The sequence below is a fragment of the Sphingomonas populi genome, from assembly GCF_004208535.1.
Classification (GTDB): Bacteria; Pseudomonadota; Alphaproteobacteria; order Sphingomonadales; family Sphingomonadaceae; genus Sphingomonas; species Sphingomonas populi.
This window is the reverse complement of record NZ_SGIS01000032.1, coordinates 1-57,671: the sequence shown is the minus strand read 5'-3', so window position 1 is coordinate 57,671 and position 57,671 is coordinate 1. Positions and strand designations below refer to the sequence as shown.

At 65.2% G+C, this 57,671-nt stretch carries 46 protein-coding genes and 1 tRNA gene (1 of these 47 running past the window's edge); 27 read left to right on the top strand and 20 right to left on the bottom strand.

Going from position 1 to position 57,671, the window contains the following annotated elements; genetic code table 11:
- The 4 genes from EWE75_RS18065 to adhP all read left to right on the top strand — a co-directional run.
- Positions 1–1,653 carry the 3' portion of a glycoside hydrolase family 2 TIM barrel-domain containing protein gene (locus tag EWE75_RS18065; protein ID WP_130159499.1) on the top strand. Its footprint begins 1,584 nt before the window's first position, so 1,653 of the gene's 3,237 nt are visible here — the last part of the coding sequence; its start codon lies off the left edge, out of view; its stop codon occupies positions 1,651–1,653.
- A gap of 239 nt (positions 1,654–1,892) precedes the next feature.
- Positions 1,893–2,669, top strand: a complete 777-nt coding sequence (locus tag EWE75_RS18060; protein WP_130159498.1) for a hypothetical protein — start codon at positions 1,893–1,895, stop codon at positions 2,667–2,669.
- 497 nt (positions 2,670–3,166) lie between these two features.
- Positions 3,167–4,558, top strand: coding sequence for an NAD-dependent succinate-semialdehyde dehydrogenase (locus EWE75_RS18055; RefSeq protein WP_130159497.1), 1,392 nt, complete (start codon positions 3,167–3,169; stop codon positions 4,556–4,558).
- Between the two features lie 15 nt (positions 4,559–4,573).
- Entirely contained in the window at positions 4,574–5,605 is a 1,032-nt protein-coding gene (gene adhP / locus EWE75_RS18050) for an alcohol dehydrogenase AdhP (RefSeq protein WP_130159496.1), read from the top strand.
- Between the two features lie 354 nt (positions 5,606–5,959).
- Here the strand turns inward: adhP and EWE75_RS18045 are convergent, their stop codons facing one another.
- On the bottom strand, positions 5,960–6,757 hold the full coding sequence (locus tag EWE75_RS18045) for a universal stress protein (RefSeq protein ID WP_130159495.1): 798 nt from the start codon (positions 6,755–6,757) through the stop codon (positions 5,960–5,962).
- Between the two features lie 143 nt (positions 6,758–6,900).
- On the opposite strand from EWE75_RS18045, the gene EWE75_RS18040 reads away from it, so the two are divergent.
- The 4 genes from EWE75_RS18040 (at position 6,901) to EWE75_RS18025 (ending at position 10,518) form a co-directional block, all read left to right on the top strand.
- Positions 6,901–7,221 carry a hypothetical protein gene (locus EWE75_RS18040; RefSeq protein WP_130159494.1) on the top strand — a complete coding sequence of 107 codons (321 nt, stop codon included), beginning with the start codon at positions 6,901–6,903 and terminating at the stop codon, positions 7,219–7,221.
- 57 nt (positions 7,222–7,278) lie between these two features.
- The gene (locus EWE75_RS18035; protein ID WP_130159493.1) at positions 7,279–7,839 is read left to right on the top strand and encodes a YkgJ family cysteine cluster protein; all 561 of its coding nucleotides are present in this window, start codon (positions 7,279–7,281) and stop codon (positions 7,837–7,839) included.
- Between the two features lie 50 nt (positions 7,840–7,889).
- Positions 7,890–9,272 carry a family 43 glycosylhydrolase gene (locus tag EWE75_RS18030; protein ID WP_231708438.1) on the top strand — a complete coding sequence of 461 codons (1,383 nt, stop codon included), beginning with the start codon at positions 7,890–7,892 and terminating at the stop codon, positions 9,270–9,272.
- Positions 9,273–9,447: 175 nt separating this feature from the next.
- The gene (locus EWE75_RS18025; RefSeq protein WP_206364805.1) at positions 9,448–10,518 is read left to right on the top strand and encodes a sensor histidine kinase; all 1,071 of its coding nucleotides are present in this window, start codon (positions 9,448–9,450) and stop codon (positions 10,516–10,518) included.
- Between the two features lie 95 nt (positions 10,519–10,613).
- Here EWE75_RS18025 and EWE75_RS18020 read toward each other — a convergent pair whose 3' ends face one another.
- A complete protein-coding gene (locus EWE75_RS18020; RefSeq protein ID WP_130159492.1) occupies positions 10,614–11,930 on the bottom strand; it encodes a GGDEF domain-containing protein in 1,317 nt (438 codons plus the stop codon).
- Between the two features lie 9 nt (positions 11,931–11,939).
- The gene (locus tag EWE75_RS18015; protein WP_130159491.1) at positions 11,940–12,728 is read right to left on the bottom strand and encodes an alpha/beta fold hydrolase; all 789 of its coding nucleotides are present in this window, start codon (positions 12,726–12,728) and stop codon (positions 11,940–11,942) included.
- A 258-nt stretch (positions 12,729–12,986) separates the two neighbouring features.
- Between EWE75_RS18015 and EWE75_RS18010 the strand changes: the two genes are divergently transcribed.
- On the top strand, positions 12,987–14,162 hold the full coding sequence (locus EWE75_RS18010) for an RsmB/NOP family class I SAM-dependent RNA methyltransferase (protein ID WP_130159490.1): 1,176 nt from the start codon (positions 12,987–12,989) through the stop codon (positions 14,160–14,162).
- A 33-nt stretch (positions 14,163–14,195) separates the two neighbouring features.
- Positions 14,196–14,699, top strand: coding sequence for a tetratricopeptide repeat protein (locus EWE75_RS18005; RefSeq protein ID WP_130159489.1), 504 nt, complete (start codon positions 14,196–14,198; stop codon positions 14,697–14,699).
- A 6-nt stretch (positions 14,700–14,705) separates the two neighbouring features.
- Here EWE75_RS18005 and EWE75_RS18000 read toward each other — a convergent pair whose 3' ends face one another.
- From EWE75_RS18000 to EWE75_RS17975, 6 genes are all read right to left on the bottom strand, one after another.
- A complete protein-coding gene (locus EWE75_RS18000; RefSeq protein WP_130159488.1) occupies positions 14,706–15,932 on the bottom strand; it encodes an MFS transporter in 1,227 nt (408 codons plus the stop codon).
- Between the two features lie 100 nt (positions 15,933–16,032).
- Positions 16,033–17,343, bottom strand: a complete 1,311-nt coding sequence (gene xylA / locus EWE75_RS17995) for a xylose isomerase (protein ID WP_130159487.1) — start codon at positions 17,341–17,343, stop codon at positions 16,033–16,035.
- Complete coding sequence (xylB, locus tag EWE75_RS17990; protein WP_130159486.1) at positions 17,343–18,821, bottom strand: xylulokinase; 1,479 nt, start codon at positions 18,819–18,821, stop codon at positions 17,343–17,345. The genes xylA and xylB overlap by 1 nt, the downstream gene beginning before the upstream one ends.
- Before the next feature lie 4 nt (positions 18,822–18,825).
- Positions 18,826–19,917 (bottom strand): glycoside hydrolase family 43 protein, encoded by a 1,092-nt coding sequence (locus tag EWE75_RS17985; protein ID WP_130159485.1) that lies wholly within the window; start codon positions 19,915–19,917, stop codon positions 18,826–18,828.
- Positions 19,918–20,058: 141 nt separating this feature from the next.
- The gene (locus EWE75_RS17980; protein ID WP_130159484.1) at positions 20,059–20,598 is read right to left on the bottom strand and encodes an alpha/beta hydrolase; all 540 of its coding nucleotides are present in this window, start codon (positions 20,596–20,598) and stop codon (positions 20,059–20,061) included.
- A 135-nt stretch (positions 20,599–20,733) separates the two neighbouring features.
- The gene (locus EWE75_RS17975) at positions 20,734–21,627 is read right to left on the bottom strand and encodes a LysR family transcriptional regulator (RefSeq protein ID WP_130159483.1); all 894 of its coding nucleotides are present in this window, start codon (positions 21,625–21,627) and stop codon (positions 20,734–20,736) included.
- Positions 21,628–21,803: 176 nt separating this feature from the next.
- Between EWE75_RS17975 and fdxA the strand changes: the two genes are divergently transcribed.
- The 3 genes from fdxA (at position 21,804) to EWE75_RS17960 (ending at position 24,708) form a co-directional block, all read left to right on the top strand.
- Positions 21,804–22,142 (top strand): ferredoxin FdxA, encoded by a 339-nt coding sequence (fdxA, locus tag EWE75_RS17970; RefSeq protein WP_130159482.1) that lies wholly within the window; start codon positions 21,804–21,806, stop codon positions 22,140–22,142.
- Between the two features lie 138 nt (positions 22,143–22,280).
- Entirely contained in the window at positions 22,281–23,096 is an 816-nt protein-coding gene (locus EWE75_RS17965) for a ferredoxin--NADP reductase (RefSeq protein WP_130159481.1), read from the top strand.
- Positions 23,097–23,241: 145 nt separating this feature from the next.
- Positions 23,242–24,708, top strand: coding sequence for a DUF4403 family protein (locus tag EWE75_RS17960; RefSeq protein ID WP_130159480.1), 1,467 nt, complete (start codon positions 23,242–23,244; stop codon positions 24,706–24,708).
- Between the two features lie 188 nt (positions 24,709–24,896).
- On the opposite strand, the gene EWE75_RS17955 is transcribed toward EWE75_RS17960, so the two are convergent.
- Positions 24,897–25,664 (bottom strand): N-formylglutamate amidohydrolase, encoded by a 768-nt coding sequence (locus tag EWE75_RS17955; RefSeq protein ID WP_130159479.1) that lies wholly within the window; start codon positions 25,662–25,664, stop codon positions 24,897–24,899.
- A 13-nt stretch (positions 25,665–25,677) separates the two neighbouring features.
- Here EWE75_RS17955 and EWE75_RS17950 point away from each other — a divergent pair, with 13 nt between their 5' ends.
- Genes EWE75_RS17950 through EWE75_RS17940 form a run of 3 tightly spaced genes read left to right on the top strand, consistent with a single transcriptional unit; the run spans position 25,678 to position 28,724 of the window.
- On the top strand, positions 25,678–26,595 hold the full coding sequence (locus EWE75_RS17950) for a transglutaminase family protein (protein ID WP_130159478.1): 918 nt from the start codon (positions 25,678–25,680) through the stop codon (positions 26,593–26,595).
- A 6-nt stretch (positions 26,596–26,601) separates the two neighbouring features.
- Positions 26,602–27,414: a transglutaminase-like domain-containing protein gene (locus EWE75_RS17945; protein WP_130159477.1), complete on the top strand. Its 813-nt coding sequence runs from the start codon at positions 26,602–26,604 to the stop codon at positions 27,412–27,414.
- An 11-nt stretch (positions 27,415–27,425) separates the two neighbouring features.
- On the top strand, positions 27,426–28,724 hold the full coding sequence (locus tag EWE75_RS17940; protein WP_130159476.1) for a glycoside hydrolase family 130 protein: 1,299 nt from the start codon (positions 27,426–27,428) through the stop codon (positions 28,722–28,724).
- 391 nt (positions 28,725–29,115) lie between these two features.
- Here the strand turns inward: EWE75_RS17940 and EWE75_RS17930 are convergent, their stop codons facing one another.
- From EWE75_RS17930 to aroA, 5 genes are all read right to left on the bottom strand, one after another.
- A complete protein-coding gene (locus EWE75_RS17930) occupies positions 29,116–29,394 on the bottom strand; it encodes an integration host factor subunit beta (protein WP_069205547.1) in 279 nt (92 codons plus the stop codon).
- Between the two features lie 193 nt (positions 29,395–29,587).
- Positions 29,588–31,312, bottom strand: a complete 1,725-nt coding sequence (gene rpsA, locus EWE75_RS17925; RefSeq protein WP_130159475.1) for a 30S ribosomal protein S1 — start codon at positions 31,310–31,312, stop codon at positions 29,588–29,590.
- A 274-nt stretch (positions 31,313–31,586) separates the two neighbouring features.
- Entirely contained in the window at positions 31,587–31,943 is a 357-nt protein-coding gene (locus EWE75_RS17920; RefSeq protein WP_130159474.1) for a VOC family protein, read from the bottom strand.
- A 510-nt stretch (positions 31,944–32,453) separates the two neighbouring features.
- Positions 32,454–33,098, bottom strand: coding sequence for a (d)CMP kinase (gene cmk, locus EWE75_RS17915; protein WP_130159473.1), 645 nt, complete (start codon positions 33,096–33,098; stop codon positions 32,454–32,456).
- A complete protein-coding gene (gene aroA / locus EWE75_RS17910) occupies positions 33,095–34,441 on the bottom strand; it encodes a 3-phosphoshikimate 1-carboxyvinyltransferase (protein WP_130159472.1) in 1,347 nt (448 codons plus the stop codon). The genes cmk and aroA overlap by 4 nt, the downstream gene beginning before the upstream one ends.
- Positions 34,442–34,546: 105 nt before the next feature.
- On the opposite strand from aroA, the gene EWE75_RS17905 reads away from it, so the two are divergent.
- The 4 genes from EWE75_RS17905 to EWE75_RS17890 all read left to right on the top strand — a co-directional run bounded on the left by EWE75_RS17905 (position 34,547) and on the right by EWE75_RS17890 (position 40,527).
- On the top strand, positions 34,547–34,864 hold the full coding sequence (locus EWE75_RS17905; RefSeq protein WP_069205552.1) for a TIGR02300 family protein: 318 nt from the start codon (positions 34,547–34,549) through the stop codon (positions 34,862–34,864).
- 100 nt (positions 34,865–34,964) lie between these two features.
- A tRNA-Ala gene (locus EWE75_RS17900) sits at positions 34,965–35,040 on the top strand.
- Positions 35,041–35,568: 528 nt separating this feature from the next.
- The gene (locus EWE75_RS17895; protein WP_231708437.1) at positions 35,569–37,668 is read left to right on the top strand and encodes a beta-galactosidase; all 2,100 of its coding nucleotides are present in this window, start codon (positions 35,569–35,571) and stop codon (positions 37,666–37,668) included.
- Positions 37,669–37,860: 192 nt separating this feature from the next.
- Positions 37,861–40,527 (top strand): glycoside hydrolase family 31 protein, encoded by a 2,667-nt coding sequence (locus EWE75_RS17890; protein ID WP_206364804.1) that lies wholly within the window; start codon positions 37,861–37,863, stop codon positions 40,525–40,527.
- Positions 40,528–40,589: 62 nt separating this feature from the next.
- Here EWE75_RS17890 and EWE75_RS17885 read toward each other — a convergent pair whose 3' ends face one another.
- Positions 40,590–41,870 carry an MFS transporter gene (locus tag EWE75_RS17885; protein ID WP_130159503.1) on the bottom strand — a complete coding sequence of 427 codons (1,281 nt, stop codon included), beginning with the start codon at positions 41,868–41,870 and terminating at the stop codon, positions 40,590–40,592.
- Positions 41,871–42,097: 227 nt separating this feature from the next.
- Between EWE75_RS17885 and EWE75_RS17880 the strand changes: the two genes are divergently transcribed.
- Positions 42,098–43,414, top strand: a complete 1,317-nt coding sequence (locus tag EWE75_RS17880) for an MFS transporter (RefSeq protein ID WP_206364803.1) — start codon at positions 42,098–42,100, stop codon at positions 43,412–43,414.
- Between the two features lie 125 nt (positions 43,415–43,539).
- On the opposite strand, the gene EWE75_RS17875 is transcribed toward EWE75_RS17880, so the two are convergent.
- The 4 genes from EWE75_RS17875 to EWE75_RS17860 are packed head-to-tail and all read right to left on the bottom strand — an operon-like array spanning position 43,540 to position 49,014.
- Positions 43,540–45,399 carry a bifunctional sugar phosphate isomerase/epimerase/4-hydroxyphenylpyruvate dioxygenase family protein gene (locus EWE75_RS17875; RefSeq protein WP_130159470.1) on the bottom strand — a complete coding sequence of 620 codons (1,860 nt, stop codon included), beginning with the start codon at positions 45,397–45,399 and terminating at the stop codon, positions 43,540–43,542.
- Entirely contained in the window at positions 45,396–46,460 is a 1,065-nt protein-coding gene (locus EWE75_RS17870; protein WP_165388433.1) for an SMP-30/gluconolactonase/LRE family protein, read from the bottom strand. The genes EWE75_RS17875 and EWE75_RS17870 overlap by 4 nt, the downstream gene beginning before the upstream one ends.
- A gap of 17 nt (positions 46,461–46,477) precedes the next feature.
- Positions 46,478–48,043 carry a carboxylesterase/lipase family protein gene (locus EWE75_RS17865; RefSeq protein WP_130159468.1) on the bottom strand — a complete coding sequence of 522 codons (1,566 nt, stop codon included), beginning with the start codon at positions 48,041–48,043 and terminating at the stop codon, positions 46,478–46,480.
- Positions 48,040–49,014, bottom strand: a complete 975-nt coding sequence (locus tag EWE75_RS17860) for an alpha/beta hydrolase (RefSeq protein ID WP_231708439.1) — start codon at positions 49,012–49,014, stop codon at positions 48,040–48,042. Before EWE75_RS17860 ends, EWE75_RS17865 begins: the two co-directional genes overlap by 4 nt.
- A gap of 225 nt (positions 49,015–49,239) precedes the next feature.
- On the opposite strand from EWE75_RS17860, the gene EWE75_RS17855 reads away from it, so the two are divergent.
- From EWE75_RS17855 to EWE75_RS17825, 6 genes are all read left to right on the top strand, one after another.
- The gene (locus EWE75_RS17855; RefSeq protein WP_130159467.1) at positions 49,240–49,887 is read left to right on the top strand and encodes a TetR/AcrR family transcriptional regulator; all 648 of its coding nucleotides are present in this window, start codon (positions 49,240–49,242) and stop codon (positions 49,885–49,887) included.
- Between the two features lie 104 nt (positions 49,888–49,991).
- Positions 49,992–52,949, top strand: a complete 2,958-nt coding sequence (locus EWE75_RS17850) for a TonB-dependent receptor domain-containing protein (RefSeq protein WP_130159466.1) — start codon at positions 49,992–49,994, stop codon at positions 52,947–52,949.
- A 56-nt stretch (positions 52,950–53,005) separates the two neighbouring features.
- On the top strand, positions 53,006–53,845 hold the full coding sequence (locus EWE75_RS17845; protein ID WP_130159465.1) for a shikimate dehydrogenase: 840 nt from the start codon (positions 53,006–53,008) through the stop codon (positions 53,843–53,845).
- Positions 53,846–54,343: 498 nt separating this feature from the next.
- Positions 54,344–55,222, top strand: a complete 879-nt coding sequence (locus EWE75_RS17835) for an NmrA/HSCARG family protein (protein WP_130159464.1) — start codon at positions 54,344–54,346, stop codon at positions 55,220–55,222.
- Positions 55,223–55,256: 34 nt separating this feature from the next.
- Entirely contained in the window at positions 55,257–56,216 is a 960-nt protein-coding gene (locus tag EWE75_RS17830) for an alpha/beta hydrolase (protein WP_130159463.1), read from the top strand.
- The gene (locus EWE75_RS17825) at positions 56,213–56,608 is read left to right on the top strand and encodes a hypothetical protein (protein WP_206364802.1); all 396 of its coding nucleotides are present in this window, start codon (positions 56,213–56,215) and stop codon (positions 56,606–56,608) included. The genes EWE75_RS17830 and EWE75_RS17825 overlap by 4 nt, the downstream gene beginning before the upstream one ends.
- The last annotated feature ends 1,063 nt before the right edge of the window (positions 56,609–57,671 follow it).

The window sequence follows — 57,671 nt, the reverse complement described above, 5'->3', positions numbered from 1 at the left end:
CGGCCCAATGATTACGCCGACATCTACGCGCCGATGTACGACAGCGCGGAGAAGCTCGCCGATTACGCGACCAACTGGAACTTCAAGCAGCCGCTGATCGAGTGCGAATATGCACACATGATGGGCAATTCGGGCGGCGACCTGAAGGACTATTGGGACGTGATCTACGCCCATCCCAACAAGCTGCAGGGCGGCTTCCTCTGGGACTGGGTCGATCAGTCGATGTATCGCTACACCAAGGACGGGCGGCGCTATTGGGGCGACGGCAGCGAATACGGCCCCAATCCGGGCGGCGAGATCGAGTTCGGTGACGGGCTGCTCCAGTCCGACCGAACCCCCAATCCGGCGCTGTATGAAGTGCGCAAAGTGTATGCGCCGATCCAGTTCGAGGCATTCGATCCCGCCACCGGGCGCGTGACACTCCGCAACCGGCACGATTTCCGCGATCTGTCGGGCTTCGCGTTCGACTGGGAGGTGCAGGAGGATGGCGTCGCGGTCGCGCATGGCACGCTGCCATCGTTGACGACCGCCGCGCACGCCACCGACACGCTGACGGTCCCGCTCGGCGGTATCGCGCGCAAGCCGGGATCGGAATATTTCGTGACCGTGCGGGCGGTCGCCAGGCCCGGCGCGGTGCCGTTGGTGCCGGCGGGCTATGTGGTGGGCTGGGAACAGTTCGCGCTCGGTGAGCGGGCGGCGGCCCCGGCGGCCCCGGCGGCCGGGCAGGCGGTGGCGGTGCGGCAGGCCGCTGACGCGATCACGCTCTCGGCGGCGGATGCGACGCTGACGATCGATCGCAAGACCGGGCTGGTGCGCAGCTACGCGCGGGGCGGCACGCCGCTCGCGAGCGGTGGCGCGCCGCATTTCTGGCGCGCGGTGACCGACAATGACATCGGCATCGGCACCGATCGGCAACTCGCGGTGTGGAAGGCGATGAGCGAAACGCGGACGGTGCGCGGCGTCACCCGCGTCGATTCACCCGAAGGCGGGGCTGCGGTGCGGATCGACTATGATCTCGGCGACGGCGCGGCGCGCTTCCAGTCGCTCTACACGATGGCGCGCGACGGTGGCGTGACGGTGACGGGCGCGCTCGACCCGGTCCGCGCCGATCTGCCGCCGCCGTTCCGCGTCGGCTTCGCGTTCGCGCTGCCGACCGACATCACCACCGCCGAATGGTATGGGCGTGGACCGCATGAAAGCTATGTCGATCGCAAGACCTCCGCGCCGATCGGGCTGTGGCGCGGGCCGATCGCGGCGCAGAACCACGACTATATCCGGCCGCAGGAGACCGGCAACAAGGTCGATGTCCGCTGGATGGAACTGAGCGGCGCGGGGCGCGGCCTGCGTGTCGCTGGCGACACGCCGCTGATGATGAACGTGCTGGCGTTCCCCTATGCCGATCTCGACCGGCACACGCCGGGGACATGGAAGTCGACTGACGTCGTGCCGCACGATCAGGTCACGCTGCTCGTCGATGGCGCGCAATGGGGCGTAGGCGGCGATACCCAGTGGAGCGATGTCGGCAAGCCGCTGCCGAAATATCGCGTCCCGCTGGCGCCGACGCGGGTGACGTTTCGGATGACCGGGTTCGCAGGCGAGGGGACGACACCCGACAAGGCGCGCCCCGCCACCGCGACGACCGGGGAGGAATAAGCCCCCCCCGTTCGGCCTTACGGCAGGGTGCGGATGTGACGGCTGGTGCCGAAACGCCGCTCCTGTCAAATGCTCAGCGCAGCGCCACCATCGTCTCGCCAGTGTGCGACGTTTCTATCCGAAGTGATACGCGGCACTGCCGCGCCGTTGAAGCGCCTGAGCTACCTCTCTCAAGCCTTCGTTCGCGTTGCAAGGGTGCAGAGTATCGGCCATGCTCATTGGATAACGGGAGAGTGCTGATGCAGGATATCTTGAACCGCAGCGAGCGTGTCGGAGTATATGCGATGCGGAGCATGGCAGCGAGCATGATAGCCGCTACCGCCCTCACGCTGGCTGGGTGCGGTGGCAACAGCGGGTCTGGCAAAGCCCCGCAACAGGATATTCCAGCCGCATTCGACACAGCCGCGCGCGCGCTCTCTGCCCAAGCGTATTCGTTGGCGAGCTGCGTCGCCATCGCGGACGACAAGGAGAAACTGGCGTGTTATGCCGCGCTAGGTTTCAAGGATAAAAGCGACGTCTCGAAAGTCGAGGCACTGGCTGGCGCGGCGGACGTAATGAGCGGGAAGCGCTGGCAGATCACGGCGCCAAGTCCGGGCGGGAGCGACAGCTTCCAGGGCACCGCTACGTTGACGCTGGCTTCGCTCCCCAACGAGGGGCCGATGGCGTTCCGTAATACGCGCATCTTGCTGCGCTGTCCGGTGGACTGGGGCGGTCCAAGCAACCAGAAATGGGGTGCGTCGATCGATCTGCCCACCGATGTGTCTTATGATTCAAACAGCAAGGATCGCGGCACCATGGCGATCGAGGTTGATGGTAAGCCCTTCAGTGCAGTCCAGTTCTCACGCACCAGCTTCAACGTGGCCGACGATCAAGCAACGGCGTTCCGCGATGCGGTCATCGCTGGCAAGGCATTGTCTTTCACGGTGAAGACGACCGATGGAAAGACCGGAGCGACGAAGACCCCGCTCCCGGACGCCACGGGCCTGAAAGAGTATTTCGCGAAGTTCTGCGCATAGGGCGCCGGGCCGTTAGCGGTTCGAGAGTTGTGTTCTCGCGCCTGACGGGTGCGAGAAGGCTGGTGTTGTGGAGCGCGTTGATGGTCATAAGTTTATGACCACCGAAGCACTTTGATATTCTAAGCGATATTGGCGATGATCGCGGTGCCATATGGGATCGTCAACCTGTAAGCTGCCAGGGCGTCAGCCGCTAGACATAGCAAGAAACACATCGTTGGGAGCGTTTCCCTGGATGGCGGCTCGGGATCGGTCGTTCGACCGTCTCCGGCAGATGACGCTGCGCGCGGATTGGGCGATCGAAACGCGCGCCTCTCGGACCACAGTGACGTGGGGAGCCGGTATCGATCGGTCACCTGAGCGCGCGTGGGCAGTGCCTTCCAGCGTGGGGGGGTAACTACGTAGCAATCCGTATTGGGTCCTTGCCGGGATGCGAACAAAGCTGCCCGTGGTCAGCCCCCGATTGGTGGGCGTCTCGGATCGGCAACAAGGACCGCGCAATGGCTTATGCGACTGTAAATCCCTATTCTGGCGACGTTCTTGAGACCTTTCCCGAGGCGAGCGACGTCGAGATTCACCGCGCCATCGCGCAGGGCGATGTTGCGTTCAAGGTGTGGCGCGGGACGACGTTCGCGCATCGCGCCGCCGTGATGCGCAGCGCCGCGACCCTGCTACGGGGCGACGCCGACCGCTTCGCGCGGCTGTTGACGCTGGAGATGGGCAAGCTGCTCGGCGAGGCGATGGGGGAGGTGGAACTCTCCGCCGCGATCTTCGACTATTATGCCGACAATGCCGAGCGCCTGCTCGCTCCCGAGCCGCTTCCGGTCGCCGACCCGAGCGAAGGCGAAGCGACGCTGGTGTGCGAGCCGCTTGGGCTGCTGCTGGCGATCGAGCCGTGGAACTTCCCATATTATCAGATCGCCCGCATCATCGCGCCGCAGCTTTCCGCCGGCAACACTATCCTCCTCAAACACGCCGCGAACGTCCCGCAATGCGCGGCGGCGTTCGAGGTGTTGATGCGCGACGCCGGGCTGATCGAGGGCGGGTTCCAGAACCTGTACGCCAATCACGACCAGATCGAGGCGATCATCAACGATCCGCGCGTTCACGGCGTCGCGCTGACGGGTTCGGAAACCGCCGGCGCGGTGGTGGCGGCGCAAGCGGGCCGGGCGCTCAAGAAATCGACGATGGAACTGGGCGGCGCGGATGCGTTCGTCGTGCTCGCCGATGCCAATCTCGAAAAGACCGTGCCGTGGGCGGTGTTCGGCCGCCACTGGAACGGCGGGCAGGTCTGCGTGTCGTCCAAGCGCATGATCATCGTCGATCCGGTCTACGACGCGTTCCTCGAACATTATACCACGGGCGTTGCGGGGCTGCGGATGGGCGATCCGCTCGATCCCGAAACCACGCTCGCGCCGCTGTCGTCGCAAAAGGCGGCGGACGATCTCAAGGCGATGGTCGCGAAAGCGGTCGAACATGGCGCCACCGCCACGGCGGTCGGTCCCGAGGCGCCCAACCGTGGCGCGTTCGTCCAGCCGGTGATCCTCACCAACATCGGCGAGGACAATCCGGCGCGCCATTGGGAGTTTTTCGGCCCGGTATCGATGCTGTTCCGCGCGAAGGACGAGGACGACGCGGTTCGCATCGCCAACGATTCGCCGTTCGGACTGGGCGGATCGGTGTTCACGTCGAACCCCAAACATGGCGCCGAGGTCGCCGCGCGGATTTCGACCGGGATGGTGTTCGTCAACCATCCGACGATGGTGAAGGCCGACCTGCCGTTCGGCGGCGTCCGTCGCTCCGGCTATGGCCGCGAATTGCTCGGTCTCGGCCTCAAGGAATTCGTCAACCACAAGCTGATCGATGTCGTCGACATCGATGCGCCGTTCTGAACGAGGGCAGGGATCATGGAAAAGACAATGAAAGCCGCCGTCGTCCGCGCATTCGGCAAACCTCTGGTCATCGAGGAAGTGGCGGTGCGGATGCCGGGTCCGGGCCAGATCCTCGTCAAGATCGCGGCGACCGGCGTGTGCCACACCGATCTGCACGCCGCCCAGGGCGACTGGCCGGTCAAACCCAACCCGCCGTTCATCCCCGGCCATGAGGGCGTCGGCCATGTCGTTGCGGTCGGCGCGGGTGTCACGCATGTGAAGGAAGGCGACCGTGTCGGCGTGCCGTGGCTCTACACCGCTTGCGGGCATTGCGTGCATTGCCTCGGTGGGTGGGAGACGTTGTGCGAAGACCAGCAGAACACCGGCTATTCGGTCAACGGCAGCTTCGCCGAATATGTCATCGCCGACCCCAATTACGTCGGCCATCTGCCTGACAACATTGGATTCGTCGAGATCGCGCCGATCTTGTGCGCGGGCGTAACGGTCTACAAGGGCCTCAAGGTCACCGACACCAAGCCGGGGGACTGGGTGGCGATCTCGGGCATCGGCGGGTTGGGCCACATGGCAGTGCAATATGCCAAGGCGATGGGCCTGAATGTCGTCGCGGTCGATATCGACGATGCCAAGCTGCGGCTGGCCGAGGAGCTTGGCGCGACGCTGACGGTGAATGCGCGCAACACCGATCCTGCCGCGTTCATCAAGAAGGAGATCGGCGGCGCGCAGGGCGTGCTGGTGACGGCGGTCTCGCCGATCGCCTTTGCGCAGGCGATGGGGATGGTGCGTCGCGGCGGGACGGTCGCGCTCAACGGCCTGCCACCGGGCGATTTCCCGCTGTCGATCTTCGATACCGTGCTCAACGGCATCACCGTGCGCGGATCGATCGTCGGCACCCGGCTCGACCTTCAGGAAGCGCTCGATTTCGCCGGCGACGGCAAGGTTCGTGCGACCGTTGCCACCGACACGCTCGAAAATATCAACGATATCTTCGGGCGGATGCATCGTGGCGAGATCGAGGGACGGATCGTGATCGACTTCGAGAAAGTGTGACGCTCGGTCGCCTCCAGCGCGGGTAGGCCGAACGAACCGTCGTCAATCTCCAGCACAGTGACCGACGCGGCATGACTCAGCAACGGCATCGCCGCGATCGCGTCGGCCATGATCGCCTCGCGATGATGACGCGGGGCGATTATAGCTTTCTGGCGTTCGACCAGATGCGGTTCCTTCACGCGCTTTCAGCTTCACGCCTTCGGCCTGCGGTCGGCGCGTCATGTCCATTTCGAGCAGATCGTCGCAGGCACGGGTGCGCGCCGCGATCCCGGAGCGGGGGGTGAACCCCGCGCTTTCGGCTTGGCCCCCGCACCGCGCGCGGGGGCCAAGCGATCGTGCTTCCGTGGCCGAGGATCAGTGGCCCAAGATCAAGGGAAGCGTGCTGCTGGACAGCATGCGTTTGGTCACGCCGCCGAACGTTTCGCGCAGCCTGCCATGCCCATAGGCGCCCATCAGGACATAATCGGCACGCCAGCGCGCGGCTTCGTCCTCGATAAGCGCGTCCGGCGTGTGCCGCGCTGTATCGACGATGCGGACGGTGGCGTGGACATCGTGGCGCGAGAGATATTCGGCCGCTTCATTCGGCGCGACGCCATGCCCGCTGCCCTGCGCCATGAAGATTTCGACATCCTTCGCCCGCTTGAGCAGCGGCAGGCTGGCGCGCATCGTCGCGGCTGCGGACCCGCCACCATCCCAGGCGATGAGCGCGCGGTCGAGCCGCATGCTCTTGAGCGTTTCGGGAACCGCGAGGATGGGCGCACGCGCGTGCATCAAGAGCTCGCTGACGATGTCGCGCATATCGGGACCGGCGACGTCGAGCTTGCGGTTGAGCACGATAAGATCGGCCAGCGCCGCCTTGTCTTGCAGGCAACGCTCGATCGATCCGGTGGTATCGCACCAGTCCCACGGCACGTCTTCATTCGCCAGTCGCGCTTCGAGCGCGGCCTTGTTCTTGGTTTCGCGCTCGCATTCGTCGGCGAAGAGGATCGCTTCCGCTTCGGCCCCGCCATAATAATCACCGACCAGAATCGGCAGGATGGAGACATCGACGCAGGACAAATGCCCCTCCAGCGCACGGGTGATGTCCAGCGCGGCTTGCAGGCGCGCCTCCTGTCCGCTGTCGTCATGCACCAGCAAGAGAATGTTCTTCATGGCCACCTCCAATGTTTCGACGGTGACGATAGGAAAGCGGGCGGTAGCGCCGATATGCGGGATGATACGGATACCCTCATCCTCGCCCCGCGTCTCAATGCCGAAGGCGTGGCTTGGCGCGGTTGGCATGCTAGGGGAGCCACATGTCAAACTCCCGAAGCACCACCGGCACCGTCGACGTCGACGGCCTCAAATACGACTGGCGATTCCAGCGCGAGCCCCAATGGTCGGATGATGAAGGCTGGAAAGGGATGGTGATCTCCCTGTTGCAGAGAGACGCCCAGCGCGAAGCGTTGCTGGAATTTCCTGCCCCCAAGCGCCTGTTGAAGGGATTGCCACGCGGGCGCCTTCAGCTTGATGACGCAACGCTTTCTCGCGGCGTGCGAGCGGCGTTGTCTGCGGGGTGGGAGCCGATGTCGCGCGGTCGGCCGATGGTCTTCACGGTGGATGCCGAAGGAAACTGAGGCGTGACCCCGCGTCAGGCCCTTGTTTTCCGGTCGGAGTAGAGGCACCCGGCGCGGATGCACACCGAGACGGATCTCGAAACCATGATATTGGGGCCGGTCCTCGCGGATCGTGCCTGCGGGGATTGCACCGTTTGCTGCACGGTGCTTGCGATCGATACGCAAGATTTCAAGAAGCCTGCGGAAACGCCGTGCGCCCACCGCTCCGCAGGCGGATGCGATATCTATGACATGCGTCCGCACATCTGCCGCACATGGTTCTGCGCCTGGCGACGGGTCGCGGCCATGCCGGATGCGGCCCGGCCTGATCGATCCGGCCTGCTTGTATCGCTCAATTTCGTTCAGAAGCCGCAGAACTGCTTCGAAGGTGTCGCGATCAACGTCCGTGCGCTCGCCGGCAGCGAAGCGATACAGAACGGCATGGCTGCCACCGTACTCGACAGCGTGTGCGATCAGTTGGTCCCCGTCTGGTTCAGCGATGGATCGAAGAAGATGTTGATGCATCCCGAGAATGACGTGGCGCGCCTCGTGCTCTCGGGGGATGTCGCACCTGCACATCTGCAGGACGAGGTGGGCGCATGGCGTGAGCGCTACGGCGTCTTCGCTGCGAACGTGTAGGTCTCGAACGCGGCATCCGCGCACGAGCGGCCAGTGCCGACGCGATGAATATGGGAAAGAACGACATGCGGAAATGGGTGACGGGACTGGTGCTGGCAATGCTCGCGGCGGGGCAGGGGGCTGCGGCCGCGCCGGCGGGGCCGCGCTGGGATGCGCCCGGCGATGCCAACCCGCTGCTGCCCGGCTATTTCGCCGATCCGTCGATCGTCCACGATGGCGGTCGCTGGTATGTGTTCGCGACGATCGACCCGTGGGGCGACGACCGGCTCGGCCTGTGGACATCCGCGAACGGACGCGACTGGACTTTCTCGACGCCCGACTGGCCGACCAAAGCCGCCGCCACCAGCCCCACCTCGGGCGATTCGAAGGTGTGGGCGCCGTCCGTGGTGAAGGCCGCGAACGAGCGCTGGTACATGTATGTTTCGGTCGGCAGCGAAATCTGGGTCGGCACCGCGCCGTCGCCGGCGGGGCCGTGGCGCGACGCGAACGGTGGCCGGCCGCTCGTGTCCAAGAGCTTCGCGCCCGCCTACCACATGATCGATGCCGAGGCGTTCGTCGATACGGACGGGCGCGCCTATCTCTACTGGGGTTCGGGGCTGAACTGGGTCAACGGCCATTGCTTCGCTGTCCGGCTCGCGCCCGACATGGTGCATTTCGACGGGCCGCCGCGCGACGTGACGCCAGCGCACTATTTCGAGGCGCCCTTCATGGTGAAGTCAGGTGGTCACTATTTGCTCACGTACAGCGACGGCAACACCACCAAGGACACGTACAAGGTCCGCTACGCGATCGGCGACACGCCGTTGGGGCCATTCCGGGAGGCCGCGAACAGTCCGGTGCTGGAAACCAGCGTGGCGCGCGATGTGGTGAGTCCCGGCCACCATGCCGTGTTCCGCTCGGGCAAGCAGGCCTATATCCTGTACCATCGCGCCGCGCTGCCGTGGCCGCGCGGCGGGGATGAGGTGCTTCGCCAGGTCGCCGTCGACCCGCTGAGTATCGGCGCGGACGGCACGATCGGCAAGGTGGACCCATCGCACGGTACGGCTGTCGCCGGGTTTGCTCCGGCGCGGGATCGTGGCCTGCCGTGGCGCGCTTCCGGCAGCAATGATTCCGACGCGCTGTACGGCCCGGCGCGCGCGGCGGATGATAATTACGCGACGCTCTGGAAACCGGCAGCCGGCCCTGCCCAACTGGTCGCCGATCTGGGGCGTGTCCGGCCCGTTACCGGTAGCCGGTTGCGCCCGGAATATGCCACGCGCGACTATCGCTTCGGTGTCGAGTCGTCGTCGGACGGCAGGACGTGGCGGCAGATCGTGCCGGTCGGCGCGCATCGCGGCTCGCCCATTACGGTGAGTCACCGCACCGACGCGCGATACCTGCGCCTCACCTTCCCCGACGGTCGAGCCGCACTGTGGGAATGGTCGATCGACTGATTGACGCGGGCGGTACGTCGCCGGTTGCGCCGCAGGGCCAATCCCGGCGCGTCCGTATCTTTGTATGCGCAAGCGGGCTAGGCTGCGCTCGAGTCGGTTTCTCTCGCGCTTTGCTCATCGCCTCTCCCGGAAGGGCTCTCACACCGCGAGTCTCGGTTCAGTTCGAAAGGCCGACATGGCCGATACCGCAGCGCCGCCGCCCAACGTCGCCGACAGTCTCATGCTGGCGATGGTCGCGTCATCGGATGCGCCGCTTCTGCTCCTCGATGGCGATCTGACGATCATCGCCGCCAGCCACTCTTTCGGGCGAGCGTTCGCGGTCGATGTCACCACCGCGTCCGGCAGCCCGGTCTTCGATTTGGGCGCTGGCGAATGGCGCTCGCCGAAGCTTCGCTCGTTGCTGACCGCGACGGCGTCGGGACAGGCGGCGATCGATGCCTATGAGATGGATCTGGCAAGGCCCGACCACGGAACTCGCCGGCTCGTAATCAAGGCCCAGAAGCTCCACTATGCCGATGCCGCCGCGCCGCGCATCCTGATGACGGTATCCGACGTGACGGACGCCCGCATCGCGGAGCGGCTGAAGAACGATCTGCTGCGCGACAAGGCGGTTTTGCTCCAGGAGGTTCAACACCGCGTTGCCAACAGTCTTCAGATCATCGCCAGCGTGCTGATGCAGAGCGCGCGCGGGGTGCTCTCGGAGGAAACCCGAACGCATCTGACCGATGCACATAACCGGGTGATGTCGATCGCGACGGTGCAGAAGCAGCTCGCCCAGGCGGGGCAGGGCGATGTCGCGCTTCGTCCCTATTTCACCCAATTGTGCCAGAGCCTCGGCGCGTCGATGATCCGCGATCACGATAAGCAGTCGATCGAAGTCAGCGGCGACGAGAGCCGGGTCGGAGCCGACGTTTCGATCAGCCTCGGCCTGATCGTGACCGAACTGGTCATCAACGCCCTCAAGCACGCCTTCCCGGGCGACCGCGCCGGGAAGATCATCGTCGATTACACATCCCGGGGGGCGGACTGGACCCTTTCGGTCGGCGACGATGGTGTCGGCATGCCCGAGGCGGGTGGCGAAGCGACACCGGGACTTGGCACGACGATTGTCGAGGCGCTCGCCCGTCAGTTGAAGGCGCGTGTGGCGGTGACGGGCAGCAAACCCGGTACGTCCGTCTCGATCGCCCATGTCCAGAGCGCCGCCGCCGGCGGCAACGGCGTCAAGCCGCCCGAGCACGCCGTTTAGCCGACATCGGCGGATCGCTGGGCGATGTCGCATTGCGATCATCTACGTCTGCACGCGACCTGTTAGGGTATTGAAAGGTCGCCGCAGGTCACGCGTTAGGTGCCGGGTGAAATTCGCACGCAGTTTCTGCCGTCACGTTTCGCATCGTATAATGCGCTGTCGGCGCGGGCCACCAGCATCTGCAGCACATTGCGATCATTGCCGTCCAGTGCATCGCGTGTCGCGGCGCCGATACTCACACTGACCGTTATGTCGACATCTCCGACCGCAATCGGCACGCGGGCGATCGCCTGACGCAGACGCTCCGCCACCATACCGGCCTCGTCATTGCCGGAGGTCGCCAGCAGGACGACAAATTCCTCGCCGCCGAAGCGCGCAATCAGATCGTGCTCACGCAGCGCTTCCTGGCAGCGTGCCGCCACGGCTTTGAGCACCTCGTCGCCGACCGGATGCCCGTAGGTGTCGTTGATCTGCTTGAAATGGTCTACATCGACCATCAGAATCGCGATGCCCCGCCCATCGCCTTGCGCAGCGGTTATGATCTGGGCCGAGCGTTGTTCGAAGTAACGGCGGTTTGAAAGGCCGGTCAGCGAATCCGAATCGGCAAGACCGCGCAGTCTTGCCGACAATTGCAATTCCGCCGTGACGTCTGTGAACAGCCAGATACGCCCATGTTGCCCGTCGCCGCTGACCGGGTGGGTGTCCACTTCATATGTCCGCTCCCCCACGATCCAGTGCATGCTCACGGCATAATTGACGTTTCCGACATGCGCCGCATAGGCGGTGTCGAGCGCGGCGTGGTTGTCGCACCGCGCGCGCAGCGCCCGCATCGGTGCAGCCAGATCTCTCGCCCGATGCGGGCCGGGCATGGCGGCCAGCAAGTCTGCGGCGCGTTGGTTGATCACGGCACTTTGCCCATCGCCGTCGAACAGGACGATGCCGGACGGAACGCTATCGAGAAGATCGTTGAACTGGTCGCGCATCGCCATTTGCCGGGCGGCCTCGCGGCGTGTCATCAGCGTATTGGCGACACTGCTGGCGAGCAGCGGCACATGCTGGATCAGCGGTGCTGTCGGCGGGATCGTAGTCCAGAATAACAGAAGACCGCTTTTGGGCGCATGATCGACAGGTGCCGGCACGAACAGCAGGCTGGCGGGCCTGTCGGGGAGTGCATGGACCACCGCTGTCGGCAATCGAAAGCTGTCGGCGGCCAGCGGCAGATGCGACCAGCCGGTGTCGAAGACGCCGCTTCTGTCCAGGTTGAAACCGGTGAAATGATGGGGCGGCGAGGAGGCGACCGGGGTCGCCCGCCCTGCGTCGTCCACTTCCAATGCCATCACCAGCGCGGCGTCGCACGCCACACGCGCAAAGCCGCACAGTTCGTACAGCGCCTCGCTGAAGGTCGGGATCATGATGCGGTGTCAGCCCAGACGGCGTTCGAGAATACGGATCACTTCGGCCGGCGCCGTTATGTGCGGCAAGTGACCGGCGGCATCGATGATGTCGAGGCTTGCGTTCGAGATCGCACCGGCAAGCCATTCGCCGACCTGGATCGGGACCGCGACATCCGAAGACGTCTGGATCAGGTGTACCGGCGTCGCGACGCGCAGCACCGCCTGTCGCATGTCGGATTCGAAGATGGTGCGTGACGTGTTCAGGGCGATGTCGGGCCGCATCTGGAAGAGCGTGCGTGAGAAGTCGGCGACAGCCTCACGATCATCGACGCCGACGACGATCGGGGCGAATCCGGCGACCCAGGCCTGGTAGTTCGCAGCCATGCTCTCGAACAATTGGTCCAGATTCTCCTGCTCGAAGCCGCCGACATAGTCTGCATCGTTGAGGTAACGGGGCGAGCCGCCGATCATCACGATTTGCTCGAAAAGATCAGGCCTTGCGCTGGCTGCGGCCGCGCCGATCATGCAGCTCATCGAATGGCCGACATACGTGCATCCCTGCAGGCCCAATTCGTCCATGAGTTCCACAAGATCGTCGGCATAGCCGAACATCGATCCGTGCCGTTCGAAGTCGTAGCTCTCGGCCCCCATCGGACCGCAACCGGCTAGGTCGAAGGACACGACGTCGAAGCGCGCTTCAAACCACGGCCGCAGCGACGTCCAGGCATCCTGATCGGTGCCGAAGCCATGCGAGAGGATGACAACCCGGTTCCCTGCTCCCGTGCGTCGACCGCGCAATTTCTCGAACCAGCTCACGACGCTCCAGCCCCCCCCCATGGCACCACCTGAGGTTTGTCTATGACGAATGGGTAATAGGGTCCACCGCGTTGGTGCCGTGGCTTCCGTCACAAAACGCGACGTCGCGGATGTCGTCGTCCTGCGTATCTGCTGCGGACTGATGCGGCCTCTTTGCGCCGCGATCTGTCCTTGCCACCATAAAGCTGGCAAGGACGTGCGGATGATCTCTCCCACACGCGCGCCCGCCGCCCAACGCCACTCCACCGGACCCCAAGCATGACCCCCTCCGCCCGCGTACAGGCGGCGATCGACCTCCTCGACGAAATCCTCGAAGCCGCCAAACGCGGCGGCGCGGCGGCGGACACGCTGATCGCACGCTATTTCGCAACGCGGCGCTATGCTGGCAGCAAGGACCGGCGCGCGGTGCGTGAGCTGGCCTATGCGGCGATCCGGCTGTGCGGTGAGCCGCCGGCCAGTGGCCGCGCGGCGATGCTGGCGGTGGCGGCGCGCGATCCGGCGCTGGCGGCGCTGTTCACGGGCGAGGGCCATGCCCCCGCGCGGATCATGCCGGACGAACCCGCCGCCGCCGAGGGCGTCGCGCCCGAATGGCTCCGCGCGGCGCTGGCCGCCTCGGGCCTCGCCGACGCAGAACTCGCCGCGCTGGTCGAGCGCGCGCCGCTCGATATCCGCATCAACCGCCTCGCCGATGTGGCCGTCGCGATCCCCGACGCCGAACCGATCCCCGGTCTGCCCGACGCGCTGCGGCTGCCCTCCGGCGTCAATGTCGAGGCGCTACCCGAATGGGCTGCGGGTGCAATCGAGGTACAGGATGCCGGCAGCCAGATCGTCACACTGGCCGCGCAAGCTGCGCCGGGCCAGCGCATCGTCGATCTCTGCGCGGGCGCGGGCGGCAAGACGCTCGCGCTTGTCGTGGCAATGATGAATGACGGTGCGATCTTAGCCAGCGATAGCGATCGTGGGCGACTTTCGCGACTTTCGCCCCGCGCCACGCGCGCCGGCGCATCGATCGTCACGACGCGCCTGCTCGATCCCGGCCGCGAGGCAGAAGCGCTCGCCGACTGGGCGGGCGAGGCCGATTGCGTACTGATCGACGCGCCGTGCTCGGGCACCGGCACATGGCGGCGCAACCCCGAGGCGCGCTGGCGGCTCACACCGGACCGGCTCGCGCGGCTGGTCGAGACGCAGGCGCGCCTGCTCGACGTCGGCGCGGCGCTGGTCAAGCCGGGCGGCGCGCTCGTCCACATCGTCTGCTCGCTGCTCGATGCCGAGGGCGCGGGGCAGGTGGCGCGCTTCCTTGGCGGCCATCCCGGTTGGCGTGCCGAGCCGCTGGCGCTCCCCGCCGGACGCGCGCACGGCGATGGCGTGCGACTGACGCCAGCGCATGACGGCACCGACGGCTTTTTTGTCGCGCGCCTGCAAGCCCCGTGTTAGCTTGGTGGTATTGTGCCGAAACTGGAGTGGATCATGCGCTATCTGTCCGTCGCCGCTGCCGCCGCGATGACGTTGTTGACGGTGTCGACGGCGGTCCACGGCCAGCGCCCCGACGACGCGATTGACGCGCGCTCGCTCGCGCTGGTCGAGACGGGCAAGGCAGCGCAAGCCGCCGGCAATCTCGACGGCGCGATCGACGCCTATGAGAGCGCGTTGGCGGTCGATCCGCGTACCCGCGCGGCGTTCATCGGGCTTGGCGAAGTCGCCCGCACGCGCGACCTGCCGGGCAAGGCAATCCGTTTTTACCGTGAGGCGCTAGAGTTACAGCCCGACGACGTCGCCGCGCTGAAGGAGCAGGGCGAAGCGCTCGTCCAGCAAGGCGCGGTCGAGCGCGCCAAGACCAACCTCACCAAGCTGCGCACCGTCTGCGCCAAGCGGAGCTGCCCCGAGATCGCGCAGTTGAGCGCGGTGATCGCCAAGGGGCCGCCGATCGTCACCGCCTCCGCGACCCCGGCGGCGAAGAGCGAGAAGAACTGAACCGCGCTACGCTTTCGCCTGCTCGACGAAATCGACGTCGCGCCGCTCGGGGCCGATCGCGGTCCAGATCACGATCACGACGACGGTAATCCCCGCCACCAGCGCCAACGCGAAGCCGTAATCGCCGCCGTGGCTCTCGGCGACACTCGCCTGGATCACCGCGTTGCGTGAGGCGATCAAATTGCCGAGCTGATACGCGAAGCCCGGAAACATGCCGCGCACCGCCGCCGGCGACAGTTCATTGAGGTGGACCGGCACGATCCCCCACGCGCCCTGCACGGCGACCTGCATCAGAAACGCCCCCGCGCCGAGCATCAGTGGCGTGGTAGAGAATGCCCACAAAGGAATGACCGGCAAGGCGCACAGCGCGCCGATGATGATCGCGCGCTTCCGACCGATCGTCTCGGACCAGATGCCGAAGCCGATCCCGCCGACAATCGCGCCCGCGTTCATCACCATCGCGAGCAGCCCGGCGGTTTGGGTGGAGAGGTGATGCTGCTCCTTGAGGAAGGTCGGATACACATCCTGCGTGCCGTGACTGAAGAAGTTGAACGCGGTCATCAGCACGACGAGGTACAGCGCGATCTTCCAGTTGCTGAGCAAGGCAGTGATCGGATTGACGCGCGGCTTTTCGGCGAGTGCTTCGAAGGCCGGGCTTTCCTCGACGTGCATGCGGATCAGGAAGACGAGGATCGCCGGCACCACGCCGATCAGGAACATGCCGCGCCAGCCGATGTGATCGAACATCAGGAAGAACACCAAGCTCGCGAGGAAATAGCCCGAAGGATAGCCGCTTTGCAGCAGGCCCGAGACGAAGCCGCGCATCTTCGCCGGGATGCTCTCCATCACCAGGCTCGCGCCGATGCCCCATTCGCCGCCCATCGCGAAGCCGAACAGCGCGCGGATCACGAACAGCGAGGTCAGCGACCAGGCGAAGGCGGATAAGACCGAGAAAGCGGAAAAGGCGAGGATGACGATCATCATCACCGGGCGCCTGCCGTATCGATCGGCCAACAGACCGAACACGAACGCGCCGAACGGCCGTGCGGCGAGCGTGAAGAAGGTCGCTTCGGCGGTGGTCTTGACGTCGGTGCCGAATTCCCTGGCGACCGCCGAGAACATGAACACCATCAGGAAAAAATCGAACGCGTCTAGCGTCCAGCCGAGATAGCTCGCCCAGATCGAGCTTTTTTGCGCTCCGGTGAGCGATTTCAGATCGGCAAATACGCTCATGACGCCCCCGGTTCCGTGTCAGGCATTACGTGCCACGGCCGGGTGCGATTGGAAAGCACTCGGCCGCCACCCGAACCATTCGAGTGGCGGCCGATCGCGATCAGATGAAGCGGTTGATCAGATTTTCGAGCCGCTCCTGCTGGCCCGAACGCGGCTTGGGGTCGAGACCCTTCTCGACCGCGAGATCGGCAATGCCGGCGAGGTCGAGCGCGCCGATCTGCGTGCCCAGGTCGCCCGTCCAGCCGGCATAACGCTCAGCCTTGATCGCATCGACGCGACCGTCCTCGATCAGCTTGGCGGCGCCGAGCAGGCCCCGCGCGACGGTGTCGATGCCGCCGATATGGCCGTAGAACAGATCGACTGCGTCCATCGATTGGCGACGCACCTTCGAATCGAAGTTGAAGCCGCCATCGGTGAAGCCACCCGCGCGGATGATCTCGACCATCGCGAGCGTCAGCTCTTCAGCCGAGTTGGGGAATTGGTCGGTATCCCAGCCATTCTGGTGATCGCCGCGGTTGGCGTCGATCGAGCCGAACAGGCCGAGCGCGTTGGCCGTGGCGATCTCATGCTCGAACGTATGGCCAGCGAGCGTCGCATGGTTCGCCTCGATGTTGACGCGCACTTCATTCTCAAGGCCGTAGCGCTTGAGGAAACCGTACACGGTAGCGGTGTCGAAGTCGTACTGGTGCTTGGTCGGCTCGTGCGGCTTCGGCTCGATCAGGATCGTGCCCTTGAAGCCGATCTTGTGCTTGTGCTCGACGACGAGGCTGAGGAAACGCCCGAAATTGTCGAGTTCGCGCTTGAGATCGGTGTTGAGCAGCGTCTCATAGCCCTCGCGACCGCCCCACAGCACGTAGTTGCTGCCGCCGAGCCGATGCGTCGCCTCGAGCGCATCGCGGACCTGCATCGCGCCGAACGCATAGACTTCGGGATCGGGGTTGGTCGCGCCGCCGGCGGCGAAGCGGGGGTGGCTGAACAGGTTGGCGGTGCCCCACAGCAGCTTGCGGCCTGACGAGGCCTGGAGCGTCTCGAGATGATCGACCGCTTCGGCGAAGAACTTGCGATGCTCGGTGACGTTATGCGCGTCTGCCATCACGTCGATGTCGTGGAAGCAGTAGAAGGGGATGTCGAGCTTCGAGAAGAAGTCGAACGCCACTTCGCGCTTGGTCGCGGCGGCGGCGCTGTCGTTCGGTCCCTTGTGCCACGGGCGGTTAAAGGTGCCGCCGCCGAACACGTCGCTGCCCTGCCAGACGAAGGTGTGCCAGAAACAAGCTGCGAAACGGAGGTGGTCCTCCATCCGCTTGCCGAGCACGACCTTGTCCTTGTCGTAATAGCGATAGGCCAGCTCGTTGCTGCTGTCCGGGCCTTCGTATGTGATCGTCGGAATGTTTGCAAAGAAGTCGATGGCCATCAGGCACTCCTTGGGGTGGTATTCTGGGAGGTGATATTCTGGGGGGTGATATGCGGATAGGCGTCGCGGAAGGCGGCGAGCTTGGGGGCGAGGCGATCGACCAGCGCGGCATCGGGTTCGATGACGTGCGCGACCGGCGGCGCGACGCACACCTCGGCGGGCGAACCGCCATCGACCGCGAGTTGCGCGAGCCGCGCCGCGCCGAGCGCAGGGCCGACCTCGCCGCCCTGAAGATAGACCAGCGGCGTGTTCAGCGCGGCGGCAAGCGTCGCGCCCCAGTAGCGCGAGCGCGCACCGCCGCCTATCACGGACAATTGCGCGACCTCGGTGCCAGCGCCCCGCAACGCGTCGAGCCCATCCGCAAGCGCGAACGCGACCCCTTCGAGCACCGCCTGCGCGAGCCGCTCGGGGCCGGTATCATTGTCGAGACGGAGGAACGCGCCGCGCACCTCGGCATCGTTGTGCGGCGTGCGCTCGCCTGAGAGATAGGGGAGGAACAGCTCCGGCCCGCTCGCCGGCCCGGCCTTTTCGGCGCGTGCGAACAGATCGGCGGCGCCGGCGGCTCCGGTCAGCCGAGCGACCCAGTCGATGCAGGATGCGGCGGACAGGTGTACCGACATCTGATGCCACATGTCGGGCAGGCAGTGGCAGAAGGCGTGGACCGCGCGACCCGGATTGGGCCGGAAGGCATCGTTCGCGACGAAGATGACGCCGGACGTGCCGAGCGAAAGCAGCGCGTCACCGTCCTTGACGACCCCGACACCGGCTGCGCCGGCGGCGTTGTCACCGCCGCCGCCTGCGACCGGCACCTGTGGCATGCCCCAGAGTTCCGCCACGTCGGCACTCAGACGTCCAGTCGCCTGTGGTCCCTCGACCAGCGCTGGCATCTGGCTGACATCGAGTCCGCACGCGGCGAGCAATTCGTCGCTCCATTTGCGACCGGCCACGTCGAGCCAGAGCGTGCCCGCCGAGTCCGACATGTCGGAGGCTTTGTTGCCGGTCATCAGCAACCGGACATAGTCTTTCGGCAGCAGCACCAGCTTGGTCGCGGCGAACACCTCCGGTTCGTGCTTGCGCACCCACGCCAGCTTGGGCGCGGTGAAGCCGGGCATGACGATATTGCCGCCGACCGTGCGGAACAAGGGCGTCGCCGCTTCCAGCTCGGCGCATTCGGCATGGCTGCGACCGTCGTTCCACAGGATCGCGGGGCGCAGCGGCGTGTCGTCCGCGCCCAGCAGGGTCGCGCCGTGCATCTGCCCGGCGAGGCCGATGCCGCGCACTGCGCGCCGCACGTCGGCATCGATCGCCTGTACCGCCGCCGTCGTCGCCGCCCACCAGCTATCGGGGTCCTGTTCGGACCAGAGCGGATGAGGGCGTTGCACGGTGAGCGCCGCCGTGCCCTGACCGACCACGGTGCCGTGCGTGTCTATGACGACGGCCTTGACGCCCGACGTGCCGATATCAATGCCGAGGAACATGCGGTTACTTCACGAAGGGGTTGATGGTCTTGATCGAGCCGTCAGGGTTGAAGAACAACTCCGTCACCTTGACGTTGCGGAGGTGGTTCTTGTTGCTGAGCTGCGTATCCGCATAGAACAGCCACCATTTACCGGCATTTTCGATGATCGAATGGTGCGTCGTCCAGCCCTGCACCGGCAGCAGGAAATGACCACGGAATTTGAAGGGGCCATAGGGGCTGGTTCCGGTGGCGTAGTTGAGGAAGTGCGTGTCACCGGTCGAATACGTGTAATAATATGTGCCGCCGCGCTTGAACATCCAGGATGCCTCGAAGAAGCGCTTGTCGTGCTCGCCGGTCTTCACCGGCTGACCGTCTTCACCGAGGATGACCGCGTCGCGCGGCTTTTCGGCGAAGCTCTTCATGTCGGCGTTCATCCGCACGACCTTGCCCGACAAAGCTGGCTTCTCGGTATCGCCGAGATCGGTGTCGCTGCCGTTGGGATCGAATTTGCCGGTCGCCCAGCGCTGGAGCTGGCCGCCCCAGATGCCACCGAAATACATATAGGTCTTGCCGTCGGTATCGGTGAACACGGCGGGGTCCATCGAGAAGCTGCCGGCGATCGGCCTGGGCTCGGCCTTGAACGGACCCATCGGGCTTTTCGAGGTGGCGACGCCGATGCGGAACGTGCCGAGGCCGTTCTTGTCCTTCACCTTGTCGCGCGCCGGGAAGTACAGATAATAGGTGCCGTTCTTATACGCGGCATCGGGCGCCCACACCTGCTTCGACGCCCACGGGATGTCCTTCACGTCGAGCGCGACCGGGCCGACCGTGACCGGTCCGCCGATCCGGTCCATCCGCAGCACGCGGTAATCGTGCATGGCATATTGGTTGCCGAGATCGTCGTCGGGGATGTCGGTCGGCACGTCATGCGAGGGATAGACGTAAATCTTGCCATTGAAGACATGCGCCGATGGATCGGCGGTATAGATCGACGTGACGAGCGGCTGCGACAGGAAACGCGATGCGTCGGCGCCCTTGCTGTCCTCATGGGCCTGTGCGGTGGCTGCGCTGGTGCCGAGCAGAGCCGCGATTGTGATCGATGTCCGAAGTAGCATGCCGTTCACCACCCTCTTAGCCTTCTGAAGAGGCCCGATTGATACGATAGCGCTACCATATCGGGGAAGAACGGGTGTGGCAATTGCGCACCGCAGAGCTTTTTCGCCGTTAAAACGTCGCAAACACAGTTTTAATAGACGCTAACGCCAGAGCGCGTTGACGGGCGCGTGCGGTTCAATTGCGATCGACGTCGCGAGCTCAGGCGTGGCGAAATCCTCGATATCGACGAAGCGGCTGCCCCAGCTATCGACCAGGGTGAGGAGATGGCCGACGAGCGGCGCGGTTCGATGCTCGACCACCAGCGACCGAAACGGCAGCGGCAACGTTGGGCTGGGTTGCAGCGCCTGCGCCAGCGGCGCCTGCGCTGGGGTGAACGACAGCGGCGAGAACAGGCAGGCGCCGGCGATGTTGCCGAGGTAGGATTTGGGCGAAAGCTGCGCCCAGCGCACCACCGCCAGACAGGCGAGCCCGCGCGCTACCATCACATGCGGTTCGCCCGCCGCCCGCGCTGCCTCGTCGAGCTGCATCGCCCAGAAGCCGCGATGATGCTTGTGGCTCATATCGAGCGTCAGCGTGCGGACGTCTTTGCGACCCGCCGCTGGCCACTCAGGCGCGCGGTCGCCCGCCACCGCCACCGTAAGGAACGGATGGCTACCGAAAAACTCGCTCTCCAACGTCATGACCGGACTCCTCAAGGGATTTGCGCCGTTCGGGTCGGGTGGGCCGCGACTCCAGTTCAAGACACGGATGATATTCCTATCACGCGCATAGGCAATCGCCCTTGCGCCGAATCGATGACGCGATGCGCCGGTCCGTCAATCGCCGCCGGACATCGCTTCGTCGCAGATATCGAGAAAGGCGCGGACGCCGGGCGTGACGTATTTCTCACGATGCGAGACGATGTAGAAGCGCCGGTGCAGATCGAGGTCGGCGGCTTCAAGCCGCACCACGCGGCCTTGGGCGACGGCATCGCGCGCGGCGAGTTCGGAGACGCAGCCGATCAGGTCGCTCACCGCGACCATCTCGATGACCGCCTCGATCTGCTGCACGTCCATCGCGATCTGCCAGGCGCTCCAGTGCGGGTGCATCGCGCGGTCGAGCGTCTGGCGGGTGCCCGATCCTGTCTCGCGCACCACCCAGCGTTCGGCGAGCAGATCGTCGATCGGGCAGGGCGAGCGCCCGGCGAGGCGATGGCCGGGCGCGCAGATCACCACGAGTTCGTCGCCGAGCCAGTCGCGCACGAGCAGATCGGGATGCGCGTATTCGCCTTCGACCAGCGCGAGATCGAGCGAGAAATCGGCGATCCGCGCGACGATGCTTGCGGTGTTGTCGATCTCCAGCGTCGGCGCCGGGCCGGGATGACGCTGCGTGTACGCGTGGATCAGTCGCGGCGCGACGTGGCTGCCGATCGTCTGGGTCGCGCCGAGGCGGAACGGGCCGGGGCCTTTGCGGCCGGCGAGAAGCGCGTCGATCTCGCCGGCGCGATCGAGCAGGTCGCGCGCCGGGGCGAGCAGCGCGCGGCCGGTTTCGTTGATGCGCAGGCGCTTGCCGGCGCGGTCGAACAGCGGCTTGCCGTAGCGGCGTTCGAGTTCGAGCAGCGCCGCGCTCGCCGCCGATTGCGACATCGCGAGCGCCTCGGCGGCGGCGGAAACATTGCCATCGTGAGCCACGGCGACGAAGATCTGAAGGTGGCGGAGGCTGAAGCGCATAGCGGCTTTATCGATGATCTTCAGCGATATTACCAGTTTGTTAGATGATCTGAATGTCAGTATCTGAGCTTCATCCTTTGGAGCATCGATATGGCAAGCCTGCGCGCTAAACTCGTTCTCAATGGCAATGACTGGAGCGGTCTGCGGTTCTTGGGAAAAGTGAGAGGACTCGCACGATGACCTTCGTGGTCACCGATGCCTGCATCCGCTGCAAGTATATGGATTGTATCGAAGTTTGCCCGACCGACTCTTTTCGGGAAGGTGCCAACATGCTGGTGATCGACCCAGACAATTGCATAGATTGCGCGATCTGCGTGCCTGAATGCCCGGCGAACGCCATTCTGCCCGATACGGACGTTGGCGCCTCACAATGGATTGGCATCAATGCGACGCACGCGGCCTCATGGCCCGAGATCACGCGCAAGCGTGATTCGCCAGTGGATGCTGACGCGTGGCGCGGCGTGCCTGATAAATTCGCTCGTCACTTCTCCGGCAAAGCGGGGGAAGGCGATTAGGCATGGTTTGGAATCGCGCGGCGTCGCGGTGAAGTTATCCTTCCTGCATGGGGAGGATCATATTGTTGACCTTGTTCGATGGGTCTGTAGAGGCGGCGAGCACGTCTCTACGGTTTGACTGAACGGAATCCTGTTACAATGAATGCGCCTGTCACCACCCCGCGGCTGATCCCGGACAATGCGGCCTTCCACTCGGTCGAGGTCAAGTGGGTCCGCCATTGGAACGAGCATCTGTTCAGCTTCGCGATCGAGCGGCCGGCGTCGTTCCGGTTCCGCTCGGGCGAGTTCGTGATGATCGGGCTCGACGACGGCGCCAAGCCGCTGATGCGCGCTTATTCGATCGCCAGCCCGGCCTATTCCGAGGAACTGGAGTTCCTGTCGATCAAGGTCGAGGACGGTCCGCTCACCTCGCGGTTGCAGAAGATCCAGCCGGGCGATCAGGTCTACCTCGGCCGCAAGCCGGTCGGCACATTGGTGTGCGACGCGCTGCTGCCGGGGAGCCGTTTGTTCCTGCTGTCGACCGGCACCGGCCTCGCGCCGTTCCTCAGCCTGATCCGCGACCCCGATGTATATGAGCGTTTCTCGCAGATCGTGGTGGTGCATAGCGTGCGCCGCGTCAGCGACCTCGCTTATCATGACGAGATGACTGCGCAGCTCGCCGACGATCCGCTCGTCGCGGATGAGGCGGCGGCGCAATTCCACTATATCCCCACGGTGACCCGCGAGCCGTTCCGCACGAGCAAGCGCATCGACGGACTGATCGAGGACGGGACCTTGTTCGAAGCGCCGCTGACCGGCCCCAAGAAGCTCGACCCCGCGACGGACCGGGTGATGCTGTGCGGCAGCAACGCGATGATCCATGATTTCGCGAAGATGCTGGAGGCGGAAGGCTTCAAGGAAGGCTCGAACGCGCATCCGGGCGATTTCGTGATCGAGCGGGCGTTCGTGGGCTGATAGGCATCGCCCCGGCGGAGGCCGGGGCCGTTGAGTTTGGGGCACCCGGCTCGCCAAGTTACGCAACGGCCCCGGCCTTCGCCGGGGCGACGTAAGTTTGGCACCATTACGCCGCTGGAACGTTGCCCATCCGAAAGGATCGGTTTTGGGATCACGTTCGATTGTCGTACTGGCGAGTGTGTCGCTGCTGGTGAGCGCGTGCGGGCATAAGGTGCAGGTGCCGCCGCCGCCGAAGGTGGATACCGCGCCCGATTTCCCGCTCGAAACATCATCGATCGTCGTGCCGATCTCGGGTTCGCTCGACGCCGTGCAACGCGCGCTGGAGGCGAAGACGCCGCGGCGGTTGTGGGGCATCGACAAGCGGCTCGACACATGCGTCGGCGCGCAGCGCGTCGATCTCAAGTTCGCCAAAGTGAAAGTGCTGCCGAATCTCGGCTGTCGCGTGGTCGGCGAAGTGACGCGCGGGCCACTGGTGCTTGGCGGCAGCGGTGACCGGTTGACGATCACGTTTCCGGTGCATGCCACGATCGCCGCAGAGAAGGTCGGCGGGGTGGTTTCCAAGACCGCGACCGGCGATGCGGTGGTGCATGCGGTGGCGCGGCTCTCGATCGCGGGCGACTGGAAGCCCGCCGCCAAGGTGCGGATCACCTATGACTGGACGAACGCGCCGGGGATCGACTTCCTGGGGCAGCGGATCGCATTCGCCAGCAAGGCCGACGCGCGGCTGAAGCCGGTGATCGCGAGCCTTGAGCAAAGCCTGCCGCGTGAGCTCAACAAACTCGATCTGCATGCCAAGCTCGCCTCGGCGTGGGCGCAGGGCTTTACCTCGATCATGCTCAACCGCGAAAAGCCGCCGGCCTGGATGCGGGTGACGCCAAAGCGGCTCGGCGTCGGCGGCTATCATGTCTCGGGCCGCACTTTGACCCTGCTGCTGTCCGCCGACGCGCTGACCGAGACCTTCGTCGGCAACCGGCCGAGCGATCCGGTCGCGACGCCGCTGCCGCCGCCCGCGCCGAAGACCGGCAAGCGAGGGATCAACTTCTTCATCCCCGTACTGGCCGATTACGCGCAACTGGAGCCGGTGGTGAAGCGCACGCTGGTGAAGCGCGCCAACAAGGGCATTTCGCTGGCGGGGATCGGCCCGGTCGATGTCGAATTCGGCGATGTGACGGTCTATGCGACCACGGGCGGGCGTCTCGCCGTGGGCGTGGTGGCGAAGGCCAAGGCGCGCAACGCGTCGCTGCTGTCGACCAAGGGGCAGGTGTGGCTGACGGCGGTGCCGTACAACGTGCCGGGATCGCAATTGGTGCGTGCCCGCGATGTCGGGATCGCGACCGATACCGATAGCCAGGTGACCAACCTGCTGATCGCTTTGTTCAAGGATGGTTCGATCCGCGCGAGCATCGCCCAGGGGCTGAGCCACGATTTCGCGCCGGATTACCAGAAGGTGCTGCGCGCGGCGCGCAAGGCGATCGGGCAGCGGCGCGAAGGGGATTTTCTGCTGTCGGCGGATGTGACCAAGGTGGAGAACGGTACGCTGGCGGTGACGGGGAAGGGGCTGTTCATGCCAGTTCGGGCGACGGGGCAGGCGAGGATTACCTACGCACCCTGATCCTCCCCGGCACGGGGAGGTGGCGCGCATAGCGCGACGGAGGGGGGCTTCCTCGGGCGGTATCGTTTGTGGAAGCCCCCCTCCACCTCTCGCTTCGCTCGCGGTCCCCAGTTTTGGGTTGGCCATGCCCCGCATGGCCAAGGATCGTCCGGGGGACGATCCGACCCAAAACTCCGTGCCGGGGAGGATCAGAGGGCTGCGGTCAGAACCTGTTGCAATATCTCGGCCCAGTCGCGGACTTGCGCTTCGCTTACCAGCAAGTCCTGGCGGATTTCGGTTTCCACGTAGCGCCGGCCCGCCGCGAAGGCGTGGTTCGGGATGGTGAAATCGATTGTGTCCATCGCATAGGGTTCGTTGTCGCCGACCACCAGATCGCCACGCGCTTCGAGCGCCGACAGCACGCGGCGCGCATACGCCTCGTTGCCGCCGCCGTGGAGAATGCCGATCTGCCACGGTCGCGCGAAGCCGCGCATTGCCGGCGTAAAGCTGTGCAGCGCGACCAGCACAGTGTCTTCACCGGCGGCATCCCGTCGCGCGAGTTCAGCGGCGATCGCTGCCTGATAGGGGGCGTGGATCGCCGCGATCCGCGCCGCGCGGGCGGCATCGTCGAGCGTGGTGTTGGCGGGGATCGGGGTGCCGTCGCTGACCGCAGGCATCGCGTCGATGGCGCCGGGCGCGCGGTTACAGTCGACCACCAGCCGCGAATAGGTTTGCGCGATGAAGGTCGCGTCGAGCCTTTCCGCCAGCACCTCGCCGAGCGCGGCGATGCCGATGTCCCAGCCGATGTGGCGCTCCAGATCGGCTTGCGCGACGCCGAACGGTTCGAGCGCGCGCGGCACGCGATTGCCGGCATGATCGCCGATCAGCAGGAACGATGCGCGCCCCTCCGGGTTGATGATACGCACGGGCGACGGCTCGTCCGCACCCAGCAGTGATTGGCTCGGCTGGCTATTCATGTGAAGAAGCGCGATGCCTTTGCTGACTCTGTCCCATGTCACCACCTATAGCTACAGTCGGCCCGTGTCATTCGGCGAGCACCGCATCATGGTGCGCCCGCGCGAGAGTTACGACCAGCATCTGGTCGATGCGCAACTCCATATCACGCCCGAACCGGCCGATGTGCGCTGGTTGCAGGACGTGTTCGGCAATTCGGTCGCGATCGCCACGTTCGACCGGCGCGCGAAGGATCTGGTGATCGACAGCCACATCCGCCTGCGGCACGAACCAGCCGATCTCCAGACCGTCGATATCGAGCAATATGCGCGGCTCTACCCCTTTACCTACAATTCGGAGGAGATGCCGGACCTGCTCCGATCGATCGAGCGCCAGCATCTCGATCCGCTCCGGCAGATCGACCAATGGGCGCGGGGATTCCTCAGCACCACCGGCCAGACCGACACGCTGGCGATGCTCTCCGACATGACCGCGTCGATCCGGCGCGACTTCACCTATGTCGCGCGCCACGAAAAGGGTACGCAGACGCCGATCGAGACGCTGACCAAGCGCAGCGGCACCTGTCGCGATTATGCGATGCTGATGATCGAGGCGGTGCGCGCGCTCGGCTTCGCGGCGCGCTTCGTGTCGGGCTATGTCTACAACCCCTCGCAGCGCGACGAGCGGCGCGGTGGTGGCAACACCCATGCGTGGGTGCGGGTGTATCTGCCCGGATCGGGCTGGGTCGAGTTCGATCCGACCAACGGCATCGTCGGCAATCGCGGGCTGATCCGCGTCGCGGTGGCGCGCGACATCTATCAGGCGGTGCCGATCTCCGGGACATGGGCCGGTTTTCCGGGAAGTTTCCGCGATATGACGGTGAGCGTGGACATTTCCGTCGAGGATCGCGTTACGACACCCGTAAAAACCTTTGCGCCTGGCGCGGGAGCCTAAACGACGATGCTGATCCGCGCCGGTTATGAAATCCGTTATGAAACCGAGGTTGCCACGCCGATGCTGGCGTTGCTCGGCATCCACCCGTCGCGAAACAAGGATCTGGTGACACCGCACCGCATCGTCGCGACGCCCGACGTGCCGATCTACGATTACCCCGATTCGTTCGGCAACATGTGTACGCGCATCACCGTGCCGGCGGGCGGGCTGACCTTGTCGTGCGATTTCACCGTGCAGGATGACGGTCTTCCCGATCCCGTCGCGCTGGACGCCGAACAGCACGCGGTGGAGGATCTGCCTGACGACGTGCTGATTTTCCTGCTCGGCAGCCGCTATTGCGAAACCGATCGGCTCTCTCAGGTGGCGTGGTCGCTGTTCGGCAATGTCCCGTCCGGTTGGGAGCGCGTGCAGGCGATCGTCGAGTTCACACACAACCAGATCGAGTTCGGTTACAATTACGCCCGCCCGACCAAAACGGCGTGGGACGCGTATCAGGAGCGGCGGGGCGTGTGCCGTGATTTCGCGCATCTCGCGATTACGCTGTGCCGCTGCATGAATATCCCGGCGCGCTATTGCACCGGCTATCTCGGCGACATCGGCATCCCGCCGGTCGACGCACCGATGGACTTCTCGGCGTGGTTCGACGTCTATCTCGGCGGGCGCTGGCATACGTTCGACGCGCGGCACAATCGGCCGCGGATCGGGCGCATCCTGATGGCGCGCGGGCGCGACGCGACCGACACGGCGCTGACCACCACCTTCGGCCCGGCCCGGCTGGTCGGCTTCGACGTGCATACCGAAGAGGTCGCGGTCGCCTGACGGAGAATATCATGGCTGAGACCCACCCTTGCCTGCGCAAGCTCGACATCGAGTTGCGCCCCGATGCCAGCCGCACCGTTATCCGGCCGTTCCTGCCGTCCGACCCCGCCGGTTTCGACCACCAGCCCGAGGACCGCACGACGCGGATCATCCGGCGCGTGCTCGCGTTCGACGATGCGGCGGTGGCGCGGCAGATCGATCGGCTGTGGGATTCGATCGGTCACGCCGAGCACGGCGCGAAGACTACGCTGCTCGCGCGCGGTTCCGATCTCGCCGGACGAGTCGCCGGGCTCGACGTGGGTGCGCTCGACGAGGATCGCCGGCTGCTGATCGGCGCGTATTTCAGCGCGGAATATTCGTTCGAATCGGCGGCGTTGTTCAATCCGAGCATCGTCGCCTGGCCGATCGGCGTGAAGCCGGTGGGCGATACGGACTTCGTGCTGTCGCTGCGCGGGATCGGCGAAGGGCATCTCTCCTCGGTGACGTTCCGCACCGGCGTGTGGCGTGCCGATGGCGAGGTCGAGATTGCAGCGCCCGCGCCGAGCGGCGTGCCGCCGATCACCACGCCGGTACAGGGCTGGCAGGATGCCGACACGATTCAGCTCGATTGCTCGGGCAGTTGCGAGCCGTCCGAGACGGTGCTGTTCCCCGTGGTGGAGAGCCAGAGCCGCGGCATCGAGGATCTGCGGCTCACGCCGTTCGCGATCCCCGACCGGCCGCTGACCTTCATCGGCACCTACACTGCGGTCGGCGCGGCGGGCGCGCGGCAGGAGTTGCTTCAGACCGACGATTTCCGCACCTTCAAGATGCATCCGGTGCGCGGCGATCTGGCCGATGCCAAGGGCATGGCGCTGTTCCCGCGCCAGATCGGCGGGCGCTATCTGGCGCTGGGGCGGCAGGACAATGAGAATTTGTGGCTGGCCGAGTCGGACGATCTGCTCACCTGGCGGGCGCAGGGCAAGGTGCTGGAGCCGCTGTATCCGTGGGAGAGCGTGCAGATTGGCAATTGCGGCTCGCCGATCGAGATTGATGAAGGCTGGCTGGTGCTGACTCACGGTGTCGGTGTGGTGCGCAATTACTGCATGGGCGCGGTGCTGCTCGATCGCGACGATCCGGGCAAGGTGCTCGGACGCCTCGCCGAGCCGCTGCTCGAGCCCAGCGACCATGAGCGCAACGGCTATGTCCCCAATGTGGTGTATAGCTGCGGCGCGCTGGTGCGTGGGCGCGAGATGCTGCTGCCCTATGCGGTGGCGGACGATTTCACGCGCTTCGCGATCGTTTCGATCGACGGGCTGCTCGCGGCGATGTGAGACTCGGAGGGATGGTGCGGGCGGGGGGACTTGAACCCCCAAGGGCCTCGCGGCCCGACGGATTTTCGTACCCGCTACGGCTTTCGCCGCCGCCTGCCCGATAGGGACAAGCGTTTGTGGTCTGGACTATCCCTTCACCATGCCCCGCTCATCCGAGCGAGGTACAGGTGCTGCCCGTCTAGTCTCTACACCTTCCCGCCGGGATGGGCGGGCTTGGCTCGGGATCGCCATTTTACAGGGTTCCCCGAATTTGAGCAGTTCTACTTCGCGGGTTTCCCCGTGAGCACTCAAGTTTTTTAAGTCCGGTGCGTCTACCGATTTCGCCACGCCCGCATCATCGGGGCGTGCATAAACGCCAAGTCGGGATCAGCCAAGCGCGATTGTGCGCGACTCACACGTTGAGGCGGAGGCGCATTTCCTTGCCGGGCTTGAAATAGGGGACTCGCTTCGCGGTCACATCGACCAGCTCGCCGGTGCGGGGATTGCGGCCGGTGCGGGCATCGCGCGCGCGGGTGGAGAAAGCGCCGAAGCCGCGCAGCTCGACTCGTCCGCCGGCAGCCAAACGCTTTGAAATTTCATCGAAAAAGGTTGCGACGATTGCTTCGATGTCGCGGGGCGCCAGATCCGGATTCTGTTCGGCCAGCATCTGGACCAGTTCCGATCGGATCATTACGCCGTAAGCTCCCGCCAAAATACGTTTACGATCTTACCACGACCTCACAGGATAGAGATCGGGCGATGTAAAATAGACGTAGATCAATGGGGAGCGGGTGTAAACGCAAATATGGCCGAAAGGGCCATTGTGGTGCAAGCACAAAAAGGACGGTGGGCCGCCGGCGCTGCCGACGACCCACCTCGTTAGATCAACGCTTCTCGTTGCGCGCCTTGAGCGCCTCGCCGAGAATGTCGCCGAGCGACGCGCCCGAGTCGGACGAACCGTACTGCGCCACGGCCTGCTTCTCTTCGGAGATCTGCATCGCCTTGACCGAGAAGGTCGGCTTCTTCGAACGATCGAAGCCGGTCACCATCGCGTCGAACTTCTGACCGACCTGGAAACGCTCCGGGCGCTGTTCGTCGCGGTCACGACCGAGATCGGTGCGCTTGATGAAGCCCGTCGCGCCATCGTCGCCGACCTGAACTTCGAGGCCCGCGTCGCGGACTTCGAGAACGGTGACGGTGACGACCGCGTTCTTGTTGAGGCCCGAGCCGCTGCCGCCGCCTGCGGCGACTGCGCCACCGGCTGCCGGAGCGCCACGCTCAAGCTGCTTCATGCCGAGCGAGATACGCTCCTTCTCGGCATCGATGTCGAGCACGACGGCCTGAACGACCTCGCCCTTGCGGTGGAGGTTGAGCGCGTCCTCGCCCGACACGCCCCAGGCGATGTCCGACATGTGGACCATGCCATCGACGTCGTTGTCGAGGCCGATGAACAGACCGAATTCGGTCGCGTTCTTGACTTCACCCTCAACGGTCGAGCCGATCGGATGCGCTTCGAGGAAGGCCTCCCACGGATTGGCCTGGGCCTGCTTGAGACCGAGCGAGATGCGGCGCTTGTCGGGATCGACCTCGAGCACGACGACATCGACTTCCTGCGAGGTCGAAACGATCTTGCCCGGATGGACGTTCTTCTTGGTCCACGACATTTCCGAAACGTGGACGAGGCCCTCGATGCCCGCTTCCAGCTCGACGAACGCACCATATTCGGTGATGTTCGTGACGCGGCCGGTGAGCTTCGCGCCGACCGGATACTTGGCCGATGCACCATCCCACGGATCGCTCTCGAGCTGCTTCATGCCGAGCGAGATGCGCTGCGTGTCCTTGTTGATGCGGATGATCTGAACCTTGACGGTATCGCCAATGTTAAGAACCTCGCTCGGATGACCAACGCGCTTGTACGAAAGATCGGTGACATGCAGCAGGCCATCGATGCCGCCGAGATCGACGAACGCACCGTAATCGGTGATGTTCTTGACGACGCCGTCGATGATCTGACCCTCAGCGAGGCTCAGGATCAGGCCCGAACGCTGCTCGGCGCGGGTCTCTTCGAGGATCGCGCGACGCGACACGACGATGTTGCCGCGCTTGCGGTCCATCTTGAGGATCTGGAAGGGCTGGGGGATGTCCATCAGCGGCGTGACGTCACGCACCGGGCGGATATCGACCTGCGAGCCGGGCAGGAACGCCACGGCGCCGTTGAGGTCGACCGTGAAGCCGCCCTTGACGCGGCCGAAGATGACACCCTCGACGCGCGCGGTCTTGGCGAATTCGGTTTCGAGCGTGTCCCATGCGGCTTCGCGGCGGGCGCGGTCGCGCGACAGCATCGCTTCGCCGTGGACGTTCTCGACGCGATCGACATAGACTTCGACTTCGTCGCCAACCTTGAGATCGGCCTTCTGGCCGGGGGCTGCGAATTCGCGCAGCGGCACGCGGCCTTCGGACTTGAGGCCCACGTCGATCACGGCGAGATCATTCTCGATGCCGGTGACGGTGCCCTTGACGACGCGGCCTTCGAAGCTGTCTGCTCCGCCGAGCGTCAGTTCAAGAAGGGCTGCGAAATCGTCGCGCGTGGGGGATGCCATAGTGGCCATAAAGGAGTCGGTTCCTAGTCTTACGTTTCCGGCCGGCCGGTTGTCTCCGGCGGTCTTCTAGCCGATACGCCACGGAAGCCTCATGCCACCGCAGCATCCGCACGTATGAGCGAAGCGGAGAATTGCCCGATCAAAGCCGAACGGGCGCAAGAGGACAAACCTCCGCGCCTTCCTCCGCGAGCACCTGCCCGCTGGACCGCGACTCTATAGCGCGCGGCGGCCTTAAAGGCAAGGCGAGGCGGGGCCGCGCAAGGCGTCGCGCTGCGGCCCGAGCCTATTCGGCCGGCGGCTGCCAAAGCTCGATCGGATTGCCTTCGGGATCGTGGATACGGGCGAAGCTGCCAGTCTCGGGCGTGTCCCAGGTGGGATCGCGTTCGATGGCGATATCCGCCGCGCGCAACGTGGCGAGCAGCGCGTCGAGATCATCGACGCGGAAGTTGAGCATCCACGGCTTCTCGCGCGGCCACATATCGGTGTTCGCGGCGAAGGGGAGGAACATAGTCGGCCCGGCAACCTGCTCCCAAGGCATATAGCCCTCGCCGCCGACGCCGAGATGGGTGCGATACCAGTGGCGCAACGCATCGGGATCGTCGGCCCGGAAGAAGATGCCACCCACGCCGGTCACGCCCATCACGCCCTCCTCGACAGCAGCATGCAGCCTATCGCGTTCACGCGGAAAGCAAAGGGGAAACGGCGCGCAGATGCGGCTCGTTGAATCCGAGCAAACGGATAAGCGCAGCGAGGGAAACTCTTTGAGCGCGGAAAGGGCGCAAGGAGGAGTCCATTCAGGCGTTCGCCGTGATCACCTGCCCGCTTGACGACAACCCGACAGTGTAGAATCCCTACAGTGGCAAGGTAACGTGTTTGTCGCTATGCCTGCTGTGCGGCACAGTCGCCGACCGCCGGGGGGCGGCGTCGACGGGGCTGCCGGCGCAAGCCGATATAATGGGTCGCGATAGGGGGTGGGGATGTTGCTGCGGTGCAAGCGAGGTGGCGTGATTGCGCTGGAGATTCGTGTCAGCACGGTGTTGCTCGCAAGGGCGCGGCGTGCGACCAATCGTCCAGTCGAGGCGGCGCTGGTCTCGGTTTAAGGTGTGGACGCAAGCGTACGCCGCTTGCGTCCCGACCGGGCGCGCCGCGCTTATCCCCGCGCGCGCTCTGCCTTCAGCTTCACTTGCCGCTCGACCAGTTCGATCGCGCGCTTGAGCGCGGCTTCGATCGACAGGAAGCTCGTGTCGAGCAGTGCCGCATCGTTGGCGGCGACCAGCGGCGCGCTGCTGCGCATCGAATCGCGTAGGTCACGGGCGCGGATGTCGGCGAGCACCTTGTCCATGCTGACGTTCGAGCCGCGCTCGCGCAGTTCGGAATGGCGGCGGCGCGCGCGGATCGTCGGGGTCGCCTTGACGAACAATTTGGCGTCGGCCTCCGGCGCTATCACCGTGCCGATGTCGCGCCCGTCGAGCACAGCGCCGCCGGGCTGGTTGGCGAAGCGGCGCTGGCGGTGGAACAGGGCCGCGCGCACCAGCGGATGCGCCGAGACGATCGAGGCGCGCTTGCCGGTCTCGTCGTCGCGCAAAGCGGGATCGTCGAGCAACGCCTCATCGAAATCACACGCGGCGACCGCATCGGCCTCGATCGCGGGATCGAGATCGTGCCGCGCGACATTGGCCGCGACTGCACGGTAGAGCAGCCCGGTATCGAGATAGGGCAGGCGGTAGTGGCTGGCGAGCGCGCGGGCGATCGTGCCCTTGCCCGAGGCGGCGGGTCCGTCGACGGCGATAATCATGCCGGCTGCATCTCGTTGGCGCCGCGCAGCTTGTCCAGCGATTCGAAGAAGATCGGATAGCTGGTCGCGATCGGCGCGGCATCGTCGAGCGTGAGCGGGGTGCGAGTGTTGAGGCCGGCGACGGCCATGCTCATCGCGATTCGGTGATCGAGCTGGGTGGCGATGGTGCCGCCGCCGGCGATGGCGCCGCCGCCATTGCCCTGTACGGCGAGGCCGTCTTCATATTCGTGCGTCTCGACGCCGCACGCGCCGAGCGCGGCGGCCATCGCGGCGATCCGGTCCGATTCCTTGACGCGCAACTCGTGGGCTCCGCGCGCGACGGTGCGGCCCTCGGCGAAGGCGGCGGCGACGAACAGGATCGGATATTCGTCGATCATGCTCGGCGCGAGTTCGGCGGGTACTTCGATCGCTTTAAGCTGGGCGTGGCGGACGCGCAGATCGGCGACCGGCTCGCCGCCGACCTCGCGTGGGTTCAGTTCGGTGATGTCGGCGCCCATCATCCGCAAAGCGGTGAAGATGCCGGCGCGGGTCGGGTTGAGGCCGACATTCTCGACCACCACGTCCGAGCCGGGAACGATCGTCGCCGCGACGACGAGGAAGGCGGCGGAGGAGGGGTCGCCGGGCACGACGATCTGCTGGGGTTTCAATTCGGCCTCGCCGGTGATGGCGATGATTCGTCCGGCGGGGCTGTTTTCGACCTCGACGGTCGCGCCGAAGCCGCGCAGCATCCGCTCGCTATGGTCGCGCGTCGCGATCGGCTCGATGACGCGGGTGATGCCGGGGGTGTTGAGGCCGGCGAGCAGCACCGCCGACTTCACCTGCGCCGAGGCGACGGGGAGCGTATAGTCGATCGGCACCGCCGGGTTGGTGCCGCGCAGGATCAGCGGCAGGCGACCGCCCGGATAGGACGTGAAGCTCGCGCCCATCCGCGACAGTGGCTCGATCACGCGGCCCATCGGGCGCTTGGTCAAGGACGCGTCGCCGGTGAAGGCGGCGGTGATCGCATGGCTCGCGATCAGCCCCATCAGCAGCCGGGTCGAGGTGCCGGAATTGCCCATTTCCAACGCGCCCTGCGGCTGGAGCAGCCCGCCGACGCCGACGCCGTGGATTCGCCAGATGCCGTCCGCGCCGCGTTCGATCTGGGCGCCCATCGCGCGCAAAGCGGCGGCGGTGGCGAGCACATCCTCGCCCTCGAGCAGTCCCTCGACGCGGCTTTCGCCGACCGCGAGCGCGGAAAACATCAGCGCACGGTGGCTGATCGATTTGTCGCCGGGCACGGCGACGCGACCCCGCAACGGGCCGGAGGGATGGATTTGGCGGGGGGTGGGATTGGCATGGGGCATCGGGGCCGGGCTTTTGACAGCGCCCTTGCGCTATGGCAAGGCGCGCGCCACTTTGACGGGGTCCACCCCCAGGGTTATCCGAAGTTTGAAAGGTCCAAACGGCACATGATTAAGCCGGAATGGGGCACGAAGCGATCGTGCCCGAAGTGCGCAACGCGTTTCTACGATCTCGGTAAGGACGATCCCGTCACCTGCATCGAATGCGGGTCGACGTGGGAGCCGGAGCCGATCCTCAAGTCGAAGCAGCCGCTGCCGTTCGATTCGCCCAAGCCCGAAGCCTTGAAGAAGGACGACGATCTCGCCGGTGACGACGAGGCGCTGGACATCGGCGAGGACGAAGAGCCCTCGCCCGACGACGAAGTCGATCTCGGCGGCGACGACGATCTCGGCGTGGAAGCGCCGACCGAAGACGAAGAACACTGATCTTGTAAAAAATGGCGGCAAGCGGCGATTTCGCCGCTTGCCAAGCCAGCGACGCCCCGCTAGTGGCGTCGCCTCCCGAGACCGAAAGGTCTGGACGAATGGGGCCGTAGCTCAGCTGGGAGAGCGTTCGCATGGCATGCGAAAGGTCAGGGGTTCGATCCCCCTCGGCTCCACCATTCCATATTGATTTTAAACGATAATTTTATCGTTTTCAGACGTGTCCTAAATTTGGGGCCTAATGTCCTCAACGACTTTTTAGAGTTCGTGGCGCTTGTCGAAGGGCCGTTCACGTTGCTCGCTCAGTTCGTGATGGGTGGGGCGAAGCGAGTGAGCGCAGCGTCAATATGCTGCCGCGCAAGCCATTTCCTATTGTCGGGGCGGATGGGAAGGCCGACGGCAGAAGGGATCAGCGAGTTGCTCATCCTCGAACCGTCCCGTTGTCCCCCCGAACAGCGTTAGGCGCTCCTGCGCTTTGTCTGCGCCGTCCACGGCCGACATCAGTCTTTGTAAAAAAGCCGTTCAGAATACGCAGGAATATCGCGACGTCGGCCGATGCTATACTGTCGGGGTGCGCGTCAGGTTGTGATCGGTGGTGTGGAGCGGCACTATTGTCGAACGGCGAGGCTATGCGGGCCGGACGGCGAGAAGCTTCCCACACGATGCGCCCGATAGCTTGGAAACGATACGGCAGGGAGGAGTTGGCGATGGAAGGCAGGATCATGCAGAGGTTGGTGAAAGCGCTCGCATTGGCCGTGGTGGCGCTGCCGGCAGCGACGCAGGCGCAGGTGCCGGATACCATTCTCTACGGCGTCGCGTATTATGACGAGTACACGCCGGTCGACCGCGTCGAGGAAGACGCGCGCATGATGAAGGCCGCCGGCATCAGTGTCGTCCGCATCGCAGAATCGACCTGGGGCACGCTGGAGCCGCAGCCCGGGGTCTTTGATTTCAGCCATGTCGATCGCACGCTTGCCGCGATGCATAAGCAGGGCATCAAGGTAATCGTCGGAACGCCCACCTATGCTGTGCCGACCTGGCTGGCGCGCCAGCATCCCAATATCCTCGTCGTCGGCCGCGACGGCGTCCGCGCGCAATATGGCACGCGGCAGAACATGGACATCACCGATCCCGACTATCGGGCGGCGGCGCAGCGGGTGATCGTCGCGCTGGTGGACCATGTTAAGGATCATCCGGCGGTGATCGGCTACCAGCTCGACAACGAGACCAAGCCCTATGGCACCAGCGGCCCTGCGGTGCAGGCGGCGTTCGTCCAGTCGTTAAAGGCGAAATGGCCGAGCCTCGATGCACTGAATCAGGCGTGGGGCCTGAATTACTGGTCGAACCGGATCAACCGGTGGGAGGACTTCCCGTCGACCAACGGCTCGATCAACGCCAGCATGTCCAACGCCTTTGCCGCCTACCAGCGCAGCCTCGTCACTGACTTCCTGGCGTGGCAGGCCAAGCTCGTGCGCGCCCACGCCCGGCCCGGCCAGTTCATGACGCAGAATTTCGACCTGGGCTGGCGTGAGGGCTCCTATGGCATCCAGCCGGAGGTCGACCATTGGAAGGCGGCACGGGCGCTCGATATCGCCGGCATCGACATCTATCATCCCACCCAGGACAAGCTGACCGGCGCGGAGATTGCCTTTGGCGGCGACGAAGCCCGCTCGATCCGCAACGGACAGAATTATCTGGTGCTGGAAACCGAGGCGCAGGGTTTCCCGCAATGGACGCCCTATCCGGGCCAGCTTCGTCTGCAGGCGTTCAGCCATCTCGCCTCAGGCGCGCAGATGGTCGAATATTGGCACTGGGCGACCACCGCAAACGCGGTCGAGACCTACTGGCGCGGGCTGCTGTCGCAGGACTACAAGCCCAATGCGGAATATGCGGACGCAAAGGTGATCGGCGCGGAGATCGCTCGCCTCGGCCCGAAGCTGGCGGGAATGACGAAGCACAATAAGGTCGCCGTCTATGTCAGCAACGCCGCCCAGACTGCGTTCAATTCCTTCAAGCCGGCGGGCATAGAATATAACCAGGTGCTGCGCCCCTTCTACGATGCACTCTATCGGATGAACGTCGAGGCGGACATCGTGTCGCCCGACAGCACGCAGAAGCTCGACGATTACAAACTCATCGTTGTGCCGGCGCTCTATGCGGCGAGCGACGCGGAGATCGCGCGGCTGAACGACTATGCCAAGCGCGGCGGCCACCTGCTCTACACGTTCAAAAGCGGCTTTTCGGACGAGAACACCAAGGTCCGCTATGCCGCGCAGCCGGGTGCGATCGCCGAAGCGGCGGGGGTCACCTATCAGGAGTTCACGATTCCCGTCGGGGTGACGCTGGCGGGCAATCCGTTCGGGGTTTCGGATGCCGACAACGCGCCGCGCTGGTGGATGGAGATGTTGAAGCCCACCACCGCCGAGGTGGTGGCGCGCTATCAGCATCCGTCGTGGCCGGCTGCCGCCGCGATGACCCGCAACCACTGGGGCAAAGGCGAGGTCAGCTACGTCGGCTTCATGCCGAGCGACGCGCTGGCCGAAAAGATCGTCGCCGCCGAAGTCACGCGTGCAGGTGTCGCGCCATCGGTTGCGGGCGTGCAATTCCCGATAATCGTGCGCGGCGGCACGTTGAAGAACGGCCACACGGTCCGGTACGTGCTCAACTATTCGCCCTCGCCACAGCACATGGCGGCCCCCGCCGCCGGCACCGAACTGTTGCATGGGCGCAAGGTGAAGCGTGGCGAACCAATCGACCTTGCCGCGTGGGACGTTGCCATTATCGAGGAAGACGGACGATCCGACTGATCCAGCGCCACCCTCGCTTACACTTTGGAAGGATCGGGCCGGCCCGCTGACGATCGGCGCATGACAGGCACCTTCCCGAACAGGATGTGTGAGGGATCATATCTTTCATAGGAAGAACGGTGGTTGCATAAATGAAAACAAGCGGTCACGTTAGGGCCGCGCTGCGCGGGGACGCGGCGATCGGGAGGTTGCGTGAACGAGAAGAAAACGCCGCGTAGCTGGGCCATCACCCGCCGGGCGCTGCTCGGAAGCGGTGCGGGCGCGGCGATCGTGTCGAGCGGCCTGGTGCAAGCCGCGACGAGGATTGCCTCCCCGGATTTTGTGATCCGCTCCGGCGAACTGTCGATTGCCGTCACGGCACTGAGCGATCGTGCGTTCCGTGTCCGCGTCGCGCCGTTGGGAGCGCCCCCCGCCACGCCAAGCGAAATGCTGGCGCCCATCGCGAAACCGCCAACCCCCAAGCGCACGCGGGAGGGCGGCAGAACGCGGCTGACGCTGCCGCACGCGCAATGCGTGTGGGATGAAGCGACAGGATGCCTGTCCTTCCATGACGGCGCCGGCAATGTGCTTCTCAGTGAAACGCCCGGATCGCGCCACGTCGCGCAATCGACGATCGGGAACGAGCCGACCCTCGCCGTGTCGCAAGGCTTCGCCAGCCCGACCGACGAACGCCTCTACGGCACCGGCTGCTTTCAGGACGGCCATCTCGATATTCGGGGCCTGCCACGCCGCCTGACGCAGGTGAACACGCAGATCAGCCAGCCGTTCGTGCTGTCGAGCAAGGGCTATGGTCTGCTGTGGCATAATCCCGGCATGGCGGAACTGAACCGGCCGGATCGGCCGATCGTCTTGACCCGGCAGGCGGCCGCAGGCGCGGCGCGGATGGCGGATGTCACCACCTCCACCGGCAATGCCCGCGTCCAGCGCCGCGATGCCGAGTTCACCGGCACGTTCACGGTCCCGCAGGGTGGGCGCTATGCGTTCCTGCTCGATCTCGGCCGCAAGATGTCTTCGCGCCATTATGTGGAGATCGACGGCAAACCCCTGACGGACCTCACCAATGTCTGGCTGCCGCCGACCGCCAGCTTCATCGGTGAACTGGCTGAGGGGGAGCATACAGTGCTGGTGCGGGCGAGCGACGAGGATGTGCCGGTGCTCCACGTCGCCCCCGTCGACGATCGCACGACCTGGTCGTCGCCGGTATCCGAGGGGATCGATTATGTCGTGATCGCCGGGCCGACGGCGGCGGAGGTCATGGCGGGCTATCACGCGTTGCTCGGGCCGCAGCCGATGATGCCGCTATGGGCGCTGGGCTATATTCATTGCCGGGAGCGGTTTCACTCGTCGGACGAGATACTGGCGACGGCACGCGAATTCCGCGCGCGCAAGCTGCCCTGCGACATGATGGTTCAGGATTGGCAATATTGGGGGAAGTATGGCTGGAACGCCATGCGTTTCGACGAGGACCATTATCCCGACCCCGCAGGGCTGGTTCGCGATCTGCATGCGATGGACATGCGGCTGATGCTGTCGGTCTGGTCCAAGGTCGGCAAGGAAACAGAGCTGGGCAAGGACGTCGCAGCCAAAGGATTCTACATTCCGGGCACCGAATGGATCGATTTCTTCAATCCCGTCGCCGCACATTTCTATGGCCGCCAGCAGAACCAGAAGCTCGCCTCGCTCGGCATCGACGCCTGGTGGCAGGACGCGACCGAACCCGAGAATGACGATCTCGCCGGACGGCCGATTTATGCGGCACCGGGCCGGACCCAGCCGGGCGAGACGCGCCGCAACCTCTATCCGCTGCAGGTCAGCCGAACGGTGTATGAGGAACAGCGGCGCGCCTATCCAGACAAAAGGGTGATGATCCTCACCCGGTCGGCGGCACCGGGACAGCAGCGTTATGGCGCGGCGACATGGTCGGGTGACATCGGCCACGATTGGGAGACGCTGAAGCGGCAGATCCCCGCCGGGCTCAACATGGCGGCGGCGGGACAAGCCTGGTGGACCGTCGACGCAGGCGGCTTTTTCCGACCGGGCAAGGGGCAGTACACAGACCCTGCCTATCAGGAACGGTTCCTGCGCTGGTTCCAGTTTGCGACATTCCTGCCGATGACGCGCGTCCACGGCTACATGACCGATACCGAGTTCTGGCGATATGGCGATACGGTGGAGCGCGTCGCCCGCTTCTACCTCGAACTGCGCTATCGCTTGCTGCCCTACACTTATGCTCTGGCAGCCGAGGCTTCGGAGGCCGGAATGCCGCTGATCCGGCCGCTGGTGTTCGACTTTCCAAACGATCCAAACGCGCTGGATCAGGTTCATGCGTACATGTTCGGCAGCGCCATCCATGTCGCGCCGGTGCTGGCCGCAGGCGTGAAGACATGGGACGTATATTTGCCGGTTTCAGAGGGCGGCTGGTACGATTTCTGGACCGGCGAGCATCGCGAGGGCGGGCGGACGCACCCCGTTCCGGTGGCGCTGGACCGCATTCCGCTTCATGTACGCGCGGGCAGCATCGTGCCGCTGGGGCCGGTCGGCCAATCGACGGCGCGGCTGCTGGGTGGGGAACTCGATCTTCTGGTATATCCCGGTCGGGACGGTAGCGCCGCGTTGTACGAGGATGACGGACTCACCTATCGCTACGAGCAAGGCGCGGCGGCGCGCACGACGCTGGCGTGGAAGCAGGCGGCGGGCGTGCTCACGCTGGGCGCGCGGCGGGGCAATTATCCCGGCATGAAGACGAGCCGGGCGATCCGCGCGCATTTGATGCGCCCGGGCGACTCCGCGTTGTCGGTAAGCTCGGGCGTGGCGGTGGAGTATGCCGGGCGGGCTAAGCAGATGATCCTGGGGACTTAGCTCCCCCGGTGATGCGGTCATCCCGGTCCGTCGCTACAGGCAGCCATAGACGCTTAGCCCCTTCAGGCTTCGAATCCGGGCCGGAGTGACGCGTCGGCGGGCAATGCCGCGAGAGCGAGCAGTGCGATCAGCGATCCCGTGGCCATCACGATCGCCACCGCCTGCAGGCCGATGCCGCTCGCAAACATGAACCCCGCCAGCGCGGGCGCAAGCGCGGAGCCGCCGCGCCCGATACCGATGGCGAACCCGGTCGCGGCGGCACGCACCGACGTGGGGAAGTCGCGCGCGATCAACGCGTAAAGCCCGACGATGCCGGCGTTGGTGAAGAAGCCGGTCGCCGCCGCCATCGCCGCCATCGTGCCGAGCCCCGCCTGACCGTGACCGAACGCGACGATCAGCACCGCCGAGAATGCCATCGTGGCGATCGTCATCGGCCGGAGCGGCAGACGGATCGTCAACAGGCCGAACAGCACCGCACCGATGGTCCCGCCGATGTTGGTCCACACCAGCACGCCCGCCGCTGACGCGGGCGCGAAGCCCATGTCGACGACGATCTTGGGCGTCCACTTCAGGATGAAATAGAAGCTCATCAACTGCGCGAAATAGGCGATCGTCATCAGGATCGTCCGTCGCGCCAGATCGGGCGAGAACAAAGCCGCGAGCGGCGCCTTGCGCGGCACGTCCGCGACCGGGGGCAGCGCAGCGATGGGTGGATGCCCCATCCGCGCAAGCGACGCGTTGATGTTGGCGAGCGCACGGGGGCTGCGGCGTTGCATCTCGAACGCGATCGATTCGGGCGCGCACCACCATATCAGCGGCATGAAGCCCAAGGTCACGATCGCACCGAACTGGAAGACGATCGGCCAGTCGGCATGGTGCAGCAGCGCCGCCGAAATCGAGCCGCCGATCACCGCGCCGAGCGGATAGCCTGCCGCCATCAGCACCACGCACAGGCTGCGGCGTGCCGCATTGGCGGCTTCCGACACGGCGGCGTTGGTGACGGCAAGCATCCCGCCGATGCCGACGCCCGTCAGCACGCGCCAGAGGCACAGCGCCAGCACACCATGCGCGCTCGACGCGCCGAGCATGCCGACCGCCATCACCGGCAGACAGCCGAGGATCGTGCGCCGCCGCCCCAGCCGATCGGCCACGCCGCCCAACAGAATCGAGCCAAGTGCCATGCCGATCAATTCCATCGACAGCACGATGCCGAGCGCACCGCGATCGATCCCCCAATCGTGCGCGATGCCAGGCGACGCGAAGCTGATCGACAGCACATCGAACCCGTCGAGCGCGTTGAGGCCGACCATGATGGCGACGATGCCCCATTGGAAGCGTGACATCGGCGAGCGATCGATCAGGTTGCGGGGATCGGTGGGCACGGGCGCCTCTCCTGAATTATGTTATGATGCATATCGATATCGTCATTGCGGCTGTTGTACAATCGCGCGGCATGTCGGACGTGTCGAATGTGAAACACGCGTGCGGTAAACTCGCGCTTGCACATATTTACGTTACGAACTAGTTCCTACAACGATAAGCCACAAAGATGGGCGGGGAGAGTGATCCGGTGCTGAATACCAGCCAGACCGCAGCTTCAGCGGCGGTGTCCGTTTCGGCGCAGGAGCGCCCCACGCGCGTCCGCTTCGTCATGCTCGCGCTGATCGCGACCGGCACGCTCATCAACTATCTTGACCGCACCATCCTCGGCATCGCCGCGCCGGCGCTGACGCATGATCTCGGCATCAATCCGGCGATGATGGGTTTGGTGTTCTCGGCGTTTAGCTGGACCTATGCAGCCGCACAGATTCCGGGCGGCGCGTTCCTCGATCGCTTCGGCACGCGGCTCACTTATTGTTTGTCGGTCGGTTTCTGGTCGTTCTTCACGCTCTGCCAGTCGCTGGTCGGCGGGATCGGCATGTTGCTCGGCTTCCGCTTTTTGCTGGGTATCGCCGAGAGTCCGTGCTTTCCGGCCAACAGCCGGGTCGTCGCGACGTGGTTCCCGCGCCAGGAGCGCGCATTCGCGACCGGCGTCTATACGGTCGGTGAATATATCGGCCTCGCCTTCCTCAGCCCGCTGCTGTTCGCGATGATGGCGGTGCTCGGCTGGCGATCCTTGTTCGTCGGTGCGGGCGCGATCGGTCTGGTGTTCGCGGCGATCTGGTGGTGGAAATATCGCGAGCCGGCCGATAGCCGCGCCAATGCCGCCGAACTCGCCGAGATCGTCGCAGGCGGCGGCCTCGCCGCGAAGCCGCAGCGCCAGCCGTTCGACTGGCGCAACGCGGGGCGGCTGCTGCGCAAGCGCCAGATGTGGGGGATCTGCCTCGGCCAGTTCGCGGGCAATTCGACGTTGGTGTTCTTCCTGACGTGGTTCCCGACCTATCTCGCCACCGAGCGGCACATGGACTGGCTCAAGCTCGGTTTCTTCGCGGTGATGCCGTTTTTGGCGGCATCGGTCGGCGTGCTGTTCGGCGGTTGGTGGTCGGACCGGATGTTGCGGCAGGGCAAATCGCCCAATATCGCGCGCAAGCTGCCGATCATCCTCGGGCTGTTGCTGGCGGCGACGATCGTCTCGGCCAATTTCGTCGACGACAATCGCATCGTCATCGCGATCCTGAGCCTCGCCTTCTTCGCGCAGGGCATGGCGGCGCTGGGCTGGACATTGGTGTCGGACATCGCGCCCGAGGGGATGCTCGGCGTGACCGGGGGCATCTTCAATCTCGCCGCCAACCTCGCCGGCATCGTCACCCCGCTCGTGATCGGCGCGATCGTCGCCGCGACGGGGAGCTTCTTCTACGCGCTCGCCTTCATCGGCGTGATCGCGCTGCTGGGCGCGCTGTCGTACATCTTCGTGCTCGGCGACGTGAAACGGATCGTGTTGGAGTAAGGCGGTCGGTCGGGCTTTCCACCTGACCGCCCCCAAACCGTTCGTGTCGAGCGGAGTCGAGACACTGAGCGCCGCGCTTGCGACATGTCCCTCGACTTCGCTCGGGACGAACGGAGGTTGGTGGATCAGTCCGCGATCACCGGATCGCGGAACTTGTTCTGCGCCGCCAGCCGGATCGCGGCGTTGGGTGCGCCATAGCCTTCGTAGCCGGCGCCGCGCTCGACGAATTCGAAGAAGAAGGTCTTGGCGAACGCGCGGGTATAGAGCTGGCGGTAGCGGTGTCCGGCGGCATCCTCGTCGATCAACAGGTCGTTGGCGCGCATCGCTTCGGCCTCGGCGTCGCTCAGCGCGAAGCGTTTGGCGGCATCGTCCTGATAATTGTGCGGCACCGGCAACCGCGATTGGCCGAGCTGCGCCATCGCGACCGCCGCCGCCTCAAGATCACGGACGCGCAGCGCGACATGCTGGAAACCGGCACCGAACGACTGGTGGAGGAAGCGCGCCGACAAGGCATCGCGCGCATCGGTGCTGTTGAGCGTGATGCGGAAGCTGCCGGTCGCATTCTGGATCGCCTGGCTCTGGACGAGGCCATTGGGGTCGATCACGTCCTGCGGCGTCTGCACCTGCACGTCGAACAGACTGCGCCAGTATAGCTGCCACGACAGGAATTCGTCGTTGGGCACGGTCGCGGCGAGATGATCGAAACCGCTGACGCCGATGTCCGGGCCGGCTGGGCCGCCGTCGGCGATGAACTCGTCCGCCCAGATCGTCCGCGCCGCCTCGACATCGAGCACGTAGACGAGGCTGCCGGCGACGCCGCGCAGTGCGGGCATGGTGCGGATGTCGCTGGCATGTTCGGGGATGCCGAGCGCGCGCGCCCGCGCCATCGTCGCGGCGCCGTCCGCGACCACCAGCCCGATCGCGCAGATCGCGGTGCCGTGGGTCGCGCGATAGGCGCTGGCGAAACCTTCCGGTGCGTAATTGAGCACGAAATTGGCGCCGCCGTTGCGCCAGAGCTCGACCGCCTTGGCGCGGTGCCGGCCCGCCGGCACGCACCCGGCCGAGCGCAGCAGAGTCTCGATCGCGCCACGGTCGCTCTCGATCACGGCGAATTCGATGAACTCGACGCGCTCGATATGCGCGCGTGCCGGCATGGCGGGGGTCTCGCCGATCGCGCGGCGCGCGGCATCGCGCAACGCGTCGAGCGAGCGTAGCCCGTCGCGCGCGACCATCGTTGCGGAATTGGCGCGGAAGCGATCGTTGAAGATTTCGAGGCTGAGCGGGCCGGTATAGCCGAGCTTGAGAATTTCGGCGACATACTCGGTCAGGTCGAAACCGCCCTGGCCGGGCAGGCAGCGGAAATGGCGGCTCCAGTACAGATAGTCCATGTCGAGCAGCGGCGCATCGGCGAGCTGGACAAACACCAGCTTCTCGGGCGCGATGTCTCGGATCGACTGGCTGGGGATGCCGCGCGCGAGCGAGTGGAAACTGTCGAGCAGGATGCCGATGCGCGGATGGTCGACAGCTTCGACGATCTCCCACGCGACGCGGTGATCGTTGACATGTACGCCCCATGCCAGCGCCTCATAGCCGACCGTCACGCCGTAGCGCTCGGCGAGGTCGCCAAGCTCGCGCAGATCGGCGATGGCACGCGCGCGGTCGCCCGAGGATTGCGGCGAGCAGTTCGAACACAACAGGATACGGTCGCAGCCGAGCACCTGCATGATCTCGAACTTCTGCGCGATCCGTTCGAACGCGCGGGTGCGCAGCGGCTCGGGCATGCCTTCGAGATCGCGGAACGGTTGATACAGCACGCAGCGCAGGCCGAGCTCGTCGAGCAATGCGCGGACCTCCTGCGGCGACAGCGGCGATGCGAGGAAATCGGTGTCGAAGATTTCGACCGCCGTGAAGCCGGCCTCGGCGGCGGCGCGCAATTTGTCTTCGAGCGTACCGCTGATCGAGACGGTGGCGATGGCGTTGGTCATGGCGCGGGCTTCCTGATGATATCTGCGTGCCAGTCGCGGACGATGGCGAGGCTGCTCGCCTGGAACGAGCCGAGCCACAACGCGCCATCGGCGATGGCGGCGGCGGACAGGCCGTTGAAACCGGGTTGCGGGCGGCCATAAGCAAAGGTCGATATGCGGTGGTGCGCGCGGTCGAGTTCACCTACCACCCAGCCGCGATGGCACAGCATCGGATCGGCGACGCCAGCGACGATCGTACGCAGGCCGCCGCACGCCGGCTCGTCGAGCCGCATCCCGGCGAGCAGCAGATGGCCATCGCTCCAGTGGATGTTGTCGGGCATGAAATCGGGCGCGTCGATGCGCTCGACCGGTTGGCTGGTATCGCTGCGATCGTAGACGAGAACGGCGTGCCAGCCGAACGCGATCACGTAGAAATGGCGCTCGTCGGGATCGACTTCGAGGCCGTTGTTGCCGGGCAGTTCGGTGCCGGGGAGGAGGGTGAAGGCGGTATCGCCCGGACGCCATTGCCACACCGCGCCGGTGATCTTGCCCGCGACGAAATCGGCGATGGTGGTGCCGGGGCGGGTGAGGACAGTGACGAGGATCGTGCCGTCCGCGAAACTCGCGACCGCGTTGCCGACCTGCCCCTCGGGCATCGGCAGGCAGCCGCGCCAGGTGAGGCGGGGGGTGTCGGCGCGCGTATCGACATCGAACGCTTCGATCGACTGGCGGCCGCCGTGGTTGACGACGAGCAGCCGCCAGCGATCCTTGCCTGTCCGACGGAGCGAAAGCCCGCGCGCGTTGAACAGCGTCGTATCGACCGGGCCGGGGCAATGCGCGAAAGCGCGGCGATCGAACGCGATCTGCTCCGGGGCCTGTGCGAACCATGTCGTGAAGGCGCGCGCGCGGACATCGACCAGTTTGAGGCCCGCGCCATCCGAGAACCCGCTCGCGATCAGCCAGCGCGTGCCGGGGATGGCGAGCACATCCTCGGGCTTTTGCGGGCCGCAGACATAGTCGAGCTCGCTATCGGCCGGGCACGCCGCCTGCGCGTGCGCCGTGCCCGCCAAGAGCAGAAGCAACGAGAACAGCGCGATCCTCAATCGCGTGGCCTCGCGCGTGCGGGCGGCGGGGCGGGCGCGGCCTTGGTGAGCAGATCGAGGTCGGCGTAATGCGGCCAGGCGATCGTCTTGCTCTCGGGCGCGAGCCAGACCAGCTTCGGCGCGGCGGGATCGAACGCCGGCCATGCGCCGACCCTCGGGCTGGTCGGCGCTTGCCCGCGTGCGAACGATAGCAGCGCGTCGGACATCTCCGCTTCCAGCGCGACGTCGCCCGGCTCCCACACCCGCGTCCGGCGGAACAGGTCGAAGGCGGGGCGGGTGCGCAGCCAATAGGGCACGTCGCCGCTATGATAGGCGCCGACCGTCGCCGGATCATGATCGCTGAAGGTGACGCCCGGTGCATAGGGCTGACGGCGCGTGAAGACATAGCCATAGGCGGGCTTGGTGCCATAGCGCTGCTGGTGGCGTGCCCATGATGTCATTTGCAGCCCGACGGTCGAATCGCGCGCGATATCGGCCGCGTCGCGCGCCGGATCGCCGGAAGTGTACACTTTGAGGATCGCATCGGCGCGATCGCCGAACCGCGCGGTCACTGCGGCGACCAGCGCGGCGCGATCGGCGATCGGCCCGAACGGACGGAAACTCTCGTCGCGGGTGTAACCGATCAGGACCGGCACGTCGTTCTGGCGGCGCCCTGTGAACACCGCCTCGGCGGTGCCGGTGACGATCCGGCCGTCGAGCGTGATCGCGTCGCGGTGCGTGGCCGCCGAGACGATCCTGTCGGCGGGCATCCCGCGCATCTCGGCGAGCGAGGCCGCGCCGATTTCCTTTTGAAGCGCCAGCCCCTGCGCCTCGGCGGTGGCGAGTGGTGCGGGGCCAAGCATGCCGCCGAACGGACTGCCGCTCATCCCCACCGCGCGCGCGAACAGTCCCTTGGCGGCGGGACTCATCTGGAGCAGCGCGACCGACATCGATCCCGCCGATTGTCCGACGATGGTGACGTTGGCGGGATCGCCGCCGAATTTGGCGATATTGTCGCGCACCCAGCGCAGCGCGGCGATCTGGTCCATCAGCCCGTAATTGCCCGACGCGCCGCCGCCTTCGCGGCTGAGTTCGGGATGCGCGAAGAAGCCGAGCGGGCCGACCCGGTAGGCGATGTTGACTCGCACCACGCCGGCCTGCGCCAACGGCTCGCCCGAATAGTTCGCCATGCTGGCCGAGCCGATGTTGAAGCCGCCGCCGTAGATCCACACCACGACCGGCGCCTTGCGCGCGGTCTTGGGCGCCCAGATGTTAAGGTAGAGGCAATCCTCGCTCGTCGCCTCGTTGCCGAAATAATGGTTCTGCGCAGGGCCGCGCAGCGGCTGGAGGCATTCCGGCGCGAAGCGATCGGCGTGGTAAACGCCGGCCCAGGGCGTGACCGGCTGCGGCGGCTTCCAGCGCAGGTCGCGCACCGGCGCGGCGGCGAACGGCACGCCGAGCCACGCTGCGACGCCCGAGGGCAGGACGGTGCCGTCGATCTGCCCACCCGTCACCGCGACCGGCGCGGCGGCGGCAGGTGTCGCGAGCGAAAGCGCGAGTGCGATGGGTGCCAGCCGCCTCATTTGCGCGGCACGCCGAGCGTGTCGTGGAAGAAGTCGAACGTCGCGTTGGTGGCGCGCAGCGTCGCGGAACGGGTCGCCTCCGGGGTCGCGCCGATGAAGCTGTGATCGACGCCGTCGATGTAGATCGATTCGACCGGCACGCCGGCCTTGCGCAACGCCGCTTCGCCGATATGCGATTGCGCGACCGGCACGGTCTTGTCGGCGGTGCCGTGGATCAGCAGGAACGGCGGGTCACTCTTGTCGATGTAGGTGACCGGGCTGACTGCGGCGATCTTGTCGGCGGGGCAGGGGCCATCACAGCCGAGCAACCTCGACCCCGCCGAATTGCCGTCCGGCGTCGCGTTCATCGCGCTGAAGTCGTACACGCCGTACCATGTCACCGCCGCCTGTATGCAGCCATCCTGCGCTGCGGCGGGATCGAGCTTGGTGTTGCGGCAGGTGACGGCGGTGAGCGCGCTGAGATGCCCGCCCGCCGAGCCGCCCCATACGCCGACGCGCTTGGGGTCGATGCGGTATTCGGACGCATGCGCGCGCAGGAAGCGGATCGCGGCGTTTGAATCCTGCAATTGCGCGGGGAAGCGCGCTTCGGCCGAAAGCCGGTATTCGAGGCTGGCGACGGTGAACCCCTCGGCGGCGAGCGATGCGAGTACCTTGGGGAAATCGGCGAGCGCGCCCGAATGGCGGGTATGTCCAGCCATCCAGCCGCCGCCGTGGATGTAGAGCACCAGCGGGTGCGGCCCCGGCGTCGGCGGCACGTAGATGTCGATGATCTGTGGGCGATAGCCGGGCAGCGTCTGGTACACGACATCGCGCCACGCCTTCACACCGCCAGGGAAGGTCACTGGCTCGGCTGGAAAGCGATCCTCGAGCACTGGCTTTTCGGCCACGGGGAATATGCGCCTGCCCGGGGTGGACGCGGCCGATGCGGCCGAACCGACCAGCGACAGGATCATCAAACAGGAACCGAGCATGCGTGCCAAGGGACTCTCCTCCACTGTAGCCGCCGGTCGCGCCGACGACGATTGTGCCGAAGGCTAACACGTCAGCCGGATTCGCAAAAGACGAAATGTTAGGAACGAGTTCGTCCCTTTTGTAGCCAGGATCGCATGGCTTTGTCGTTTGCGCGGTTGATGCACCCGTGCGTCCATGCCTATCTCTCGTCCGGCACAGCGTTTCAGCGAGTTCAGGAGATCAGAGTGGCGGATGATGCGAAAAGCAGCCGGCGTTCCCGTGCCGAGGCGCGCGAGGAGGCGATCAGCGAACTCGTCGATATCGCCACGGCCGAATTCGTCGAAAAGGGCCTGGCCGGTGCGCGGATCGACGAGATCGCCGGCAAATCGACCAAGCGGAAGATCTATTATTATTTCGGCGGCAAGGACGAGCTGTACCGGGAGGTGCTGGAGCGCGCCTATCGCCGCGTGCGCGCCAGCGAAAGTGAGGTCGATATCGAGGCCGGCACCGCAGTCGACGCGTTGCGTGGCCTGATCGAGCATGACGTGCGCTATCACTCGGCACATCCCGAGCTGGTGCGGCTGGTGATGAACGAGAACATCCACCGCGCCGAACACCTCAAGCAGATCGAGAGCGTGCGCGAGAACAACCACACCGTCATCGACATCCTGTCGCGGATCATCGCGCGCGGCGAGGCCGAGGGTAGTTTCCGGTCGGGCATCGACCCGATCGAACTGCACATGAACCTGACCGCGCTGGCGTTCTACAACGTCTCCAATCAGTTCACTTTCTCGCACAATTTCGGGATCGACATGTCGAGCCCCGACTCGGTCGAACGGCGCGCGAAGCAGGTCGCCGACATCATCCTCGCCTGGGTCACGCAGAAAGAGTGAATGCGGATATCCGGTCCGATCGATTATTGACAGGTACTAGTTCGTACCATATTCCGCTCCCAGAAGCCGACGCATCAGGACGTCGGCCAAAGGGGAGGATTGGCATGCGGCACGTCGCCAGCGGTCTCGCTATTTCCGCGTCACTTTTCGCGCTCGCCACCGCGATCGGCATCACGCCGGCGCTGGCTCAGGATCAAGCCGCCGCCGGCCAGACCGCGCCCCGCCCGGACGATCAGCCGAGCGCCGAGCAGATCAAGGACATCATCGTGACCGGCTCGCTGATCCAGCGGCCCAACAACACCTCGGTCAGCCCGATCGTGTCGGTCAGCGATACCGCGATCAAGGAGAGCGGCACCGCCAATCTGCAGGATGCGCTCAACCAGGTGCCGAGCTTCACCACCGGCGGCAACAGCGGCACCGGCGGACAGGGAACCGGCGGGCGCGCCTCGATCAACCTTCACGGCCTCGGCACCAACCGCAACCTCGTGCTGCTCGACGGGCGGCGGCTGCCGGTTTCGGACATCAACGGCAATGTCGATATCAACATCCTGCCCGAGGCGATCATCAGCGGTGTCGATGTGATCACCGGCGGCGCATCGGCGGTCTACGGATCGGACGCGATGTCCGGCGTGGTCAACTTCAAGACGCCGCGCAAGCTCGACGGGTTCAAGGTCGATCTGATGAACACGATCAGCGAGCGCGGTGACGGCTATCGCTTCAACGGCTCGCTCGCGTTCGGCAACACCTTCGCCGACGATCGCGGGCATATCCTCGCCGCTTTCTCCTATTCCAAGCAGAACCCGGTCAACGGTGCGGCACGGTCGTTCTTCAACGACAAGACGCCATCCTCGTTCATCGGCACGGGCACGTATGTTCCGAGCGCGACCAATGCGCCGAGCGCGGCGGCCGAACAGGCGGTGTTCGCGAAATACGGGGTGACCAGCACGGTCAACCCGCTGCTCAATCTCGGCTTCAATGACAATGGTTCGCTGTTCACGCAGACCGGCGCGCTCAATTATCGGGGGCCGACCAGCAACGGCTATGCGATCGTTGGCGGCAACGTGCGTATGCCGGTCGGCCAGCAGATCGATTTTTACAACGGGCTCGATCGCAAGACCGCGTTCGTCAAGGCTGATTACACCCTCGCGCCGGGGATCACCGCCTACGGCCAGTTCATGTACGTCGATCTGAGCGTCAACACGGCGAGCGGCAACAGCCTCACCCAGTTCGGCGTGCCGCTGACCGTGCCGGTCAGCAACCCGTTCATCCCCGCCGATTTGCGCACGATCCTCGCCTCGCGGCCCAATGCCGCCGCGCCGTTCACCATCAACGGCCGGTACGTCGGCGTGCCGTACAAGAGCTGGGACGAGAATTACCAGATCCAGCAATATATCGGCGGATTGAAGGGCGACATCGCGCCGGGCTGGTCGTTCGACGCGTTCGTCGGCTACGATCAGTCGAAGCACCTTCAGACGATGCACAACGGCGTGGTCAAGAGCAAGGTGCAGACCCTGCTCAACGCCGCTGACGGCGGTGCGTCGCTGTGCGCGGGCGGGTACAATCCGTTCGGCGAGACCAACGTGCGGTCGATGTCGCCGGCGTGCGTCGCCTATGTCACCAAGAATGCGATCGCGCAGGAGAAGCTCACGCAGACGCAGGTGCAGGGGCAGATCAACGGCCGCTTGTTCGATCTCGGCGCCGGCCCGGCCCAGATCGCGATCGTCGCCGATTACCGGCGCAACACCTACAGCTTCGTGCCCGACAGCGATGTGCAGGCGCAGAACATCGAGGCGGTGATCGCCAGCGCCCCCGCCTCGGGCGCGATCGCGGTGAAGGAAGCGGCGGCGCAGATCGACATTCCGCTGCTTGCCGACCGGCCGTTCTTTCAGGAACTCGGCATCGGCGGCGCGGTGCGCGTGTCGGATTACACGACCAGCGGATCGGTGACGAGCTATGAGGGCGATATCCGCTGGCGCCCGATCTCGGCACTGCTGATCCGCGGCGGCTATCAGCGCGCGGTGCGTGCGCCCAACATCGGTGAATTGTTCACGCCATCCTCCGGTACGCAGCTCGTGATCGGCACGCCGCCCGGCTCGCTCGGCGATCCGTGCGACGTGCGCTCGTCGGCGCGAACCGGCGCGAACGGGGCGCAAGTCGCGGCGTTGTGCGTGGCGCAGGGAATTCCGCAGGCGGCGATCTCGACTTACAATTTCCCGACCACCGCGACGGGGCAAATCGTGCAGGGCAACACCGCGCTCACGCCCGAAAAGGCCGATACGTTCAACGTGGGCATCGTGCTGAGTTCGCCGGTCAAGGGCGGGTTCCTCCAGGATTTCTCGCTGTCGGTCGATTATTACAGCATCAAGATCGACAACGTGATCTCGACGATTCCGGGTCTGACCGTGCTGTCGAAATGCTTCAACCTCGATGGCTCGAACAGCACGTACAGCGCGGCGAACCCGTATTGCCAGCTTGTCCAGCGCGACAATACCGGCCAGCTCGTGTCGGTCAGCACGCCCTATCTCAACCTCGGCGGGCTGAAGACCGCTGGCATCGAGGCACAACTCCATCTCGGCCTGCCCGCCACCTTCATCGCCAGCTCCGGCAAGGTCTATCTCGACGCGGGGGTGAACTGGCTGAGCAGTTACAAGGTCCAGTTGCTGCCGGGCGCGCCCTTCCTCAATTATACCGACATCAGTAACGGTGGCGCGGGAACCGGATCGGTGCCGCCGCGCGCGACGCCGCGCTGGAAAGGGCTGACCACGCTCGGCTACCGCTCGGAAGCGGTGAGCGTCGGGTTGCGCTGGAAGTATCAAGGATCGATGGACGACGTGAGCAGCGTGCTGACGCCGAGCAACACGCAGGTCGGCGTTGCGGATTATTCGACGTTCGATCTGTTCACCAGCTTCCGCGTGAGCAAGGCCTATGAGTTCCGCTTCGGCGTCAACAACCTGACCGACAAGGGGTTGCCGTTCGTGGCAAGTTCGCAGAACGGCACCGATGTGGCGCTGTATGATCCGCTTGGCCGGAGTTTTTACGCCGGCGTGAAGCTCACCTTCTGACCATCTCCCGCACGGCCCGGATCGGGCCGTGCGACCCTCTTGGATACGATACGGACATGATCAGAACTGGACTCGTCGGCCGCAGCATCATGGCATCCAAGTCGCCGTGGCTGCACGAGCAGGAGGGGGCGGCGCAGGGCCTCGATCTCACCTACGACCTGATCGACTTCACCCAGCGCGGGCTGGCCGATGACGATCTCGGCGCGACGATCCGGGCGTTGCCGGCGCAGGGATACGCTGGCGTCAACGTCACCTTCCCGTTCAAGCAGGCGGTGATCCCGCTCCTCGACGGGCTGGCCGAGAGCGCGGAACGGGTCGGCGCGGTCAACACGATCGCGATCCGCGACGGCAAACTGATCGGCCACAATACCGATATGGCCGGCTTTGCCCAAAATCTCGCCAGCGGATTGCCCGACGTTGCTGTCGGCCACGTACTACAACTTGGTGCGGGCGGTGCAGGGGCGGCGGTCGCGATAGCGTTGCTCAACTCGGGTGTGGCCAATTTGGCGCTCGCCGACATCGATCCGACACGGGCGTCAGCGCTGTGTGATCGGCTGGCTGCCGTGTTTGGTGACAGGCGTGCGAGCCCCTATTCGATGCTCGATTTACCGATCACCAAGGCGGACGGCATCGTCAATGCGACGCCGCTCGGCATGGCCGCGCACCCCGGTGCGCCGATCGACACCGCGTTGCTCGACGCGCGACAGTGGGTCGCCGATATCGTCTACTTCCCTCTCGAGACCGAATTGCTGAGGCAGGCGCGCGCACGGGGCTGTCGCGTGCTTGACGGCAGCGGCATGGTGATCGCGCAAGCGGCGATTGCCTTCGAGATCATGACCGGGCACCCCGCAAAGCTGGAACGGATGCGCGCCAGCTTCCTCTCCGGGTTGGCATGACCTGCTTATGCCACGGCTTTTACCGATAAACTTGGGTTTTTGATCCCGGCGGTCAGCGGGTCGACATAGCGGTGCGCCGCACCGATCGGCAGCAGATGCGGAATGACCTGGGCGTCTTTGGGGCGTTCTTGTCCCGTCCGTCCTCCGCACTGATCCGCAGCCTGCCTTTCGGCGTGGATGCGGCCGGAACGACCGCTTCACGGGCTTCCGCGATGTCGCTGAGCAGCCCGTGCGTCCGCTCTGAAGCGAGTGCCCTTCATCCGTCAGTCGCAAGCTTTGGCACCCGCGCTCGACCAAACGCACGCCGAGGCTTTGCTCGAGTTCGGCAACCCGCCACGCGCCGCGACACGGTCGAAATCCGACAAAGCCTGACGATCCATCCTTGTGTTCCGTATTTGAAACGAGCAATCTCGATATTGGGATCTCCTCAACGATGCTGAGACGGCTATCTTGTTCCTCAAGACCTGCGGTTCACACCAAACATGAGGAGATTTCGACATGACCATTCTCGTTACAGGCAGCACGGGCACCATCGGCGCGCAGGTTCTGGCGCATCTTCAAGGTCGCGGTGCCGACGTCCGCGCTTTGACGCGTTCACCCGAAACGGCGCAGCTTCCCGCCGGGGTGACGGCGGTCCGCGGCGACCTCGCCGACCCGGACTCGGTGCGCGCGGCCCTGCAAGGTGTCAGCACGCTGTTCCTGCTCGCCCCGAATGTCGCCGATGAACTGACGCAGGCCATGCTGACCTTGACGGTCGCGCGCGAGGCCGGCGTCAAAGGCATCGTCTATCTCTCGGTGTTCGGCGGCGAAGCCTATGCCGACGTGCCGCATTTTGCCGGCAAGTACACTGTCGAGCGCATGATCGAGGCACTCGACTTGCCTGCAACGGTTCTGCGCCCCGCGTACTTCATCCAGAACGATCTTCGTCAGAAGGACGTGCTTCAGAAAGCCGGTCTCTATGCCTCGCCGATTGGCGGGAAAGGTGTCTCGATGGTCGATATCCGCGACATCGGCGAGGCCGCCGCGATCGAGCTGCTCCGCCGTGATCAGGCTGCCGCGCCGCTCGGCCGCGAGACCTACGCCCTGGTTGGGCCGGACAGCCTGACCGGCGACGACATCGCCACTCTCTGGAGCGAAGCGCTCAGTCGCGAAATCCGCTACGGCGGGGACGATCTCGTCGTGATGGAGCAGCGCATGAAGACCATGCTGCCGGCTTGGCATGCGCTCGACCTGCGCCTGATGTTCGCCCGCTATCAGACGGATGGCGCGGTCGCGACCGCTGACGACATCGCCCGCCTGACCAAACTTCTCGGTCGCGCGCCACGCTCCTATGCCGCTTTCGCCAGGGATGCCGCGACTCAGTGGGCGAAGGGCTGAGCCCGCACTTCGCCTCCAACCAGCGAGACCTGCCATGATCACGATCCAACCTCTCTTGGCTGAAGACGCTCCGGCTGCGGCCGCGATGCGACAAGCCGCGTCGGCCCACAAGGGCGAGAAACTCGGGCCAGAGGCGCGGCCGATGTTCGATGCCATGTTTGCCGGCACACCCGCTGCGGCAGATGTCCGGGTAGAGGCCGCGACGATCGGAGGCATTGCAGGCTTCTGGCTCCGGCCGGCGGATGCACGACCGGGCGCGCGCATCCTCTATCTTCACGGTGGCGGGTATGTGCTCGGCTCGGCCCAGGCACTTACCAGCTTTGCGGGCCAGATCGCGGCGCGCGTCGGCGCCGATACCTTCGTCCCGGAGTACCGGCTTGCGCCGGAGCACCCGTTCCCGGCCGCGATCGATGATGCGGTCGCCGCCTATCGCGGCCTCATCGCGGACGGTGCCGAGCGGATCGTGGTTGCGGGCGATTCGGCAGGCGGCGGTCTGACGCTGGCGCTGCTCTCGATCCTCGCCGCTGATAAGCGCGATGGCTTGGTTCAGCCGGCCGGCGCGGCGGTGATGTCGCCGTGGACCGACCTGGCGCTCGTCGGCGAAAGCTTCGAAACGCGCAGCGAGGCCGACCCGATCTTCACGCGCGGCGTGCTCCAGGGTTTCGCCAACCTGTATCTTCAGGGCCAGGATGCCACGAACCCCAAGGCGTCGCCGCTCTATGCGCCACTCGGCGGCCTGCCGCCGATCCGCATCGATGTCGGCGACGACGAAGTGCTGCTCGCCGACTCCATCCGCTACACCGAGCTGGCGCGGGCGGCCGGGGTTGAGATCACATTATCGATCTGGGAGGGCATGCCGCATGTCTTCCAATCATCACTTGGCCAGTTTCTCGCGGCCAAGCGGTCCCTGGACGCCATCGGTGATTTCTTGCGCCAGCGGCTTGAGTCCCCGGTCGACGACGACGTCCCCTTCAATGCACGAAAAGGAGCTTGATCATGACACGCGTATTGTTTGTCGGGCAGAAGCCGGACACCGTCGACTTTTCCGATCCCGCTTTGCCACCGGGGTTCAATGCTGACAAAATCCAGGCGGGCATCGACATCGCCAAGACCATGCTGACCGAGCGCGGTTGGGACGGCGATCTCTGCATGATCGCTCCCGATGAAAGTGGCATCGCCGTACTGGCCGCGCAGCTTGCGAACGCGGACTATGACTGCGTCGTGATCGGTGGCGGCTTGCGCCTCCCGCCCAAAGGGCTGCCGTTTTTCGAGAGAGTGGTGAACGCGGTCCACCAAGGCGCACCGAAGGCGGCGATCGTATTCAACACCCGTCCCGAGGATACGGCGGAAGCCGCGGCGCGGTGGATCGGCGAACGCCATCCGTGATGGCCTTCGCCCACGGCTGGATGCATTCCGGTTCATCGGCATAGCTTCGGAGGTTTGACCTGAAAATTCTGGTATTGGGCGCCACCGGCTGGCGGATCGTTGGCAAGCCATAGGCCAGCCGACTTGCCGCATCCCGCAAGTCCTCCTGCATGCCGGCAGGGATGCAGGAGGCATGCTTTTGCCCTCTGACGCGATCGATCATGCCGCATATAGGGTTGGGGGGCAGGTCGGGTTTGAAACGGCCCCCGTGGACCCGATCCGCAAGTCCGGCGTAGCCCGATGGGCCTGTTGCTGCCCCGTTATCGAGCGGATCGCGCTGCCGTCCGGCAGAATCGATCGCAGTGTAACGCCTGCTGCCTCAATTGCCCAACCGTTGGCCGCAGCGGTCCGCATCGATCCGGCGCGGACCCGGGCGTGAGCCGGTATCCCGAAAATTATCCAATGATTTCAATGAGTTTTGGCGGAGCGGGAGGGATTCGTAATTCCAAAATATATATCTGTTAAATCTATAAAAATAAATTTTTTTGATTGCAGCCCCACACTCAGCCCCACAGTCATCAACATACGGTGTCGGACTTATCAATGAGAGGGTGCACACTTCCTATTGACGAGATTGACGTACATAGACGCAGCGGTGTCGAGTCCAGTTAACACTACTCTTTATGTTCTCGATCCAGTTGAGTGTCTCGTGCCGGCTCCATCGGCCATGGAAAATCTTGTGGGCGCTGGGAGGCGGCGCTTCGTCAGCGCTTCGCCAGCGTTTTCAGGCTCTCTTTACTATGCTGTATCGCCCACGGACGACCTCTGTCGTCGTGGCGCTCCCGTGTAGAATCTGGCCCATAGCGCTTCCTTCCACTCGTTCGTGGATGATGCACCATCAAAACCCGGGATCAACACCTAGTGCGCTGACCCAATCGGGTGATTCACAATCGGTTGGTTTCGTGCGAGTCTGGCGGGATGTCCCAGATCGTATGTGTGATCGTAAACTCTGAAGATGCGGCGCGGTTGGCGTCGGTGGTCGCCGATCGAAACGGTTCGCTCAAGCATATCCAGCGCGCCAGGA

What these genes read in the sequence shown, in the direction of transcription:
- EWE75_RS18060 (WP_130159498.1), top strand. Translation starts at nt 1,893, where the DNA reads ATGCAGGATATCTTGAACCGCAGCGAGCGTGTCGGAGTATATGCGATG.
- EWE75_RS18055 (WP_130159497.1), top strand. Translation starts at nt 3,167, where the DNA reads ATGGCTTATGCGACTGTAAATCCCTATTCTGGCGACGTTCTTGAGACC.
- adhP (WP_130159496.1), top strand. Translation starts at nt 4,574, where the DNA reads ATGGAAAAGACAATGAAAGCCGCCGTCGTCCGCGCATTCGGCAAACCT.
- EWE75_RS18045 (WP_130159495.1), bottom strand. Translation starts at nt 6,757, where the DNA reads ATGAAGAACATTCTCTTGCTGGTGCATGACGACAGCGGACAGGAGGCG.
- EWE75_RS18040 (WP_130159494.1), top strand. Translation starts at nt 6,901, where the DNA reads ATGTCAAACTCCCGAAGCACCACCGGCACCGTCGACGTCGACGGCCTC.
- EWE75_RS18035 (WP_130159493.1), top strand. Translation starts at nt 7,279, where the DNA reads ATGCACACCGAGACGGATCTCGAAACCATGATATTGGGGCCGGTCCTC.
- EWE75_RS18030 (WP_231708438.1), top strand. Translation starts at nt 7,890, where the DNA reads ATGGGAAAGAACGACATGCGGAAATGGGTGACGGGACTGGTGCTGGCA.
- EWE75_RS18025 (WP_206364805.1), top strand. Translation starts at nt 9,448, where the DNA reads ATGGCCGATACCGCAGCGCCGCCGCCCAACGTCGCCGACAGTCTCATG.
- EWE75_RS18020 (WP_130159492.1), bottom strand. Translation starts at nt 11,930, where the DNA reads ATGATCCCGACCTTCAGCGAGGCGCTGTACGAACTGTGCGGCTTTGCG.
- EWE75_RS18010 (WP_130159490.1), top strand. Translation starts at nt 12,987, where the DNA reads ATGACCCCCTCCGCCCGCGTACAGGCGGCGATCGACCTCCTCGACGAA.
- EWE75_RS18005 (WP_130159489.1), top strand. Translation starts at nt 14,196, where the DNA reads ATGCGCTATCTGTCCGTCGCCGCTGCCGCCGCGATGACGTTGTTGACG.
- EWE75_RS18000 (WP_130159488.1), bottom strand. Translation starts at nt 15,932, where the DNA reads ATGAGCGTATTTGCCGATCTGAAATCGCTCACCGGAGCGCAAAAAAGC.
- xylA (WP_130159487.1), bottom strand. Translation starts at nt 17,343, where the DNA reads ATGGCCATCGACTTCTTTGCAAACATTCCGACGATCACATACGAAGGC.
- xylB (WP_130159486.1), bottom strand. Translation starts at nt 18,821, where the DNA reads ATGTTCCTCGGCATTGATATCGGCACGTCGGGCGTCAAGGCCGTCGTC.
- EWE75_RS17985 (WP_130159485.1), bottom strand. Translation starts at nt 19,917, where the DNA reads ATGCTACTTCGGACATCGATCACAATCGCGGCTCTGCTCGGCACCAGC.
- EWE75_RS17980 (WP_130159484.1), bottom strand. Translation starts at nt 20,598, where the DNA reads ATGACGTTGGAGAGCGAGTTTTTCGGTAGCCATCCGTTCCTTACGGTG.
- EWE75_RS17975 (WP_130159483.1), bottom strand. Translation starts at nt 21,627, where the DNA reads ATGCGCTTCAGCCTCCGCCACCTTCAGATCTTCGTCGCCGTGGCTCAC.
- fdxA (WP_130159482.1), top strand. Translation starts at nt 21,804, where the DNA reads ATGACCTTCGTGGTCACCGATGCCTGCATCCGCTGCAAGTATATGGAT.
- EWE75_RS17965 (WP_130159481.1), top strand. Translation starts at nt 22,281, where the DNA reads ATGAATGCGCCTGTCACCACCCCGCGGCTGATCCCGGACAATGCGGCC.
- EWE75_RS17955 (WP_130159479.1), bottom strand. Translation starts at nt 25,664, where the DNA reads ATGAATAGCCAGCCGAGCCAATCACTGCTGGGTGCGGACGAGCCGTCG.
- EWE75_RS17950 (WP_130159478.1), top strand. Translation starts at nt 25,678, where the DNA reads ATGCCTTTGCTGACTCTGTCCCATGTCACCACCTATAGCTACAGTCGG.
- EWE75_RS17945 (WP_130159477.1), top strand. Translation starts at nt 26,602, where the DNA reads ATGCTGATCCGCGCCGGTTATGAAATCCGTTATGAAACCGAGGTTGCC.
- EWE75_RS17940 (WP_130159476.1), top strand. Translation starts at nt 27,426, where the DNA reads ATGGCTGAGACCCACCCTTGCCTGCGCAAGCTCGACATCGAGTTGCGC.
- EWE75_RS17930 (WP_069205547.1), bottom strand. Translation starts at nt 29,394, where the DNA reads ATGATCCGATCGGAACTGGTCCAGATGCTGGCCGAACAGAATCCGGAT.
- rpsA (WP_130159475.1), bottom strand. Translation starts at nt 31,312, where the DNA reads ATGGCCACTATGGCATCCCCCACGCGCGACGATTTCGCAGCCCTTCTT.
- EWE75_RS17920 (WP_130159474.1), bottom strand. Translation starts at nt 31,943, where the DNA reads ATGGGCGTGACCGGCGTGGGTGGCATCTTCTTCCGGGCCGACGATCCC.
- cmk (WP_130159473.1), bottom strand. Translation starts at nt 33,098, where the DNA reads ATGATTATCGCCGTCGACGGACCCGCCGCCTCGGGCAAGGGCACGATC.
- aroA (WP_130159472.1), bottom strand. Translation starts at nt 34,441, where the DNA reads ATGCCCCATGCCAATCCCACCCCCCGCCAAATCCATCCCTCCGGCCCG.
- EWE75_RS17905 (WP_069205552.1), top strand. Translation starts at nt 34,547, where the DNA reads ATGATTAAGCCGGAATGGGGCACGAAGCGATCGTGCCCGAAGTGCGCA.
- EWE75_RS17895 (WP_231708437.1), top strand. Translation starts at nt 35,569, where the DNA reads ATGGAAGGCAGGATCATGCAGAGGTTGGTGAAAGCGCTCGCATTGGCC.
- EWE75_RS17885 (WP_130159503.1), bottom strand. Translation starts at nt 41,870, where the DNA reads ATGTCACGCTTCCAATGGGGCATCGTCGCCATCATGGTCGGCCTCAAC.
- EWE75_RS17875 (WP_130159470.1), bottom strand. Translation starts at nt 45,399, where the DNA reads ATGACCAACGCCATCGCCACCGTCTCGATCAGCGGTACGCTCGAAGAC.
- EWE75_RS17865 (WP_130159468.1), bottom strand. Translation starts at nt 48,043, where the DNA reads ATGAGGCGGCTGGCACCCATCGCACTCGCGCTTTCGCTCGCGACACCT.
- EWE75_RS17860 (WP_231708439.1), bottom strand. Translation starts at nt 49,014, where the DNA reads ATGCTCGGTTCCTGTTTGATGATCCTGTCGCTGGTCGGTTCGGCCGCA.
- EWE75_RS17850 (WP_130159466.1), top strand. Translation starts at nt 49,992, where the DNA reads ATGCGGCACGTCGCCAGCGGTCTCGCTATTTCCGCGTCACTTTTCGCG.
- EWE75_RS17845 (WP_130159465.1), top strand. Translation starts at nt 53,006, where the DNA reads ATGATCAGAACTGGACTCGTCGGCCGCAGCATCATGGCATCCAAGTCG.
- EWE75_RS17835 (WP_130159464.1), top strand. Translation starts at nt 54,344, where the DNA reads ATGACCATTCTCGTTACAGGCAGCACGGGCACCATCGGCGCGCAGGTT.
- EWE75_RS17830 (WP_130159463.1), top strand. Translation starts at nt 55,257, where the DNA reads ATGATCACGATCCAACCTCTCTTGGCTGAAGACGCTCCGGCTGCGGCC.